The following is a 54,059-nucleotide window of genomic DNA, read 5'->3' as shown; positions in this document are numbered from 1 at the left end:
GATGGCGGCGTCGTCGCCGACGCCCAGCACCGCGGATGGCGTGGGCCGCTTGAAATAACGGCCGATCAGTTCGAATTCGTTCATGGCACCTCACGCAAAAACACCCGCCGGCGGCGGGTGTCGTCGACAGCGGCACGCCAAAGGCGTGACCGGCTCAGTCCTGCTTGCGGCGCTGTTTCTGCGCCAGCACTTCGTCGCCGCGCACTTCGGCGGCCAGCTTGTCCAGCACGCCGTTGACGAATTTGTGGCCATCGGTGCCGCCGAAAGTCTTGGTGATTTCGATGGCTTCGTTGATGATCACCGGATACGGGGTTTCCGGGCTTTGCGTCAGTTCCAGCGCGGCCATCAGCAGCACGGCGCGCTCCACCGGGCTGACTTCGTCCTCGGCGCGCTCGTAGTAACGGCCTACCTGAGCGGACAGCAGTTCCACATCTTTCAGCACGCCGTACAGGATGCTGCGGAACAGGGCCTCGTCGGCCTTGGCGAAGTATTCATTCTCGCGCAGGTGTTTTTCAATCAGCGAAGCCGGACGGTCCGGGTTCAGTTCCCATTCGTAAATGCCTTGCACGGCGAATTCGCGGGCGCGGCGGCGGGCGGTTTTCATGGTGGCGATTCCTTGAAAGAGCAAGGGAAGCGGCGCGATGGCCCGCTTCCCGTTGGACGGCTTGGCGGCGGATGGCTCAGCCGCGCAGCGTCTTGTGCAGATTGGCCATCTCGACCGCGACGCGGGCGGCGTCGCCGCCCTTTTCCTGCATGCGGACTTCCGCCTGCTCGTCGTTTTCGGTGGTCAGGATGGCGTTGGCTACCGGAATGTCGAAGTCCAGGCCGACGCGGGTGACGCCGGCGCCGGATTCGTTGGATACCAGCTCGAAATGATAGGTTTCGCCGCGGATCACCGCGCCCAGAGCCACCAGCGCGTCGAAACGACCGCTCTTGGCCATGGTTTGCAGCACCAGCGGAACTTCCAGCGCGCCAGGCACAGTGGCCAGGACGATGTCGCCGGCGGCGACGCCCAGTTTTTCCAGCTCGGCGACGCAAGCGTCGCGCAGGCCGTGGCATACCGGCGTGTTGAAACGCGCCATGACGATGCCGATTTTCAGGCCCTTGCCGGAAAAATTGGGTTCAATACACTGGATGGCGTCAAGCATGTTGGGTCCTCGCGGCGAAAACACTAAGGAAAGCCGGCAATTGTAACGCAATCGCCGCGATTAGGCCACGCCCGGGCCGTTCCCGGCATCCACGTGGAAGTGGCCCGGCTGGCAGAATCCGGTGACTTCCAGCTCGAAGCCGGCCATCGACGGCAGGCTGACCGGGCTGGACATCAGCTTCATCTTGCCGACGCCCAGCGCCTTCAGCATTTGCGCGCCGACGCCGAAGGTCTTGCTGTCCCACTTCTGCCGCGGCGGCTCCAGGTCCAGCGCCCGCTGCGCCAGATCGACGCCGGTTTCGTCGCGGTACAAGAGCACCATCACGCCGCTGCCTTCCTCTTCCATGGTTTCCAGCGCGTTGGGCAGCGTCCAGGAATGATGGCTGCACAGCGGCGCCAACACGTCGATCACCGACAGCGGTTCATGCACCCGCACCAGAATTTCCTTGTCCGGGCGGATTTTGCCCTTGCTCAGCGCCAGGTGGGTGGCGGAGGTGGTGATGTCGCGGAACACGTGGAGGTCAAAGCTGCCGAACGGCGTCTCCACCGGGCGCTCGCCTACTTTTTCCACCAGGGATTCGGTGCGGCTGCGGTACTGGATCAGGTCGGAGATGGTGCCGATCTTCAGGCCATGCGTCTTGGCGAACTCCAGCAGCTCCGGCAGACGCGCCATGGTGCCATCGTCGTTCATGATCTCGCATATCACCCCGGCAGGCTCCACGCCGGCCAGCATGGCCAGATCGCAGCCGGCCTCGGTGTGGCCGGCGCGGATCAGCACGCCGCCGTTCTGGGCCTTGAGCGGAAACACGTGGCCGGGCTGCACCAGATCGCTGGCCTTGGCCAGCCGCGCCACGGCGGTCTTGATGGTGTGGGCGCGGTCGGCGGCGGAAATGCCGGTGGTCACGCCCTGGGCGGCCTCCACCGATACGGTGAAGTTGGTGCCGAAGCTGGTGCCGTTGTTGGTCGCCATCATCGGCAGATTCAACAGCTTGCAGCGCTCTTCGGACAAGGTCAGGCAGATCAGGCCGCGGCCGTGCTTGGCCATGAAGTTGATCGCTTCCGGCGTGACGAATTCCGCCGCCATCACCAGATCGCCTTCGTTTTCGCGGTCTTCGGCGTCCATCAGCACCACCATCTTGCCGGCCTTGATGTCGGCGATGATGTCTTGAATCGGGGATATGCTCATTGCTCTATTCCTTTGTCGGTACGCCCGTTCTACGCGGGCAGCAGGTCCAGCGCCCGGTATTCGCCGAGCCCCGCCGTTTCGCCGTCGCGCAGCGCCAGCGGCTTGTTGAACAAGGGGCCGTCCACCACCAGCGTGTGGAACTCGCCCGCCTCGCCGCAGGGATCCACCCCCTCGGCCAGCATGTCTTCTATCAGCTGCCGGTTGAAAGCCCGGCCCAGCCACTTCTCGTCCACCAGCGCAGTATTGACCATCACGATGCGGGCGACGAATCCGGCATCGACGAATTCACGCACCAGATCGGCGCGGGCTTGCCGCCACAAGGGCAGGATCGCTCCAAGGCCCGCCTCGGCGCAGACGCCTTCTTCCCATTCGCGGTGCGCGTCCAGATCGATATCGCCGAACACCGCCGCCCGGATGCCGTCCGCCGCCGCCGCGCGCAACTGCTCAATGAAGACTTCGCGGTAATCATTCCAGCTTGCCTTTCCCAAACGCTGGGGCAAACCCAGCGCCTGCGCCTGCAGGGCCAGAACCTCGGGCCGCACGCCGTGCGAGCGGGAGCGGTCCCCCTCCTCGTCCAGCATGGTCAGCAGCGCCTGCGGCTTGGCGCCGGCCTGAACGGCGCGCCACAGCGCGAGGCAGCTGTCCTTGCCGCCGCTCCACGACGCCAGCACCGGCAGATCGCGCAAGATCACGCCTGGCCGCGCTGCGCCAGCACGCGCTCGACCGTGTCGACGATGGCCTGGGTCTGCGGATCTATCTCGATATTGATTTGGTCGCCGGATTTGCGGCCGGCGATATTGGTCCGGCTCAGCGTTTCCGGAATCAGGTGCACGCAGAAGCGGCGGCCTTCCATCGCGCCGACGGTGAGGCTGATGCCGTCTATGCCGATATAGCCCTTGGTGAACACGTATTTTTCCAAACCAGCAGGCAGCTCGAACCAGACGGTGTGGTTGTTCGGGGATTCGATGACTTCGGAGACCGCGGCGAGGCCCATCACGTGGCCGGACATCGCGTGGCCACCGATGTCGTCGCCGAACTTGGCCGCGCGCTCCACGTTCACGCTGTCGCCGGCCTTGAGCGCGCCCAGATTGGTGACGCGCAGCGTTTCCTGCATCAGGTCGAAATGAACCAAGTCGCCGTCGACCCGGGTGACAGTCAGGCAACAGCCGTTGTGGGCGACAGAGGCGCCAAGCTGCAGGCCGGGCAACATTTCCTGGGGCAGGCGGACGATATGGGTGCGAAAATCCTGCTTTTCTTCGATGGCGACCACTTCGGCCACGCCCTGGACGATACCGGTGAACACGGCAAGCCTCCTTGGTTTGAATTGTCGTTTGGACGATATTGTAGCCGAATGATCGTTTTCCAATCCGCTGGCGTCATAAAAAAACCGGCCATAAGCCGGTTTCAGGATATTTGGAGCGAGGAGTCAGAAGCGCCACGACAGGCTGGTGCGGACTGAGCGACCCATGCCTTGAATGCCCTCTGTCAGATAAGGGCTGTAGCTTCTATTGAACAGATTATCTATCGACACGCGCGCCTCCAGGTGCTTGAAAGCGCCGCTCTGCGGCTGCCACACGGTGAATAGATTGATCAAGACATATCCTTTGCTGGGCGGCATGGAATAGGCGGTGCGCGTTCCCTCGAAATACGGTATCCGGTCCTGGGTGCGGACGAACTTGCCCTGCCCGCCGAATGTCAGCCCCAGCCGAGCGACGCGATACCCGGTGGTCAGGACGGCTTTGCGCGGCGGAATGTCCACCACCGGCTCCGAGTTGCCCCATGGATCGCGAAGGCTGTTGCGATGATCGCCGCTGGTTGCGGAGAGCGCCGCCGACGCGAACCAGCCGCGCAACTGGTAATCCAGCGTCAGGTCATAGCCATGGATCTCGTAGCCGCTCAAGTTACGGTAGAAGCCGGTGCCGGCGGGCGGAGTCTGGCCCGGCGCGTCGCCGGTATTGCCATTTCCGAGCCGCATGTAGATGTTGTCGCGCACCAGCTGCCGGTACGCGAGCAGAGACATGCTCAGCCTGTCGCCGGCCGACAATACGCCGCTACGTTCGAAATCCAGGCCATAGTAAAAGCCGCGCAACTTCTCCGGCTTCAGATACCGGCTGGTGCCGGACAAATTGGATAGCGGGGTTTGAGCGGCATACACTTCGTCCACTGTCGGCGCGCGCCAGGTATCGACATAGCTGAAGCTGGCATTCCAGCCCGGCGAGAAGCCCCAGGCGATGGCCAGGCGCGGCGACCAGCCTGTGAAGCTCACCGGGCGATAATCGTGGCCGGCGCTGGCGACATTGTAGATGGGCGCGAGATTGGGCTTGCCGTACAAAGCCACCTGGTCGTAACGCAGCGAGGGCGTGATTTTCCAGTCAGGCAAAGGCTTCCACTCATGGATCAGGTAAGCCGAACGCATGGTTTCCTCGCCGCGGTTGCCGCCATAGGCGTTTATCCAGCCGTAGTTGTAATCCGGATCTTTGGCCTTGGTGGCCAGGAATGACCGCGGGTCCCAGTCCTGCTTGCTCCAGGACAGGCCCGTTGTGAAGCTATTGGCATCGCCCAGCTTGGCGACGTTGCGGATATCCAGCGAGCGGCTGTTCTGGGTCACCCAGCTCTCATGGCCATAGGATGAGCGGTAGTCCACCTTCCAGGCGGACTCAGGCCGCTTGTCGTGCTGATAGCGACGGGATTGCGCATAGTTGACGCTGAAATCCAGCCAGGCGTTGTCGGGACTGGCGTAGCGCCATTCGCCATTGAGCGAATCAATTTTCTGATCCCGCATCACGGTTTTTCTCAGCCAGGCCTCCGTCTCGCCATAGCGCTTGATGTCAGAACTGGAGGGCGCCTCGACCTGCCCGCTGCGCGCCGCCCAAGGCGTGCGCATCTCCGACTCCTGCCTGACCATGCCTAGCCGGAACTGATGGCCGGCCCAGGGGCGGAACGCCAGCTTCAACATGCCGGCTTTCTGCTCCCCGCCCGAAAACAGATAAGTGAGGTCATCGCCGGTCTTGCCGTCGCCCGAGCGGGACTGGGATATGTAGGCGAGAATGTCCGCCGAGTGTTCGCCGCCGCCAGCGTAAGCGGCTACGCTCTTGCTGATCTGGCCGCCATTGCTCTGGCGGCCGATCTTGGCGAAGCCGCCGACAGACTGACCCGGCATCAGCAAGTCATCCACCGACTTGGTTTCCGCCCGGATCACGGCGCCGAAGCCGCCATTGCCGTACAGGGCGGACTGCGCGCCCTTGATCACCTCCACCTTGCCCAGCAATTCCGGCTCTATGAAACTGGTGCCTTGCTGGTATTTCGAGAACACCTGGTTGGCGCCGTCCAGCTGGACCTGCACCTGCTCCACCGAGCGGTAGCCCCAGACATTGATCACCTGCCCGCCGGGACGCGGCGAGCCGCCGGCGTTCACGCCGGGCAAGACGTCCAGCACTTCGGCCAGGGAGCGCGCCTGGGGCCTTGCGATCTCCTCCGCGCCAAGCCTGTCTACGCCCGGTTGCTTCTGTATGGCGGTGGATTGAACCTTGATGGTTTGCAGCTGCTGATCCTCGGCCTTCGCCGAAAAATGGACCAGGCTCAAGGCGAGAACGGAAAGGCAAAACGGAAAGGCCGCTGCTTGCGCGCGGCCGTTTTTTGGTTGTTGTTGCATCACGGAACTATTTATTATTGATAATCATTATCAACTGTAACATGGAATTTCCTGAAACCCGTAACTCCGGTAAAATGCTCGGCTTTATTGAATTTCAAGCAAGCCATCCATGTCCGCCGACCTCGCCCGCATCGCAGAAGAAGTTTCGCACCGCCGCACCTTCGCCATCATCTCCCACCCCGACGCGGGCAAAACCACGCTGACGGAAAAATTGCTGCTGTTCTCCGGTGCCATCCAGATGGCGGGCACGGTGAAGGGCAAGAAAGGCGGCAAGTTCGCCACTTCGGACTGGATGGAAATCGAAAAGCAGCGCGGCATTTCCGTCGCCTCGTCGGTGATGCAGTTCGACTATCGCGACCACACCGTCAACCTGCTGGACACCCCGGGCCACCAGGACTTCTCCGAGGACACCTACCGCGTGCTGACCGCGGTCGACAGCGCGCTGATGGTGATCGACGCCGCCAAGGGCGTGGAAGAGCAGACCATCAAGCTGCTCAATGTCTGCCGCCTGCGCAGCACGCCCATCGTCACCTTCATGAACAAGTGCGACCGCGAAGTCCGCGACAGCCTGGAGCTGCTGGACGAGGTGGAAAACGTGCTGAAGATCCGCTGCTCGCCGATCACCTGGCCGATCGGCATGGGCAAGACCTTCCGCGGCGTGTACAGCCTGCTGAACGACGCGGTGATCCTGTTCGAGGCCGGCACGGAAAAGCTGGTTTCCGACATCGAAGTGATCCAGGGCATAGACAACCCGCGCCTGGACGAGCTGTTCCCGCTGGAAATGGAACAACTGCGGATGGAGATCGAGCTGGTCAAGGGCGCGTCCAACGAGTGGAACCTGGAAGAATTTCTGGCCGGCGAGCTGACCCCGGTGTTCTTCGGCTCCGCCATCAACAACTTCGGCGTGCGCGAAATCCTGAACGCGCTGATCGACTGGGCTCCGGCGCCGCAGGAGCGCGACGCTACCGTGCGCAGCGTGGCGCCGACTGAAGGCAAGTTCTCCGGTTTCGTGTTCAAGATCCAGGCCAATATGGATCCCAAGCACCGCGACCGCATCGCCTTCTTGCGCGTGTGCTCCGGCAAGTTCGAACGCGGCATGAAAATGAAGCACCTGCGCTTGAACCGCGACATTTCCGCCTCCAGCGTGGTGACCTTCATGTCGCACGACCGCGAGATCGTCGAGGAGGCGTTCGCCGGCGACATCATCGGCGTGCCCAATCACGGCAACATCCAGATCGGCGACAGCTTCTCCGAAGGCGAGGACCTGTCCTTCACCGGCATTCCCTTCTTCGCGCCGGAACTGTTCCGCTCGGTGCGCATCAAAAACCCGCTGAAGCTGAAGCAGCTGCAAAAAGGCCTGCAGCAACTGGGCGAAGAAGGCGCGGTGCAAGTGTTCAAGCCGCACAGCGGCGGCGATCTGATCCTGGGAGCCGTGGGCGTGCTGCAGTTCGAGGTGGTGGCCAGCCGCCTGGCCGCCGAATACGGTGTCGACGCCATCTTCGAATCCGCCAGCATCTGGTCCGCCCGCTGGTTCAGCTGCGACGACCGCAAGAAGCTAGATGAATTCATCAAGGCGCTGCAGATGAATATCGCGACGGACGCCGGCGGCAACCTCGCCTATCTGGCGCCGAACCGCGTCAATCTGCAGCTGACCCAGGAGCGCTGGCCAGACATCGTCTTCCACGAAACCCGCGAACACGCGGTGAAGCTGAACGACTGAGGAGTCCATGCACACCCTGCTCGACCTGATCGCCTTTTTGCGGGAGAACTACGCCCACGAGATCACCCGATCGCTGTTGCTGGTGCTGACGCTGCTGATCATCCGCGTCGCCGTGGACCGGTTGCTGGCGGCCAATAGCGGCGTGCCAGTCGAGGAGCGGCGCCGCTGGTCGGTCAACACCCGCAACGGCCTGTTTCTCGCAGGCCTGGCAGGCATAGGCCTGATCTGGGCCAACGAGCTGCAGACGCTGGCCGTCTCGATGCTGGCCTTCGCCGCCGCGCTGATCCTGGCCACCAAGGAGTTGATCATGTGCCTGTCCGGCGGCGTGGTGCGGCAGATGTCCAACAGCTACGGCCTGGGCGATCATATCGAGTTGGGCGCGGTGCGCGGCCGGGTGGTGGACATCGGCCTCTTGTCCACCACCGTGATGGAGATCGGTCCCAACCACAGCTCGCACCAGATGACAGGCCGCGCCCTCACCTTTCCCAACAGCCTGCTGCTGTCCACTCCGGTGATCCGGGAAAATTACATGGGCGAGTACGTGATGCACATCATCAACGTGCCGCTCGCCTACACCGTCCCGCCAGTCCAGGCCGAGCGCCTGCTGATGGGGGCGGCCGAGGAGGCCTGCGACTGCCATGTGGATGTGGCCCGGCGCCACATGGAAGACATGGCCAAGCGCTACTTGGTGGACATCCCATCGGTGGAGCCGCGGATTTCCATTCAGCCGATCGATGAAAAACGCTATCAGTTGATCCTGCGCATCGCGATACCGGCCAGGGAAAGGCAACGTATCGAGCAAGCCATCTTGCATAAATTCATGTCGGACTGCTATCCCATCATTGAACAGCAATAAATAGAGCAAGAACTCCAAACATCGTATACAATTGCGCTATGCGAAGTCACTATCAGCCGGTGCTACATGAGTAAAACCAGAATCAAGACCTACGACCGCATCATTCAAGAAAGCCTTAAGCTGTTCAACGAACAAGGCGAGCGCAGCATCACCACCAACCACATCGCCGCGCATCTGGGCATCAGCCCGGGCAATCTCTACTACCACTTCCGCAACAAGGAAGAGATCGTCTACCAGATCTTCCTGATGTACCGCGAGTTCATCAATCAGCGCCTGTCGGTGCCGGAAGACCGCAAGATGACGGTGGACGATCTGGTCAACTATCTGGACACCGCCTTCCTGGCCATGTGGCAGTTCCGTTTCATGTTCTATGACCTACCGGGTCTGCTGGCGCGAAATCCGCAGATGCAGTCCGAGTACCATCAGTTCGTGAATACCGAGCTGAAAAACATCCTGGGCGAGCACTTTCGCGAGTTCATCCGCCTGGGGCTGCTGCAAATGGACGAAGAGGACATCGAGGCGGTCAGCATCAATATCTGGCTGGTGGTGAAGTTCTGGTTCGCCTTCGAGCAGACCTCGCGTCCGAAAGCGCCGATCACCGAAGAGTCCGGCCATCGCGGCGTGCTGCAGGTGCTGGCCCTGCTCAAGCCCTATGTGCAGCCGGAATACCGCCATGCCTTCCACTCGCTGTACGAGCGTCACGGCGGCTGATCGAGCTTTTCGCCGCCCAAAACAGAAAGGCCACTGCGATGCAGTGGCCTTTTCATTTCACCCTGAGGCTGGCTTATGCCGCCTCGGCAAGGTTTTGCGTCAGATAACCGTGCAATTCGCCGTTGGCGAGCATCTTGCGCAAATGGTTGCCCGGAGCATTTCCTACGTACTGCACCTGGCCAAGCTTGCAATGCGCAACCTTGGCTTCGGCGCATACTTCCATCTCAGCTTCCAGCGTCCACTGCGTGGGCTGCGGATCGGAGCCGACCGGCTCCAGCGATACGGTCAGATGATACCGGCCGTCGCGCGAATACACATCCAGCAGGCCAAGCAAGCCCAGGTTGTTGCGGACATCGGCGTCGTCCGCGTCGAAAGCGCCCGCAGAAATGGCCTGCGGAACCAACACTTCAGGAAAAGTCGCAGTCATGGCATCTACCCCGAGGGTCTCCCCTCAAAAAACGAATTATTGGATTATTGTCATCGCGCGCCATCGAGATGGTTTGCGATCAGACATTCATTGATGTCTGGTTCCATCATGGGGATGTTTGCCGGACCGGACAATGCTGAAATGGGAAAAAGCGTGGAGCGGTGAAGAAACCTGTACTTTTGGACACTCAACCGGTGGCGGGGCCATCACAAGTGCAAGGAAAAAATGATGAATAAATTTAGAATTCTGTTGAATGCTTTATCTGACCAAAGTCATGACATGACTTTTTCTCATCAAATAGAAAAGCCCCGGTCATACCGGGGCTCTCTAGCGTCCAAATCAGGTTGGAGTCTGGCTTAAATCACCTTGGCGATGGCAGCGGCGACATAATCGACATTCTTGCTGTTCAACGCGGCCAGGCAGATGCGGCCGGTGGAGACCGCGTAAATGCCGAACTCCTCGCGCAGCCGGTCCACTTGCGCGGCGCTCAGGCCGGTGTAGGAGAACATGCCGCGCTGGGCCGTGATGAAGGAGAAGTCCGCGGCGACGCCGTTCGCCTTGATGGCATCCAACAGCGCCAGCCGCATGCCGCGGATGCGTTCGCGCATGCCGGCCAGTTCGTCCTCCCACTGCTGGCGCAGCGCCGGGCTGGACAGCACCGCGGCGACGATGGCCGCGCCGTGGATAGGCGGATTGGAGTAGTTGGTGCGAATCACGCGCTTCAGCTGGGACAGCACGCGAACCGATTCATCTTTGGCGGCAGTGACGATGGACAGCGCGCCGACGCGCTCGCCATATAGGGAAAAGCTCTTGGAGAAGGAGCTGGCGACAAAGAACTGCAAGCCCGAAGCCGCGAACAGGCGCACAGCCAGCGCATCAGCGTCGATGCCGTCGGCGAAGCCCTGGTAAGCCATATCCAGGAACGGCACCAGGCCGCGCTCGCGGCAAACCGATACCACCTCTTCCCATTGCGCTGAGGACAGGTCCGCGCCGGTGGGGTTATGGCAGCAGGCATGCAGCACGATGATGGAACCTGCGCTCAGAGACGCGAGGTGCGCCTTCATCGCGGAGAAATCCACGCCGCGGCTGGCTGCATGGTAGTACGGGTAGTTCTCCACCTCGAAGCCGGCGGACTCGAACAACGCGCGATGGTTTTCCCAGGACGGATCGCTGATATAGACCTTGGACGCCGGATTCAGCCGCTTCAGGAAATCCGCGCCGATCTTCAGCGCGCCGGTGCCGCCCAGCGCCTGGGCGGTCACCACGCGGCCGGCGGCCAGCAGCTCGCTGCCTTCGCCGAACAGCAGCTTCTGCACTGCGGAGTCGTATGCCGCCGGGCCTTCGATGGGCTGGTAGCCTCGAGCCGGCAGCGCCTCCAGACGCGCCTTCTCGGCGGCCTGCACCGCGGCCAGCAGCGGAATCTTGCCGTTGTCGTCGGAATAAACGCCCACGCCAAGATTGACCTTGGTGCTGCGGGCGTCAGCGTTGAACGCTTCATTGAGTCCGAGGATGGGGTCGCGCGGCGCCAGTTCCACGCCGGCGAAGATCGAAGAGGTCATACCAGGCTCCATTAGCTTTACAAACGAACCGGCCGGGCGGCCGATCAAAAAATCCTGATGCTACTTGTTGCCTTCCGAAGGAAGGCCGTTCGCTGTCGAACATAGTTTAACATGTATCCACTGGCCTCACAGGCAGGATATTGCCGCCAGCCATCGACAAATCGGCCCTGATGGCGTAATCAGAAACCTGCAAGGCCCGCCAGGCGATTTTCTGCCCGTGCTTTTATTCTAAAACGGAGGCATCCATGAAAAAGGGAATCCTGCTGCTTTGGCCGTCTTTCATGATCGCCATGATTGCGACTGCCGTGTTTTTCTCAATCTTTGAACCCGCCGAGCTCAAGCTTCACGGCAACCCGCTGTTCGCCGACAAGTTAAGCGCCTATTCGGTGTTCTTCCTGGTCAGTTGGGCGTTCGGAGCGCTCAATACTTCCATCGTACTGCTGCTGGAGAAGAGCGCCAGGGATATCAACGGCTTTACCCCGCCGCCGGTGGTCGCGCCCGATGAAGATACGCCGCTTCCCTGATCCGCCGAACGCAAAAAAAAAGCCGGACTGCGCGTCCGGCTTTTTTCGCCTCAGATAATTTTCAAACCCTTCAGCATCACATACAGGATCAGCAGCGGCGACACGTAGCGCAACACGAAGAACAGCGGCTTCAACACCCGCTCGTTATTCAGCGCGCCCTCATTGCTCAATGCCGCGCGGAAGCGGTCGTAGCCCCACACCCAGGCGGTGAATAGACATAGGCAGATGCCTCCCAGCGGCATCAGCACGTTGGAGGTGACGAAGTCGAACAGGTCGAACATTGTCATGCCGAAGATCTTGAAGTCAGCCGTCAGGCTATTGGACAGCCCGCAGGCGGAACCCACCAGCGCCAGCAGCAGCAGGTTGATCACCGTGGACTTGACGCGGCTAATGCCAAAACGCTCGCTCAGCACCGATACCGGCACCTCCAGGATGGACAGCATGGCGCCGGTGGCGGCGATGGCGGTCAGAACGAAGAACACCACCATGAAGAAGTGCCCCAGCGGCATGCTGGCGAAAACGGCGGGAATAGTGATGAACAGCAGCGACGGACCGGCAGCCGGCTGGAAGCCGAAGGCGAATACTGCCGGGAAGATGGCGATGCCCGCCAGCAGCGACACGAACAGGTCGGCGCACATGACTCGAAAGGTGGTCAGCGGAATGTTCTGATCATCGCGAAAATAACTGCCATAGGTGATCATGGTGCCCATGCCGATGGATAGCTTGAAGAAAGCCAAGCCCATCGCGGTCAGCACCACGGCGGCGCTGATCTTGGAAAAATCAGGCGCGAACAGGAAGGCGAGGCCTTGGCTGGCGCCCGGCAGCATCAGGCTGCGCGCGCCGATCACCACCAGCAGCACGAACAGCAGCGGCATCAATTTCTTGGTCACCGCCTCAATGCCCTTGGATACGCCCAGCAACAGGATGCCGCCGATCAGCGCCAGCACCAGCCACTGCCACAGCAAGGACTGCACCGGATCGGAAATCAGCGCGGCAAAGGCGTCGGATGTCACTTTGGGGTCGCGCGACAGAATCTCGCCGCCGATAGCCTTGAAAATGTAGGCGAATACCCAGGCGGCCACCTCGGAATAGAAAGCCATGATCAGGAAGGCGGCGAGCACGCCGAAGGCGCCCACCAGCCACCAGGGCTGCCCGGCCGGAGCCAGTTTGACCAGAGAGCTTACCGCGTCGCGCTTGGCTTTCCGGCCCAGCATGATTTCCGAAATCATCACCGGCAGCCCCACCATCAGGGTAGCCAGCACGTAAATCACCAGAAAACCCGCGCCGCCGTTGGTGCCGGTCAGATAGGGAAATTTCCAGATATTGCCCAGACCAACCGCCGATCCCAACGTCGCCGCCAATACGCCAAAGCTGGAGGTAAAACCATCCCGCGCCTTGAGTTCTCCACCCGTTTCCGACTTGTTCTGACTCATTGTTTTTTTGAATCCCAATAAAACGAGCCCGCGCGGAGGTCCGGGCGGGCTCAATTGACCTTCATTGCTTAAGGGCCAGGATTTTGAAGCCTAATGCTTATGGATGCAAAGCATTTCTGACAGTTATTTGATTAAGTTGTTAGTCAGCAGGCCCAGCCAATCGTAGCAAGCCTGCAACTGGCTGGCCTCGATGAATTCGTCCGGTCTGTGCGCCTGCTCTATCGATCCCGGTCCCAGCACCACGCAGGGTATCCCGGCCTCGCTGAACAAGCCCGCCTCCGTAGTGTAGGCGACCCCTTCCCCAGCGCAACGGCAAAGGCTGTGAACGTAGCGACTGATGTCCGAATCGGACTCCGCCTCGAACGCGGGGCTGTACACCACGCGCTCGATCTCTATCTCCGCTTCTTCGGCCACCGCTCGCATCTCCTGCAGTAAAGTCGCCGCATAATCTGCCACCGAGGCGACCAGGCGCTGCGGATCATCTCCAGGCAGCCAGCGGCACTCGAACATGAACTCGCAGTCTGCCGGCACGATATTGCATGCCACTCCGCCGCGAATCAGCCCGGTTTGCATGGTGGTGAACGGCACATCATATAGGGGCTGGCGATGGCCGAACGAAGCCTCGGCGTCCGCCAGTTTGCGAATATGGGTAATCAGCCGGGCTGCGTATTCAATGGCGTTGACGCCATGAGGCGTCAGCGAGGAATGGGCCGCCCTGCCCTTGAGCCGGCAGCGGTAATGGGCGATTCCCTTGTGCGCCACCACCGGACGCATCGAGGTCGGCTCGCCGACCAGACATCCCGCCACCGTCACGCCCTGCGCGGCCAGATCGTCAATCAGCCTGCCCACGCCGAGGCAGCCCACCTCTTCATCGTAGGACAGCGCAATGCCTATGCCCTGTTTCAGCGCGCCGGCCTTGGCCAGCTCGATAAAGTCCGGAACCCTGGCCAACACGCAGGCGATGAAGCCTTTCATATCGGCGCTGCCCCTACCGTACAATCGCCCGCCGCCGCTCTCGGTCAGCTCGAACGGGGGGTAGGACCAGTCCTGCCCATCCACCGGCACCACGTCGGTGTGGCCGGACAATACGATCAACGGCAAATCGTCGCCGCCGATGCGGCAAAACAGATTGGCCTTGCCGCCATCGTCATTGTGCGTCAGCCTGCTGGCCAAGCCATGTCCGGCCAGGTAATGACGAACCCACTCTATCAATTGCAGGTTGGAGTTTCGGCTGGTGGTATCGAAGACGATCAGCTCGGCCAGCAAGGCAGCGGGTGTGGTATTCATGGCGCTTGGCATAAGTAGGAAGCTGGTTGTCGAGTCTGCACCGCCTCCCATTCGCAATCAATAGTCACTGGCCATGCAGATGACGATCCTTGCAACTGCCCGACAAAAACTTATAAAAATGCTTGTCAAATAGATGGGCATTGGATACAATCCGTTCTCTCTATGGCGGGCCTCCCCGCATTGCACGATAGCGAACCTGGTCAGGTCCGGAAGGAAGCAGCCACAGTTATTTAGTGCAAGTGCCGGGGGTTTGGCTCGCCACCCCTCCCCTTCTATGCATTCCGCTAGGACAATTGCAAATTTGCGACACTTTTGCGTCTATGCACAGTTCCGCATGCTGTTAACATTGTCCTGCACGATAAGAATCCGCTAACATTAGCAAAGTTGAATTTTCAAATTCATGGAACTTCACTAAATTCCCTGCATCAAAAATATTCCTGTTGAATTTTTTTTGCTATTTTTAGTAGGCAGGGCGAAGTCCTAAAAAAATACTAGAACCATTTGTTTCAGATACGAGAGGAACACTCATGAAACTGTTTGAAAAGATCCCGAATCCCCGGGAAATCCGTCGCAAGCTTGGCCTGAACCAGCAAGAGTTCTGGAGCCGCATCGGCGTTACTCAATCCGGCGGCTCCCGCTACGAAAGCGGCCGCAACATGCCGAAACCCGTTCGCGAATTGCTGCGCCTGGTTCATGTCGAGCAGATCGACTTGTCCAAAGTGCGCCGCGAAGATTTCGAGATCGTCGAATATTTGAAGGAAACCCACCCCGATCTGTACAAGAGCCTGCGCAAGGCCGTACGCACCAAGATCGAGGCACAGGAAGGCGGCGCAGAAGCCGCTGCCAGCTGATTGCCAGCTCTTCGAAAAAGCCAGCCGCGGCATGCCCGGCTGGCTTTTTTCATTCAGGCGCCAGGGCGCGCCCTGGGCTTCCCGGACGGAATGACGAAGCCATCATCGCGCGGCTCAGTCGCCGGGGTTGCGCACCAACAGCACCGGCATATCCGCCACTTTCAGCACGCCTTCGGCCACGCTGCCCATCAGCAGGTGCATCAGCCCGCCCAGGCCATGGGTGCCCATCACGATCAAGTCCGCGCCCCAAGCGCTGGCCTCGTCGGACAAGACGGCGGCGATCTTGTCGCCCCAGCTCTCCAGTATCTTGCATTCCGGCGCCATGCCCAGCGCTCGGGCGCGGTCTCCCGCCAGCCCCAGCACCTGCTCGCCCGCCTGCTTGATCGATTTTTGCAGCTCGGTGGCATCCAGAAATTCGGTGCCGCCCCAGCCAAACTGGGCCAGATCCACCACATGCACCAGCCGCAGGGTTGAGCCGAAGGCCTTGGCCAGCTTGCAGGCCTCGTCCAGCGCCATATTGGACGTGTCGCTGTCGTCCACCGGTACGAATATCCTTTGATACATGACGTTCAGCTCCTCTATGATCTTGGCTTGCGCCGACAGTCTATCAAAATCTCCTCGCCCGCATTTGACACAGCTTAGGCAGTTTTGACATAAAGGCCATATCGTCACTCTCCTCTGCCAGTATACGCCATGGCCAGGATTCGAATCGAAGCGCCCCAGCAAATCGTCTATGACACCCTTCTGGATGTCAGGATAGGCGATATCAACTACGCCAATCATCTATCCAATGATGCCCTGCTGCGAATGGCCCAGGAGGTTCGGCTTCGCCTGCTCCGGCACTGGGGCCATGCCGATGAGCTGCATGTCGGCGATGTGGGGATCGTAGTGGCGGATGCGGCCATTTCCTATCTCTCCGAAGCCTTTCATGGGGATGTCCTGCGCTTTCTCGTCGGCATCGCCGACATCCACGGCAAGGGGCTGGATTTCATTTATCAAGTGATCGATGACAACAGCGGCAGAGAAGTGGCAAGATTGAAAACGGGCATCGTGTTCTTTGATTACCAAGCGCGCCAAGTCGCCCCCATGCCGGAATCGTTTTCGGCCAAGCTCGGCCAATAAGCAAGAAGGAATCGCGCCATGAGAAACTACTCGCAAAACAGTCCGGAGGCGATTGCCAGACTCCTCGCCATATTCATGATCGCGGACGGCAATATGGATCCCCGCGAGCTGGAACTGCTTGAAAAGCTGCATGTTTACCACCTGATCAACCTGCCGAGAAAACAGTTCGCCCAGGTTCTGCGCGACGTATGCGATGACATTTCCGACGAAGCATCCGACGACGGCTCGATCAAATTGCTGGAGCGCGAGCGCATCGACAGTCTGCTCGCCGACATCACCGATCGCCGCAAACGCATCCTGACTTGCGTACTGGCCATGGATATCAGCAAGTCGGACGGCACCATCAGCGACAGCGAAATGGCCCTGCTCAGCCATATGATGAAGAGCTGGGGCATTTCGCTGGAAGACCTGGAAAGAGAATTCGCCCGATGACCGGTTCCAGCCGCCGCCCCGGCGGCTCTACGCCTCTCAAACAACCACCCTTGCAATAAATAATGAACACTCGCTTTACTGGAACAGAACGCTATATCGCCACCGACGACCTGATGATGGCCGTCAATGCCTCCATTACGCTCCAGCGTCCTCTGCTAATCAAGGGCGAGCCCGGCACCGGCAAAACCATGCTGGCCGAAGAAGTCGCGGCCAGTCTGGGCCGGGAGCTGATTATTTGGCCGATCAAGTCCACCACCAAGGCCCAGCACGGCCTGTACGAATACGACGCCGTGTCGCGGCTGCGCGACTCACAGCTTGGCGGCGACAAGGTGCACGACATCGCCAACTACATCGTCAAGGGCAAGCTGTGGCAGGCATTCGAGGCCGATCAGGCCCCTGTGCTGCTGATCGACGAGATAGATAAAGCCGACATCGAGTTTCCCAACGACCTGTTGCGCGAACTGGACCAGATGGAATTCTTCGTCCACGAAACCCAGCAGTTCGTGCGTGCCCGCCAGCGGCCCATCATCATCATCACGTCCAACAATGAGAAGGAATTGCCGGACGCTTTCCTGCGTCGCTGCTTCTTCCACTACATCCGCTTTCCCGACGCGGAGACGATGCAGAGCATCATCGACGTCCACTTCCCGGACATCCGGCAACAGTTGGTGAGCCAGGCTTTGGAAGTGTTCTTCTCGATCCGGGAATTGCCCGGGTTGAAGAAAAAACCCACCACATCCGAATTGCTGGATTGGCTGAAATTGCTGTCCGGCGAAAACATCGGCGCCGAAGAACTTGCAGGGCTGCACGAACGCAATGCGCCGCCGCCTCTGGCTGGCGCGCTGCTGAAGAACGAGCAGGACTTGCAGCTGTTCGAGCGGCTGATGCAGATGGCGCGCTTGCGTCGAAATTGATATGGATGAGCTGATCCGCCGATTCATCGACCACCTGGCCGTGGCCGGCCGCAGCCCGCACACGCTCGCCGCCTACCAGGCGGATATCGAGCTGCTGCAAAAAACGCTGCAGGCGAAGCAGGCGCGCGAGGCATCCCCAACGGACCTGCGCAAGGCGCTGGCCAAACTGCATGCGGAGGGGCTGAGCGGCCGCAGCCTGGCCAGGCGGTTATCCTCGTGGCGGCAGTTCTACCACTGGTTGCAGTTGAATGGCGGACGGGAAGACAACCCCGCCGCCGGACTGCGCGCGCCCAAGCGGGAAAAGCTGCTGCCCAAGGCCTTGCCGGTGGACAGCGCCGCGGCGCTGCTGGACAGGATAGAAGGCGACGATGGCCTGGATGCCCGCGATCGCGCGATTTTCGAGCTGGTCTACAGCTGTGGCCTGCGGTTGTCGGAAACGGTGGCGCTGAATCTGGATGATGTGGACTTTTCCGACCAGCTGCTGCGGATACGCGGCAAGGGCGGGAAGGAAAGGTTGGCTCCGATCGGCGCCGAGGCTATGAGTCGGCTGCGGATCTGGCTTGCTGAACGCCCCGCCGATCCGGACGAGAGCGCGCTGTTCCTGGGGCGGCACGGCCGGCGGCTGGGCGGCCGCCAGATTGAGAAGCGCCTGCGCGACTGGGCGATCAAGACCGGCGCCAGCCAGCATGTCCACCCGCACATGCTGCGGCACTCGTTCGCCTCCCACCTGCTGCAATCATCCGGCGATCTGCGCGCGGTGCAAGAATTGCTGGGCCATGCCAATCTGTCCAGCACCCAGATTTATACGGCGCTGGATTTCCAGCATCTGGCCAAGGTGTACGACGGCGCGCATCCGCGCGCGCGCAAGCGCGGCAAGCCGGACGGCAGCGAACCGTCCTAGCCGTTGCTCGAATGGTCCTCGGACTAACCTCCCTTATGCACATCCCGGCACAGCAACATAGCCTGGATGTCGTCGGCCTTGTCCTCATCAAAGCCGAGCCGCTCCACTCTTCTCTCTGGATTGCTCCAGGTGCCGAATATCAAGTCCCATAGCGGCAGGCCGTAATTCTGCGCATGATGGCCGTGAGCGTGGTGAACGGTATGCATCTCCGGACGCTGGCAAAAATAACCGAGCCAGCGCGGGGTATTCATGTCGCCGTGCAGAAACAGATCGAAAGCGCTGGTGAAGAACAGCGCCCATGCGGCGGCGACGGGCGAAGCCCCCAACGCCAGATAGCTGGAAAAGGCGCTGATCAGCACCGCCGCGGCCGAGTCCAGCGGGTGGGCGTAAAACGCAGTCAGCGCCTCCACCCGCCCCGGGCTGTGGTGAAGCTGGTGGAACACGCGCCAAAGCCAATCCGAAGCATGCGTCGCGCGATGCCACCAATAAAAGACGAAGCTGGTCAGCAGGAAGCTGGCTGCTCCCACTAAGATGTCCGGCCAGTCGCGCGCGGCCGGAATCAAAGCCGCTCTGCCAATCTGGGCGGAAAACAAATAGCCCAGCGCGAGCGTGACCGCCGCCGTGCAGGCGCCCAGCGCGCCGGCCATCAGCAGCCAGCGCCGGTCGCAGCGGTTTTTCGACGCAGGCGCGATAACTTCGCGGGTAAAGATGCCGACGAACAAAATCGCCAGCGCGGGAAAAGCGTATAACTCCATATGTCTCCAGCTGCCGGGTATTCGGACTCAGGCCTGGGACGCGCCCGCGTGGACGCGATCCAGCAGCTGAGCCAGCGCCTCCTCCATCGTTTGCTGGCGCACCGCCTGGCGGTCGCCGGTGAAGTGCCGGCTCCAGGCTTCGGTTTGCCCGCCCGGGTGCGCGATGGCCAGCCATACCAAGCCAACCGGCTTGTCTGGCGAGCCGCCGCCTGGCCCGGCGATGCCGGATACCGCCACCGCCCAGTCGGCGTTGGCCAGCGCCTGCGCGCCGGCGGCCATCTCCCTGACCACCCGCTCGCTGACCGCGCCATGATCCATCAGCGACGAAGCCTGCACTTTCAACAACTGCTGCTTGGCCTGGTTGCCATAGCTGACCACGCCATGGCTGAACCAGCCGGAACTGCCTGGAACATCGGTGATGGCGGCCGCAATCATGCCGCCGGTGCAGGATTCCGCGGTGGAGACGCTCTCGCCCCGCGCCAGCAAGGCGGCGCCGAGCTCGGCGGCCAATTGTCTGCTATTTGCCATGGCGTTCCCTGTAATGTCGGATCAGGCCGTTGGTGGAACTGTCGTGCCCCAGCGCGCCGGTATCGCCGGACAGCTCCGGCAGCATGCGCCGCGCCAGCTGTTTGCCGTACTCGACGCCCCATTGATCGAAGGAATTGATGCCCCAGATCACTCCTTGCACGAACACCTTGTGCTCGTAAAGCGCCATCAGCATGCCCATGCTGTACGGCGTGACCCTGTCCAGCGCCAGCGTATTGGATGGCTGGTTGCCCGGAAACAGTTTTTGCGGCAGCAGCATGTCCAATTGCTCGCCGGACAAATGGCCCAGCTCCTGCATCGCCTCGGCTTCGTTCTTGCCGCGCATCAGCGCCTCGGTCTGAGCCAGGCAGTTGGCGACCAGCACGTCATGCTGATTGCCCAGCGGATAATGGCTGTTCAGAGGAAGAATGAAATCACAGGGCACCAGCCGGGTGCCCTGATGCAGCAGCTGGAAGAACGCATGCTGGCTGTTGGCGCCCTCCTCGCCCCAGATCACCGGGCCGGTGTCGAAATCCAAAGCCTCGCCCAGGCGACCCACCCGCTTGCCGTTGGATTCCATGTCCAACTGCTGGATATGGGCCGGCAGGCGGCGCAGGCCATGATCATAGGGCATGATGGCATGAGTATGCGCCCGGTAGAAGGTGTTGTACCAGATGCCGATCAGCGCCAGCAGCACCGGCATATTGGCCTCGAACGGCGACTCGAAGAAATGCTTGTCCATCGCGTGGCCGCCGTCCAGAAAGGCGCGGAAATTGTCATAGCCGATGGATAGCATCACCGGCAGGCCGATCGCCGACCAGACCGAGTAGCGGCCGCCAACCCAGTCCCAGAAACCGAACATGTGCTGCGGATCGATGCCGAAGGCCCGCACCGCCGGCTCGTTGGTGGAAACCGCGACGAAATGCCTGGCGATATCCTCTTCGGCGCCCGCCTGCAGAAACCAGGCGCGGGCGGCCTGGGCGTTCAACAGGGTTTCCGGTGTGGTGAAGGACTTGGACGCGATGATGAACAGCGTGGTGGCCGGGTCCAGCTCCCGCAACGTTCGCGCCAGATGCTGGCCGTCGACGTTGGACACGAAGTGCACCTTAAGCTCTGGATGGCCATACGCGGCCAGCGCGTCAGCCGCCACCAGCGGTCCCAGATCCGAACCGCCGATGCCGAGATTGACCACGTCGCGAATCCGCTGGCCGGCGAACCCCTGCCAGCGGCCATCCCTCACCTGCTCGCTGAAATCCTTGAGCCTCGCCAATACCTGATGCACATCGGCCGCCACGTCGCGCCCATCCAGGCTCAGCTGCGCGCCGACGGGCAGACGCAAGGCGGTATGCAATACCGACCGGTCTTCGCTGACGTTGATGCGCTCGCCGCGGCGCATCCGGTCCATCCAGCTCCGCAGATCCGCCTTGTTCGCCAGCTCGAACAACAACTCCAGCGTGCGTTCCGTGATGCGGTTTTTCGAATAATCCAGCAACAAACCGTCCAGCTCCAGCGAAAACCGCTGGAACCGCTGCGGGTCCAGTTCGAACAGCTCGCGCATGTGCATGTGGCGCGTCGCGCGCTGATGCTGATGCAGCCTGGCCCAGACCTGGGTGGAGTTGATGTCGATGTGGCGATGTGCGGCCATGTTTCCTGCCAATGGAATACAAGGTGAATGTGAAAAAGCCGGCCCATTGGAGCCGGCTCGTCGCGGCGGGGCTTATACCTTGAGGAAGTGCTCGCGGTAGTAGCGCATTTCCTCGATCGACTCCAGGATGTCGGCCAGCGCTTCGTGCTTGCCGCGCTTGACCACTCCCTTGGCGAGTTCCGGGCGCCAGCGCTTGCACAACTCCTTCAGGGTGGATACGTCCAGATTGCGGTAATGGAAGTAAGCCTCCAGCCGCGGCATCCAGCGCGCCATGAAGCGGCGATCCTGATGGATGGTGTTGCCGCACATCGGCGTCACGCGTTCCGGGATGTACTGCGCCATGAAATCCAGCAGCCGCTGCTCGGCTTCCGTCTCGCTGACCGTGGAATTCTTCACTTTCTCGATCAGGCCGCTCTTGCCGTGGGTATTCTTGTTCCAGTCATCCATGCCGTCCAGGATGGCGTCCGGCTGGTGAATCACCAGTACCGGGGATTCCGCCAGGACGTTCAGATTGCTGTCGGTTACGATCATCGCCACTTCGATGATGCGGTCCTGATCCGGATTCAGGCCCGTCATCTCCATGTCGAGCCAGATGAGGTTATTGGTATCTTGTGCCATACTAGCCAATCTTTAGAAAACCCTGCCATTTTCCTTCATTGCCGCGCCGTCGGCAAACTCCATACGGACATCCATGATCGACGCCTTTTCCTTGCTGTTCGCCGCCGCGCTGACGCTGACGCTGTGCCTGAAATTGTGGCTGGGCTGGCGCCACATCCGCCATGTATCGCGCCACCGCGTCCAGGTCCCGGCAGCCTTCCGCGACAGCATCACCCTGGAGCAGCACCGCCATGCCGCCGACTATACCGTCGCCAAGACCCGGCTCGGCCTGTTGTCCGCCTGGGTGGACACTGCGCTGATCGCGGCGTTCACTTTCGGCGGCGGACTGCAATGGCTGGCCGTCCACAGCATGGAATGGTTCGCCAGTCCGCTTTCGTCGGGCATGGCGTTGATCGTGGCCGTCGCGGTGATCAGCAGCCTGGTCTCGCTGCCGTTCACCCTGTACGGCACCTTTGGGATCGAAAGCCGGTATGGCTTCAACAAGACCACATTCGCGCTGTTCATGGCCGATATGGTCAAAGGCACCCTGATCGGCGCCGCGATCGGTCTGCCGCTGCTGGCGCTGGTGCTGTGGCTGATGGAGATATCAGGCCCCTTGTGGTGGCTGTGGGTATGGCTGGTCTGGTCCGGCTTCCAGCTCCTGATGGTGGCGCTGTATCCGACGCTGATCGCGCCGCTGTTCAACAAATTCAAGCCGCTTGAAGACGAGGCGCTCAAGGCGCGGATCGAGGCGCTGCTGCAGCGCGCCGGCTTCAAGAGCCAGGGCGTGTTCGTGATGGATGGATCGCGCCGCTCCAGCCACGGCAACGCCTATTTCACCGGCTTCGGCGCAGCCAAACGCATCGTATTCTTCGATACTTTGCTGTCCCAGCTCAGCCACGCCGAAATCGAAGCCGTGCTGGCGCATGAGCTGGGCCATTTCAAACGCCGCCACATCGTCAAGCGCATCGCCATGGCGTTCGCGCTGTCGCTGGCCTTGCTGTGGCTGCTGGGCCAGCTGCTGCACGCTCCCTGGTTCTATGCCGGCCTCGGCGTCGCCGCGCCCAGCACCGCGATGGCCCTGATCCTGTTCTTCACCGCCACGCCGGCCTTCACCTTCCCGCTGACGCCGCTGTCCAGCCGGATGTCGCGCGTGCACGAATACGAGGCCGACGATTTCGCGTCGGAACAGACCCGGGCGGAGGATCTGGTCAGCGCGCTGGTCAAACTGTACCGCGACAACGCGTCCACGCTGACGCCGGACCCCGTCCATTCCGCCTTCTACGATTCGCACCCGCCCGCGGCGCTGCGCATTCAACATCTGAAAGGAAATCAGGCATGAACCTGCTGGAGCTCTCCTGCACCCCGCAACACGGCCAAAGCCCGCTGGCCGACAATACCGTCAAGCAGTTGCTGTCCACGCTGCCGGACTGGGAAATCGACGGCATCGAGCTGCGCAAGACCTACCGCTTCGCCAACTACCATGAAACCATGGCCTTCGTGAACGCCCTGGCCTGGATCGCCAACCAGGAAGATCATCATCCGGACATGTCGGTCCACTACAATCGCGCGGTGGTGAATTTCAGCACCCACGACGCCGGCGGCCTGACCCTCAACGACTTCATCTGCGCGGCCAAGACCGAAGCCCTGTTCCGCCGCCCATGACAGCCAGCACCGGACAAATCATACGCAGCCACGGCCGGCGCTTCATCGTGGAAGCGGATGGCCAGACTTTCGATTGCACCACCCGCGGCAAGCGCGTCGATTATGCCTGCGGCGACATCGTCGACATCCTGATCCAGAATCGCGAGCAGGCGGTGATCGAGCGCGCGCATGAGCGCCGCAGCCTGCTCTATCGCCAGGACGACTGGAAAGCCAAGAAGATCGCGGCCAACGTCACGCGCATCCTGTTCGTGATCGCCGCCGTGCCCACGCCCAATGAGGAACTGCTGGGGCGCTGCCTGATCGCGGCGGAGGCCGGAGACATCGACCCCATCATCGTGGTCAACAAGAGCGACCTGCCGGAAACCGCGGCGCTGCTGGGAAAATTGCAACTCTATGTGAACCTGGGTTACAAGCTGGTCACATTGTCGGCCAAACAGGACTTCTCACCGCTGAAACCCTTGCTCAGCGGGCATACCAGCGTGTTGGTAGGCCAGTCCGGCATGGGCAAATCCACGCTGACCAACGCGCTGCTGCCCGAGGCCAACGCCCGCATCGGCGACATCTCGGAAGCGCTGGATTCCGGCCGGCACACCACCACCCACGCGGCCCTGTACCATCTCGACGAAAACAGTCATCTGATCGACTCTCCGGGATTGCAGGAATTTGGCTTGAAACATCTGAAATCCCCGGATTTAATTCACTATTTTCCCGAAATGCGCAGGTATATTGGCCAGTGTCGCTTCCATAACTGTTCGCATTGCGTCGAGCCCAATTGTGCAATCATTACGGCTGCAGAACAGGGCGCAATCTCCAAGCATAGACTGGATCTGCTGCAAAGGCTCAGCCGGGAACTAAGCTAAAGCATTGTAAATAAAGTAGCACATGCTATTTATTTACTTTTTATGGCACCCTGCATATTCTGTAACAAAAGGAAGTAAAGATAATTCAAGCATAGATTCCAAACCCGACAGAGGAGCCAGCATCATGACGAAAAGGATTGCACTAGTCACCGGAGGCATGGGGGGCATTGGAACCTCCATCTGCAAGGCCTTGGCTGAAGCGGGATATACCGTGGTGACCACCTACAGCAAGCCGGGCCGGGAGTCCGCCTGGCATGCCGACATGAAGGGGCTGGGTTTCAGCGACATCCACAGCTACCAATGCGACGTTACCGACTTCGCCGCCTGCCAGGAAGTGATCGCGCGCATATCCAAAGATGTTGGCCAGGTGGGCATTCTGGTCAACAACGCCGGCATCACCCGCGACGCCAGTTTCAAAAAGCAGAGCAAGGATGATTGGGATGCCGTGATCCGCACCAATCTGGATTCGGTGTTCAACATGACCAAGCCGGTGCTGGACAATATGCTGGAGGCAGGTTTCGGCCGCATCATCAATATCTCGTCCATCAATGGCCAGAAGGGGCAGTTCGGCCAGACCAACTACTCCGCGGCCAAGGCCGGCATGCACGGCTTCACGATGGCGCTGGCCCAGGAAGTGGCCAAAAAAGGCGTGACCGTCAACACCATCTCTCCCGGATATATCGCCACCGAGATGGTGATGGCTGTGCCCGAGGATGTGCGCAACAAGATCGTGGCCCAGATTCCGGTGGGCCGCCTTGGCCGTCCGGAAGAAATCGCCGCTCTGGTCACCTTCCTCTGCTCTGACAACGCCGGCTTCATTACCGGCAGCAATATCGCAATGAATGGCGGCCAGCACATGATGTAAGCCCGCCATGGCTCCGCAATACTGTTCGCGCCGCCGCCCGGGCGGCGTTTTCTTTTCGTGCCCGGCATGGTGTATGCTGTCCAGCCCGCACTTACTCCCAAGTAATGAACACCCTCCATGGCAGAAAACCTCATCATCGAAGGCGACAGCAAGGAAGAGAAATACCAGGCCCTGCTGCCGCAAGCTCATGCGCTGATCATGGGCGAAACCGACGTTGTCGCCGCGCTGGCCAATCTGTCCGCCGCGCTGGCTTCGACCTTCGGCTGGTTGTGGACCGGCTTTTATCTGGTCAAGGGCGAGCAGCTGGTTCTGGGGCCGTTCCAGGGGCCGATCGCCTGCACTCGCATACCGCATGGTCGCGGCGTCTGCGGCAGCGCCTGGGCGCAGAATCGCACGCTGCTGGTGGATGATGTCGACGCTTTTCCCGGGCACATCGCCTGCTCCTCGAGCGCCCGCTCCGAAGTGGTGGTGCCCATCCGCAACGCCGCAGACGTGGTCGTGGCTGTGCTGGATGTCGATTCCGATCAGCTGGGCAGCTTCGACCAAACCGATGCGCGCTATCTGGAACGCATCGTCGAGCCGCTTGCCAAGCTGTTCGACCAAGCCGGTTGAAAGCTTGGCCGAACTCAAAAAAAACAGGCCCGGAGTTTCGGGCCTGTTTTCATGTTCGGCTGGTCACTTCTGAATGGAGAGCAGCTCCACTTCAAAATACAGCGGCGTATTCGGCGGAATCACGCCCGGCACGCCGCGGCTGCCGTAGGCGGTATTGGCCGGGCAAGACAGCTTGGCCTTGCTGCCCACCGTCAGCGCGCTGACGCCCTGGGTCCAGCAGGGAATCACGCGGTTCAGCGGGAAGCTGATCGGGCCGCCGTTCTTGTAGGAGCTGTCAAACTCCTTGCCGTCCTTGAATGTGCCGCGATAGTTCACCTTGACGGTGTCGCTGGTCGAAGGCTTGGCGCCCTTTCCGGGCACCAATACTTCGACCTTCACGCCGGAAGGCAAGGTTTGCGAAGCCGGCTCGGCCATCGCCGCCGCCGCGCATATGGACAAAACCAGGGCAGGAATCATTCGATAAGGAAACATAGGCTCTTTCATCGTAAATACGCGGGATACCGGCAGCGCCGAGTCCTCACTTGTGCATCAGGGAAAGGAATTCCTTGCGCAGATCCGGGTTGGTCAGGAAGGCGCCGCGCATCACGCTATTGGTCATCTTGCTGTTGCTGTCCTTCACGCCGCGCCAATGCATGCAGAAGTGATCGGCCTCCATCACGATGGCCAAGCCATCGGGGTGCAGTTTCTTCATCAACAGTTCGGCGATCTGCGAAACCGCCTCTTCCTGTATCTGCGGCCTGGTCATGATCCAATCGATCAGGCGAACGTATTTGGACAAGCCGATCAGATTCGAATGCTCATTGGGCAGCACGCCCACCCAGACTCTGCCAATGATGGGGCATAGATGGTGCGAGCAGGCGCTGCGCACCGTGATCGGGCCGATGATCATCAATTCGTTCAGATGCTCGACATTCGGAAACTCGGTGCTGGCCGGCATGGAAACGTAACGTCCGCGGAACACCTCGCGCACGAACATCTTCGCCACTCGCTTGGCGGTGTCCTGGGTATTGTGATCATTCGCGGTATCGATCACCAGGCTTTCCAGCACGCCTCTCAACTTGGCCTGCACCTCTTCCTGCAACTCGTCCAGCTCGCCCTCCTCGATGAAGGCCGAAATATTGTCGTTGGCGTGGAAGCGCGCTCCCGCCTTTTGCAGACGATAGCGGATACGCTGCGACACGGCTTCCCACTGGCCCTGCTTGTCGGTTTTGCTCATTGTTGATTACTTGTTCGCAAGAAAATGGAAATCATTCCGAAATATACAGCAACTTGCCCAATCCCTGGCCGGACGAGCCGGAAATAAACCAGCCCCGCGTGGGCCAAGCCGGCCCTCGCGCAATGATCGCCCAGAAAGGGAATGGCATTGAGAGAAAAAGATATCAATGCTATATAAATGGCCGCCCGACATCAACACCCGAACCCAACCCTTTTCCACGAGAAGCGCCAAATGACAAAAGGCAGCCGAACTGGAAAGCTCGACTGCCCATTTGCAAAGCTCAAAGCGGGGACGCGCGTCATCCCGCCATCAGACACTCCTCCCGCCGCGGCAGGGCGATCTTGTTATCCTTGCTGTGCTGATAATCGAGGAACACATGCTCGGCGCTCAATAGCTGATAGCTGCCATCGCTGCGAAGATGGGTCGTGTCCTTCAGGCGATACGCGTAGTGTCCGCAGGTCCAGCAATCGAAATTGCGCATATGGGTGCACAGACAGGTTTTTTCCCAAACAGGGACGCGGCGCTGGCCCGGATTTTCCGCATGCGCTTTGTGATAGGCGTCGATGTAGGAGCAGCCGCCCTTGGCATCCAGCAGATAGCCATAGGCTTCGCAATTCGGGCGGATGCTGTCGCCGATCGCCGGGCAATGCTTGATCATCCGCATCGGATAGCCGGTCGGCGATAGCTGGTTGACCTCGATATCCTCTTCGCTGGACTTGAAGTACTCCTGCTGCACCTTCTCCGGCAGTCCGCACTCGCGCGCCACGGTGAAGCGGGTAGCCACCTGCACTGCGCTGGCGCCTGCCTCCAGAAAGCCGGCCGCATCGCTGCCGGTGAAGATGCCGCCGGCCGGAATCAGCGGGATGTCCAATTGTTCGGCCCGCAGCCAATCGCGAATCTCGGTGAAAATGCTGGCCAGGTCGTATTCGGCCCAATCCATGCCGAAGCCCAGATGGCCGCCAGCGAGCGGCCCTTCCACCACGACGTAATCCGGCATGCGTCCGCAGCGGCTGTTTTTCTTCAGGAACAGCTGCAGCGCGCGCAGCGAGGAAACGATGATGCCGAGCTTGACGTCGCGGAAGCGCGGGTGGTCTTCAATCAGGGAGAAAGAACCCAGATGCAGGCCCGCGGCCAGCGTGATGCCGTCGATGCCGGCGTCCAGCGCCGCGCGCATCCGCACCCGCAGCGTTTCCTTGGGCGCGTTCATCGTCAGCTTTTCCATGCAGTTGATGAACACCAGGCCGCTGCCCTGCTTTTGCTGCATGGTATTGCCCACATGCAGACGGGTGGCCTCTTCCAGCATGCCCAGATCGAAACGGACGACCGACTTGTCCGGATTCTCGACGTTGAATTTATACTGGGCCAGCTTGTTCTTGACGAACTTGGTATTGAAACGGCGGTCCGTCACGGTGGGCACCATCGCGTCGGAAATATGGCCGACGCCGCCTAGCCGGGCGGCCTCCAGCGCCAGCTGGGCGGTGGAAATGTCGACGCCCATGCCTCCAATGACGATTGGCACCAATTCGTGTTTGCCCAACTGCAGGCGGAAATCATCAACACACTTCATCGTGACGGGTCTCTCCATAGAACTGGGCAAATTATCACCCGTGAAACGATGGAAATCCACATTTTTAGAGTTTTTGCTCATTCACAAGCAAGGCACTCCCATCTATCGCCCCAGCACTTCCGCCACTCGCCGCCGCAACGCCGGCAGCAACTCGGTCTCGAACCATCGATTGCGCGCCAGCCACATCCGATTGCGCGGACTGGGGTGCGGCAATGGAATCACGCCTGGATAATACTCGCGCCAGGCCGCAACCGTCTCGGTCAGCGTGCGCTTGCGCGAAGGCAGATGATAAGCCTGCGCGTAGCTGCCCACCGCCAGCACCAACTCCACTCGTTCAAGCAGCGGCAGCAGGCGCGGATGCCAGAGTCGGCTGCACTCCGGGCGCGGAGGCAAGTCGCCATTACGCCCCGTGCCGGGATAACAGAACCCCATGGGCACTATGGCGAAGCGCTCCTGATCGTAAAACACATCCGCCTCCACCCCCAGCCACTCCCTCAAGCGCTTGCCGCTGGCGTCATCCCAGGGGATGCCGCTCTCGTGCACCTTGCGGCCCGGCGCTTGGCCGGCCAGCAGGATGCGGGAGCCTTCCGCGGCCCTCAACACCGGCCTGGGCCCGCAAGGCAGCGACGCTTCGCACGCCCGGCAAGCCGCGATATCCGCCAGCAAGCCCTCCAGCGCGCTCATGCCGCCGAGCCGGCCAGCAGTTCGCGCCAGCCCCGCGCATCCTCCTCCGTCCACGCCGCGCAGTCCAGCATCAAGCCGCAAGCGCCGGCAATCAGCGCCGCGCGAGCCAACGACAAGGCAGGAGGCAGGCCGCCAGTCTGCCGAGCTGAGACGATCAGCGGCAGATGGGTCCGCCGGTACAGACTGGCCAACACACCGACATCCAGGCTGACCGATTGGCCGTCGCCGCCGCATTCGCACAGCACGATCTGGTGATTGCCGCCGAGCGCGACATGCTCGGCCGCGGTCAGCCACTCATCCAGCGTCTGGCGATTGTCCCGCTGCAAGATGACAGCTTTATTGATGCGGCCGACTTCCCGCAACAACTCGATATTGCTCAGCGATTGCGGCGGCAGCAGCAAGGCTGCGGTTTGCAGCTCCAGATGCGCGTCCAGCAGGCGCACATCGCGCAGCTCGGCCACGGCGCCCAGTCCAGACTCGCCCGCCACGTCGCAGAGCCGCTCCAGATCGGCCACGCCCAAGGCCTGATAATGGTAAGGGCTGGCATGGCTGCGCCCGCCACCCGCATACAGCAGGCTTCCACCGGCGAGCGCCACCTTGTTCGCTACTGCGCGCAGCGCGCCTTCGCTCCAGTCCTGCGCGCTGCCGCCCAGCCAGGCCGCGCCGCTCGCGCCGAATGCCGCTCTCCCCACTCTCACCCGCGAATCCTCCGGCTGGGCCTCCCGCGACACGATGCGGTAGTCGCCGACGACTCTGAGCGCGCGCTCGACGCCGGCCATCGCCTCGAACGCGCCGGCTTCCAGCCCGCGCTCCTCGCCCACCGCGCCGATCACTGTGCGCTCCATGCCCCGGGATACATGCGCGGCCAAGCCGGCGCTTTCAATCCTGGCCACCACGTTCCGTACTTCGGCCTCGCTCGCGCGGGCGCTCATCACGATAATCATCCGTCCATCCCCTTGTCTTCTTTCGCCGGAGGCACCTCGCGGCGCCAACGACCAGCCAGCCGCCGAGCGAGGCGCGCCAGCGGCGACGGCCGCGACCAGAACCGCCGCGCCCGCATCTTCGCCAGCCTGGCCCAGCGCCACGGCAAGGAGGCGCGCAGCCGTTCGAACACCCATGCGCGAAGCCGCTCGAAGCGCTGGTGCCAGCGCACGAACCACGGCACCGACATCAGCGCCGGCCGCGTCAGCGTGAACAGCCAGGCCACCAATGCGGTGCCCCCGAGCTTGGCCAGCAGGATCACCGCCACACCCAGCAGCGCATGGCCTTGCTCAATCAGGAACAGCGCCGCCAGCTTGACCGGCAGCAAGGCCAGCGCCGGAGCCAGAAACAGGGCCAAGGCCACTCTGGGGGAGCGCCCCGCCACCCAGCGCTCCAACGCCGCGAACGGCGGCCAGCGGCCAAGCCGGGCAAGCGCCGCGGCCAGCTCGTCCCAGGCGAACTCTTCGAAAACGATGATCGCCGCCAGCAGCAACGCCAGCGGCCAGGCCATCGCTCGCCGCGCGCGCAGCCATGGCGACGCTTGCGTATCCCGCTTTCCCATGCGGACCGCTCAGGTGCGGGCCAGATCCAGCCACTTGGCGACGTGGCGGGGCTGGTATTGCCGCATCCAGTCAAGTAGAGCCGGCAGGTCGCGCTCGATGCGGAACAGGTCCAGATTGCCCTTGGGGACGAAGCCTTCGCTCACCGCATGCTCCACCAAGGCCTGCAACGGCTGGTAGAAGCCGCCGGCGTCCAGCACGCCCACCGGCTTGTTGTGCACCGACAGCTGCGCCCAGGTCAGGATCTCGAACAATTCGTCGAAGGTGCCGAATCCGCCCGGCAGCGCGATGAAGCCGTCGGACAGCTTCGCCATCAGGGCCTTGCGCTGATGCATGGTCTCGGTGACGTGCAGCTCGGTCAGGCCCATGTGCGCCACTTCCTTGGCCTTCAGGAATTCCGGGATCACGCCGATCACCTTGCCGCCGGCCTCAAGGGCCGCATCGGCGGCGATGCCCATCAACCCCACATTGCCGGCGCCGTACACCAGAGTGATGTTCTGCTCGGCCAGCGCGCGGCCGAATGCGCGGGCCGCGTCCTCGTATTCAGGGTTGCCGCCTTTATTGGAGCCGCAGAACAGGCAGATCGATTTCATTTTCTTCATCCATTTCTTGCAAAAAAACAAGGGCCGGAAGATTCCGGCCCCGGGTCATTCCTGGCGGCTCACAATACCGCCATCGGGTAGGAGCCCAGCACCTTGACGAAGGATGTGCGCTCGCCCAGGCCGGCCAGCGCCTTCAACACGCGCTCGTCCTGGCGATGGCCTTCCAGATCGATGAAGAACACGTAGTCCCACAGGCCCGCGCGCGACGGCCGCGACTCGAACTTGCTCATCGAGACGCCGTTGGACGCCACCGGTTCCAACAGCTGGTGCACCGCGCCCGGCCGGTTGGGCGCTGAGACCACGATGGAGGTCTTGTCCTGCCCGCTCGGGCCGACATCCTGCAGGCCCAGCACCAGGAAGCGTGTGGTGTTGTTGGGTTCGTCCTCCACGTTTTCCGCCAGTTTGAACAAGGCGTAGCGCTCGGCCGCAGCCTGCCCGGCGATGGCGGCCGCGGTTTCATCCTCGGCCGCCAGGCGGGCGGCTTCAGCGTTGCTGGCCACCGACACGCGTTCCACGTCGGCCGGCAGATTCTTGTTCAGCCACTCGTGGCATTGCGCCAGCGCCTGGGCGTGGGCGTAGACCCGGCGAATGCCGTCCAGCCCCTCACCCTTGCGCAGCAGGTGGTGGTGAATGCGCAGCACCACTTCGCCGCAGATCTTCAACGGCGAGGTGACCATCAGGTCCAGGGTGCGTCCCACCGCGCCTTCGGTGGAGTTCTCCACCGGCGCCACCACGTAGTCGAGCGCGCGCGACTCCACCAGCCGGAACGCCTCGTCTATCGAGCTACAGGCGATGGTGCGGGCCGCGTGGCCGAAGTGCTTGATCGTGGCCAGCTGGCTGAAGGTGCCTTCCGGCCCCAGGTACGCGATGGACAGCGGCTTTTCCAGCGCCAGGCATTCCGACATCACTTCGCGGAACAGGCGGGCGACGGACTCGCTGGGCAGCGGGCCGGGATTCAGGTCCTTCAAACGGCGCAGCACCTGGGCTTCCCGCTCCGGGCGGTAGATGACGCCGCCGCCCTTGATCTCTCCGATCTCGCGGGCATGGCTGGCGCGCTGGTTCAGCAGCTTGAGGACTTCGACGTCGATGGCGTCGATGGCGTTGCGGTGTTGCTTGAGACGTTCTTCAGACACTGGTTTCGGACTCTCTGACGATGGCGAACTGGCTTTTTCGATATCTTACAGTTTCCGCGAGATAGCCGCCGCTCGCAAGCGCCATGCGCCGGATACGGGCCAAATGCCGAGCCGGCCCGGCGCGCCAGATGCCCTCAACTCCAGCCGCCCTCCTCCAGCCTGGCCAGCAATTGCTCGATGCGCTCCGCCGTTTCCAGCGGTTTCTCGAGAGGAAACAGGTGGCTGCCCGGCTGCTTGTCCACCATGACCGCGAAATGCTTGCGCATGAAAGCCAGGTCGCTGTCGCGCAGCACATCCGACGCCGAGCCGGCCAGCAAGGCCGCCGGCACCTTCAGCCGCCCGCGATGCCGGGGGAAGTCGTGCGGCAGCGTCGCGTAGATATCGTGCTCCACCTGCGGGCGGAATTTGAGCCGGCGGCCGCCCTTGCCGTCGTCCTGCGTGCCATGCAGGGCGTAATCGGCCAGGCAGTCGGGATCGAAGCGGGCGAACTTTGGCTTGCGCGCGAAATAGTCATGCGCCATCTCCACCGTGGCCCAGTTGTCGCGGCGCGCCAGCGTATTGCCGCCCGGCGTCACGCGCTGGATGAAGCCCAGCCGCTTGGCCAGCCAGATGCCGAAGGAGCGCGACGGCCCCATCAGCGGCGAGTCCAGGATGATGATGGCGCGGAACAGATCCGGCCGCTTCAGCGCAGCGTAGAACATCAGGAAACCGCCGAGCGAATGGCCGACGCCCACCACTGGGCCGCGGTAGCGCGCTTCGATGAAACGGATGCTCTCGTCCACCAGATGAGGCCAGCAATCGGTGATGGGGAAATCCGGATCGTGGCCTATCGTATCCAGATAGCCGACGTCGCGGCTTCCGGCCAGCTTGCCCAGCATCTTGCCGTACACCGACGCGGGAAAGCTGTTTGCATGAGCGAAATGAATGGCTTCTCGCATAACCCCTCTTGATATCCTCGTTCTTATTTTTCATAAGCGGAACGCTGTCTGCGCCCCGTCTGCCCGGCTATACTAGCCGCTTCCCGAACATCCGGGACGCGGCGGCCTCCGTTTGCCGGGCGATGCGATTTGATGCATATTGCATCACGCATCGTAAAAACGGAACCGCAAACCGTTTACATCGTCACAGTTCCATCGCCAACCGCAAAAAGAGTCTGCACGTGCAAGCATACCTCCATTCCTTTTATCGATCGGCCTGGCTATGGCTGGCGTCCGTGATCGCCTGTCTTGGTCTCGCCCTGCCCGCCCACGCGGTCAACCAGGAAGACCTGCTCCCGCCGGAACAGGCCTTCGCCGCCCAGGTCAGCCGCAGCGGAGACCAGCTGCAACTGACGCTGGACGTCGCCCCCGGCTACTACCTGTACCGCGACCGCATCAGCATCAGCACCACGCCGGCCGATCTGGCCGGCAAGCCCACGCTGCCCGTAGCCCAGGAAAAGAACGATCCTTACTTCGGCAAGCAGCAGATTTACCACGGCAAGCAGCTGATCACCATCCCGCTGGCCGCCGGCGCGCCGGCCGATTTCCAGCTGAACGTGAAGCTGCAAGGCTGCGCGGAGGCCGGCGTCTGCTACCCGCCGTACACCCACAAGCTGAAGGTGGGCCAGGCGGGCGGCTCGAGCAACAAGCTCAGCGCCTGGACAGAGGTCGACCCGTCGGGAAAAGCGTCGGCCGGTAACAGCGAGTTGGCCGCCCAGGGTTGGCCGGCCACACTGGGCACCTTTCTGCTGGCGGGTTTGGGCATGGCGTTCACCGCCTGCATGTACCCGCTGCTGCCCATCGTTTCATCGCTGATTGCCGGCCAAGGCGCAACCCTCAGCCGTGGCCGCGGCTTCCTGCTGTCCCTGCTTTACGTGCAAGGCCTGGCGCTCACCTATACCGCGGTCGGCGTCGTCGCCGGACTGACCGGCTCGCTGCTGACGGTATGGCTGCAGCAGCCGGCGGTGGTGCTGTCCGCCAGCGCGCTGATGGTGGTGTTCGCGCTGTCGATGTTCGATCTGTTCACCATTCAGTTGCCGAACGCGCTGCAATCCCGGCTGGCCGACACCTCCAACCGTCTTAGCGGCGGCAAGGCCATCACCGTGTTTCTGATGGGCGCGCTGTCGGCCTTGATCATCGGTCCTTGCGTGGCCCCCCCGCTGGCGCTGGCGCTGGGCTATATAGGCAGCACCGGCGACGCGCTGCTCGGCGGCGCGGCGCTATACGCGATGGCCATGGGCCTGGGCCTGCCGCTGATCGCCATCGGCACCTTTGGCGGCCAAGTGCTGCCGCGCGCCGGCAATTGGATGAAAGCGGTCAAGTCCGCGTTCGGCGTGGTGATGCTGGGTCTGGCCATCTGGCTGGCGTCCCCGTTCCTGCCCGCCGCGCTGGTGATGCTGCTATGGGCGGCGCTGCTGATCGGCGCGGCGGTGTTCCTCGGCGCTTTCGACAGCCTGTCCACCACTACCAAGGCCAGCGCGCGTCTGGGCAAGGCGCTTGGGCTGCTGCTGTTCCTGCTGGGCGGCGCTCAGCTGGTCGGCCTGCTGTCCGGCGCAGACAATCCGCGCTACCCGCTGAAGCTGATCGCCGCCAGCAGCGCCGAGGGCGCCGCGCAGCAACACTTCCTGCCGGTGGGATCCATCGCGGAGCTCGACGCCAAGCTGGCCGAGGCCAAGGCCGCCGGCAAGCCGCTGTTGCTGGATTTTTACGCTGACTGGTGCGTGGCCTGCAAGGAAATGGAGGCGGATGTCTTCCCGCAACCGCAGGTAGCGACGCAGATGCAGCGTTTTGTCTTGCTGCGCGCCGACGTCACCTCCAACAACCCCGAGCACCAGGCGCTGCTCAAGCGCTTCGGCCTGTTCGGCCCGCCGGGCATCATCCTGTTCGACAGCCAATCCCGCGAGAGCAACCGGGTAGTCGGCTACACCCCCGCCGACGCATTTGCCGGCGAGCTGGGCAAGGTGGCAAACTAGCGCCGTATCCGGCCGGCGCCATCGCGCCGGCCGCCATTTCCGCCACCTAGAACGGATGCCTACATGCCTCCCCTCCCCAACGCCTTTCCCAATGTCAGCATCCTCGGCGCGTTCCGCGTCGCCATACTGGCGTTGCTGGTGGTCGCCTGCCTGAAAGTGCTGCAACCCTTCCTCGGTGCGCTGACCTGGGCCGCCATCATCGCCATCTCCGCCTGGCCGCTATACAGCCGGCTCAAGCTGCGGCTGCGCGGCCGCCATAAACTGGCGGCGCTGCTGATCGTGCTGGCGCTGTCCGCTGCGCTGGCCATCCCCATCGGGCTGATGGCGTTGACGCTGGCCGATACGCTGCCGCATCTGGCCAATCTGGCGCACGATCTGACCAGTTTCCGCCTGCCTGACGCGCCGGCGTGGCTGGTCAACCTGCCCGTGGTCGGCGACAGCCTGCAGAAGCTGTGGCTCAGCACCCAGGCGGACCTGCCCGGCTTTTTCGAGAAAATCCGCCCCGCCATCAACCAAACGGCGCTGTGGCTGCTGTCCGGCGGCGCCAATCTGGGCCTGAGCCTGCTGGAAATCGTGCTGGCGATCGCCGTCGCCGGCCTGTTGCTGGTCAACGGCGACAAACTGTGGGACCTGGTGGAGCGCATCGTGATCAAGCTGGGCGGCGAAACCGCCAGCGACCTGCCTGAGGTGATCGCCCGCACCATACGCAGCGTCACCACCGGCGTGGTGGGCACCGCGTTGGCGCAAACCATCCTGTGCGTGATCGGCTTGTTGATCGCCGGCGTGCCCGGCGCGCTGGTGCTGGGCTTCTTGTGCTTCATCGTCGCGGTGGCGCAGATGCCGACGCTGGTCGTCTGGCTGCCTGCTGCCGGCTGGGTGTTCTACACCGGCCACACCGGCCTGGGCGTGTTCCTGCTGATCTGGGGCTTTCTGCTGATCAACACCATAGACAACATTCTGAAGCCGCTCTTGATCAGCCAGGGCGCGCAGATGCCGTTGTCTGTGATCTTCCTCGGCGTGATCGGCGGCCTGATCGCCTGGGGGGTGATCGGCCTGTTCATCGGCCCCACCCTGCTGGCCGTGGGCTTGACCATGCTGCGGCACTGGCTGCAGCGCGAGGACAACGAAGAGCTGGCCTGCGAGGGCGAGCAAGGCTGAGCCTCGCCTCCGATGAAAAGCGGCGCGATATCCAAAACAGGATGCCGCGCCGTTTTCGTTTCCGCCAACCGCCGCTCAATAATCCGGACAGCTCACCACCCAGTCGCAGTCCTCCACCGTCAGATGGCAGGCCAGACGCCACGGTTCCGCTTCGTCCCATTCCTCGCTGGCCGCCAGCTCGGCGCCGATCGCGCCGGCGCGCAGCAATACATTGCGCTCCTTGCGGCCCAGCCGCTGCGGCGCGGCCATGCCGCCTATCCTGACCTTGCAAGTGCCGCAGGTGCCCTGGCCGCAGCGCCAATGCAGCGGCACGTCGGCCAGGCGGGCGACGTCCAGCAGATTGTCTCCCGGCATCGCTTCCGACTCGTTCAGCAAGACCCCGCTCTCGCTGACGAAGCGTATCCGGCTCACGTCAGTTCCAGGTAGGCCAGTTCGTCGCCCGGCTTCACCTGCTGGCCCGGCTGCAGCCAGACCAAGCCGTCCGCCCAGGCGCAGGACATCAGCACGCCGGAGCCCTGCTGCGGATACAGCTGCAGCTCCCCGCCGACTTTTCGCACTCGCAGGAACTCGCTGCGCCGCATGTCCGGCTGATCCCAGGCGAAGGCGGCAGGCAGCCGCTGCGCCTCCGGCGGCGGCACCTCCAGGCCCATGCGTTTCTGCAGGAAAGGCTTGATCAGCGTTTGCAGCGTCACGTAGCCGGACACCGGGTTGCCCGGCAGGCCGATGAAGTCGGCCTCTCCCAGTTTGCCGTAGGCCAACGGCTTGCCCGGCTTGATCGCCACCTTCCACAGCGTCAGTTCGCCCTCGGCTTCGACCGCTGCTTTCACGTGATCCTCCTCGCCGACCGACACGCCGCCGCAGGTGATCACCACGTCGGCCACCGCCGCCGCGTCGCGCAGCAACTGCCGGGTGGGCTCCAGCGCATCGCCGACATGGCCCAGGTCTATCACTTCGCAACCCAGCTGCTGCAAGGCCGGCAGCAGCCAGTAGCGGTTGGAGTTGTAGATCTGCCCCTCGCCCAGCGGCTGGCCCGGCTCCACCAGCTCGTCGCCGGTGAAGAAGGCCGCCACCCGCAGCCGCGGCAGCACCGGCAACCGCGCCAGGCCGATGGAGGCAGCCAGCCCCAGATCGGCGGCGGACAGCACGCGGCCGGCCTCCAGGATGCGCTGGCCGCAGGCGATGTCCTCGCCGCGGCGGCGGATGTTCTGCCCCAGGTTGGGCTCGGCGCTGAAGCTCACGCGTCCTTCCCCATCCACCTCCGCCTGTTCCTGCATGATCACCGCGTCCGCTCCCGGCGGAATCGGCGCGCCGGTGAAGATGCGCGCCGCGGTGCCTGCCGCAAGAGGCTCCGGCACGCTGCCGGCGGGCACCCGCTGCGACACCGCCATCGCCGGCGCCAGATCGGCGCAGCGCAGCGCGTAGCCGTCCATCGCGCTGTTGTCGTGCGGCGGCACGTCCACGCCGGCCACCACCGGCTCGGCCAGCACGCGGCACAGCGCTTGCATCAGCGGCAGTTCTTGATGGGTGTTCAGCGGCTTGGCGCGCTCCAGCAGCCAATCCCGCGCCTGTTGATAGCTCAGCATGCGATTTCAGTCCTGTTTTGCGATGGGCCGGGCCCATCCGTCACAAGCCCCCATCATAGCACGCGCGCCCATGCAAAAAGCCCGCCGGCGTTGAGCGGGCGGGCTTGGAGCGAAGCGGAAAACGTATCAGCGCGACTTGACGAAAGGTACGCCGATCGCCTTCGGCGCCAGGGCGCGGCCGACGAAGCCGGCCAGCAACAGCACGGTCAGCACGTAGGGAATCACGGCGATCGCCTGCGACGGGATCTGGCCCACCACCGGCAGCGCCACGCCTTCCAGGCGGATCTGGATCGCGTCGGCGAAGGCGAACAGCAGGCAGCCGATCACCGCCGGCACCGGACGCCACTTGCCGAAGATCAGCGCGGCCAGCGCCAGGAAGCCCTTGCCCGCGGTCATCTCCTTGATGAAGCTGCCGGTCTGGTAGACGGACAGATAGGTGCCGGCCATGCCGCACAGCATGCCGCCCCAGAACAGCGCGGTGTAGCGCACCTTGGCCACCGAGATGCCGGCGGTGTCTGCGGCGTGCGGGTTCTCGCCCACCGCGCGCAGGCGCAGGCCGAAGCGGGTCTTGTACAGCACCCAGGTCACCAGCGGAATGACAATGAACACCGTCAGATACACCAGGATGCTGTGGCCGGATATCAGCTTGCTGTACACCAGGCCCACTACCGGCACGTCGCGCAAGGCGTCGGCGAACGGCAGCGCGATCTCATGGAAGCGGCCGTCGTCAGGCAGCTGCGGCGAGTTGCCGCCCTGCTGGAACCAGGCCAGCGCGAGCACCGGCGTGATGCCGGAGGCGATGGTGTTGATCGCCATGCCGGAGATCAGCTGGTTGCCGTTGTAGGTGACGGAGACGAAGGCGTGCACCATGGCCAGCGACACGGCGGCCATCATGCCGGCCAACAGGCCGATCCACGGGTTGTGGGTGACGTAGGCCGCGGCGGCGGAGGCGAAGGCCGCCGCCAGCATCTTGCCTTCCAGGCTGATGTCCACCACGCCGGAGCGTTCGGAGAACATGCCGGCCAGCGCGGCCAGCACCAGCGGCGTGGCCACGCGCACGGTGGAGTCGAGGAGACTGAAGAACATTTCCATATCACTTGTCCTTGCGCTTGAACAGGCCGGCGATGAACGGCTCGAACAGGTTTTCCAGCGCGCCGCAGAACAGGATGATCAGGCCCTGGATGAACAGGATCATCTCGCGGGTGATCATCGGTTTTTCGAACGACAGGTCGGAACCGCCCTGGGTCAGCGCGCCGAACAGCAGCGCGGACAGGACGATGCCCACCGGATGGTTGCGGCCCATCAGCGCCACGGCGATGCCGACGAAGCCGACGCCGTTGGTGAACAGCACGTTCATCCGGTGCGAGGAGCCCAGCAGGTCGTTGACCGAGGCCAGGCCCACCAGCGCGCCGGACACGCACATCGCCACGATGATGGTGCGGCTGACGCTCATGCCGGCGTAGCCGGCGGCGTGCTCGTTGGTGCCGACGGTGCGCAGCGTGAAGCCCCAGCGGCTGTGCCAGACGATCAGGTAGAACAGGCCGGCGGCCAGCAGCGCGAACACGAAGGACAGGTTCAGCGGCGAATTCGGCAGGAAGGAGAACAGCTCGTGCACCTGCGGAATCCAGCCGTTTTCGGCGAACAAACGAGTGGTGGGGTTCTGCGAGCCGGCTTCGATCAGCTGGTGGCTGATCAGGTACAACATCAGCGAGTAGGCGATGAAGTTGAACATGATCGTGGTCACCACGATGTGGCTGCCGCGCTTGGCCTGCAGATAGGCAGGGATGTAGGCCCAGGCCGCGCCAAAGCCCATCGCCGCCAGCATGGCCAGCGGAATCAGCACATAGGGCGGCAGCGTGTGGTCGAAGCCCAGCATCACCAGCGTCACACCCAGGCCGGCCAGATAGGCCTGGCCTTCGCCGCCGATGTTGAACAGGCCGGCGTGGAAGGCGGTAGCCACCGACAGGCCGGCGAAGATGAAGCTGGTGGTGTAGAACAGCGTGTAGCCTATGCCCTCACCGTAGCCGAAGGCGCCGTGGATCAGCAGTTGCAGGCATTCCCAGGGGTTTTCGCCAATCATCCAGGTGACGAGGCCCGTCACCAGCAAGGCGGCCAGCAGATTGAGCGCCGGCAGGATGGTCAGCTGCGCCCAACGCGGCAAGGTGGATGGTTGTCCGAATTTCAATGCTTGTGCCCCCCCATGAGCAAGCCGAGGGAAATGGTGTCGGCGTCCTTGGCCGCCACTTCGCCGGTGATCTGGCCGCCGGCCATCACCAGGATGCGGTCGGACAAGGCCAGGATTTCTTCAAGTTCCACCGAGACCAGCAAGATGGCCTTGCCTTCGTCGCGCAGCTCGATCAGCCGCTTGTGGATGAATTCGATCGCGCCGATGTCGACGCCGCGCGTCGGCTGGCCGATCAACAGCAGGTCCGGATTGGCGTGGATTTCCCGCGCCAACACCACTTTTTGCTGATTGCCGCCGGAGAGCAGGCCCACGCGCAGCAGCGGATTGCCCGGACGGATGTCGAACTGGGCGATGAAGTCGCGGGTGCGCTCCACCAGCTTCTTGCGGGAATACAGCGGGCCGCTGCTCAGCGTCTTGTCGTCGTGGTAGCCGAGGATGGCGTTCTCGTAGGTGGAGAACGCCTTGACCAGCCCCTCGCGCGAGCGGTCTTCCGGAATATGGCCGATGCCGCGCTGGCGGTAGACGGCGGCGCGCGGCTTGCGGCGGCACGGCAGCTTCAGCAGATCCTCGCCCTTGTAGACGACGGCGCCGGCGCTCGGATCGCGCATGCCGGCCAGCACTTCCAGCAGTTCGGACTGGCCGTTGCCGGACACGCCGGCCACGCCGACGATCTCGCCGGCCTTGACCTGGAAGTTCAAGTTGTCCAGCAGCTTGACCTGGCGCTCGTCAATCAGGGTCAAATCCTTGACGTCCAGCACGGCCGCGCCGGCCTGGCAGTCGGACTTGTCCACCTTCAGCGACACTTTGCGGCCCACCATCAGGTCGGCCAGCTTTTCCTTGTCCACGTCGCAGGTGCGCACGTTGTCCACCACGGTGCCGGCGCGCATCACGCTGACGTTGTCGGTGATGTCCATCACTTCGCGCAGCTTGTGGGTGATCAGGATTACCGTCTTGCCCTGCGCCTTCAGCGAGCGCAGGATGTGGAACAGGTGGTCGGCCTCTTGCGGGGTCAGCACCGCGGTCGGCTCGTCCAGGATCAGCACGTCGGCGCCGCGGTACAGCGCCTTCAGGATTTCCACCCGCTGCTGCAGGCCGACGCCCAGGTCGCCGACCAGCGCGTCAGGATCCACTTCCAGCGAGTAGTTCTTGTTCAGTTCCTTCAGATGCTCGCGGGCCTCGTCCATGCCGCCCTTGAGCAGCCGGCCGCCTTCGGCGCCCAGCACGATGTTTTCCAGCACAGTGAAGGTTTCCACCAGCATGAAATGCTGGTGGACCATGCCGATTCCCAATCGGATGGCTTCCTGGCTGTTGCGGATGCGGACATCCTTGCCGTTCACGCGGATGGTGCCGCTGTCGGCGTGGTAATAGCCGTACAGAATGCTCATCAGCGTGGACTTGCCGGCGCCGTTCTCGCCGATGATGCCGTGGATGCTTCCCTTCGGCACGCTCATCGTCACGTCGCGATTGGCCTTGACGGCACCAAAGCTCTTGTTGATGCCTGTCAGTTCAATGGCAAACTCGGTCATGCTTGATATGTTCCCGATTCTTCGATTCTTGTTTCCCCGGCGGCACGAACAAACAGCCGCGATGATGAATCACCGCGGCTGCGCCCCGCTTTCGGGGAAGTCGCTGCCTTCGTTATTGCGCCGGGCAGCTGTTGTTGGCGCGGTAATCGACAACCTTGATCTTGCCGCTGATGATCTCGGCCTTGGCGGCGGCGATCTTCTTTTCCATGTCCGGCGTGATCTGCGGACGGTTGTTCTTGTCCAACGCCCAATCCACGGCTTGCTCCTTCAGGCCCAGCACTTTCACGCCGGACTTCCAGGAGCCGTCCTTGGCTTCCTTGAAGGTGTTGTAGACGGCAACGTCCACTTTTTTAACCATGGAAGTCAGCACCGAGCCCGGGAACAGATAGTTCTGGTTGCTATCGACGCCGATGGAGAACTTGCCGGCGTTCTTGGCGGCCTGCAGCACGCCCATGCCCGTGCCGCCTGCGGCGACAAAGATCACGTCAGCGCCGCGGTCGAATTGGCTCTTGGCCAGCTCGGTGCCGCGCGCCGGGTCATTGAAAGCCTGAGGGGTGGTGCCGGTCATGTTCTGCAGCACGGTGATGTTCTTGTTGGCGTACTTGGCGCCCTGCGCATAGCCGCAGCCGAAGGCGCGGATCATCGGGATGTCCATGCCGCCGATGTAGCCCACCTTGCCGGTCTTGGATTTCAGCGCGGCGGCCATGCCCACCAGGAAGGAGCCTTCCTGCTCCTTGAACACGATGCTCTGCACGTTCGGGCCCTTGGCCACGGCGTCGATCAGCGCGAACTTGACCTTGGGGAATTCCTTGGCCACGGTTTCCACGGCCTGGGAGAAGTTGAAGCCGACGGCGACCACGATGTCGGTGTCGCGGCTGGCCATCTTGCGCAGCAGCTGTTCCTTCTGCGCGTCGGAGGAAATCTGGCCTTCGCGGTAGTTGACCTTGAAGTCCTTCTTGAAACGTTCCGCGCCGTTGTAGGCGGCTTCGCTGAAGCTCTTGTCGAACTTGCCGGCCGAATCGTAGATCACGGCGGGAGTGAAGTCTTTGGCGCACGCGGCAGCGGACAGAACTGCGGCGGCGACAGCGAAGCTGATACGTTTCAGTTGGATGGTCATCTCTATAACTCTTGGATTGAGTTGGTCAACGCGCCAGGCTCCATGCTGGCGCGGCGATTGCAACAGCGCGGACTATGAATGGTGACAACGAAAGTTGCAGTTGGCATGTAACCTGCGGACTACAGCTCCAGTTGTGCCGAAGCGGCCTGGACCGCCTCCTGCGCAATGCAAAAACCAGTTGCAGACACCACTTTGTCGTTCTTCTGAGCGCGGCGAATTGTAATGAGCGTTAACCTGGCTGTAAACAATTTCCTCTCGACTTTGAAATACCATGTCGCAAACATTTCTTCACCTAAAAATATTGACTCGCCACAAACCGCGCCAGGCCTGGGTTACGCAAACGGCATGCCGCACTTGTCATGACTGTCTTTAATTGAATTGACCCAACACAAAACTTAACGGCTATATCCAAAGCAGCGTGCAAGCCCTACAATTCCGCCCTGCTCAAAACCTTTGTATCCATGCTGCAAATACTGTATCGGGACGATCAACTGATCGCCATCCAGAAGCCCGCCGGCCTGCTGGTGCACCGCACCGTGCTTGACCGCAACGAAACCCGCTTCGCCATCCAGCTGCTGCGCGACCAGATAGGCCAACGCGTCTACCCGGTGCACCGGCTGGACAAAGGCACCTCGGGCGTGCTGCTGTTCGCGCTGGACAAAGACGCCAGCCGCGAGATGAACTGGCAGTTCGAACGCCAGCAAGTAGCCAAGCGCTACCTGGCCGTGGTGCGCGGCCACGCCGACGACGCCGGCCATATCGACCACCCGCTCAGCCGCCGCCCGGATGATCTGGAATGGATAGGCGAAAAGGTGGAAACCGCGCCGCAGCCGGCCCAGACCGATTATCGCACGCTGGCCCGGATCGAGCTGCCGATAGCGGTGGAACGCTACCCCACCAGCCGCTACAGCCTGGTGGAGCTAGCGCCGCTGACTGGCCGCCGCCATCAACTGCGCCGCCATCTGAAGCACATCGCCCACCCCATCATCGGCGACTCCACCCATGGCAAGGGCCGCCACAACCGGATGTTCGCCGAACAACTGGACTGCGCGCGCATGCTGCTGGCCTGCGTGGAGATGCGGCTGACCCACCCCGTCACCGGCCAGCCGCTGCGGCTGGACTGCCCGCTGGAAGAGAACTTCTCCGCGCTGCTGACGCGCCTGGATTGGGCCGACGCCGCGCGCGCCGCCGGCATCGAATTAACCATCTGAAAGACAACAATAATGCTCAGCTACCGCCACGCCTTCCATGCCGGCAACCACGCCGACGTGCTCAAGCATCTGATCGAGATCGAGCTGCTGAATTACCTGGGTCAAAAGGACAAACCCTACTGGTATATCGACACCCACGCCGGCGCCGGCGCCTATTCGCTGACTGAGGGTTACGCCACCAAGAACGCCGAGTTCGAAACCGGCATCGCCCGCCTGTGGCAGCGCGACGATCTGCCCGAAGCCGTGCGCAACTACGTGGACGTGGTCAAGCGGATGAATCCGGACGGCGAGCTGAAGTTCTACCCCGGCTCGCCGTGGTGCGCGGCCGATGTGATGCCGGAAAGCGACAAGCTGCGCCTGTTCGAATTGCATCCCAGCGACGCCCAGATCCTGCAGGAGAACTTTTCCGGCAGCGGCCGCCGGGTGCAGATCCAGCAGGCCAACGGCTTCGACGGCATCAAGGCCGTGCTGCCGCCGCCGCCGCGCCGCGCGCTGGTGCTGATCGATCCTCCTTACGAGGACAAGCGCGACTACCACAACGTGGTCACCGGCTTGAAAGAAGGCCTGAAACGCTTCGCCACCGGCGTTTACGCGGTGTGGTATCCCTGCCTGCAGCGCGCGGAAATGAAAGAGATGATTCCCGAGCTGAAGAAGCTGCCGGCCAAGAGCTGGCTGCGGGCGGAACTGCATGTGCAAGGCCCGTCGACCGACGGTTTCGGCATGCACGGCAGCGGCATGTTCATCCTCAACGCGCCATGGACACTGCCCCAAACCCTGAACGAAACGCTGCCCTACCTGGTCCAGCACCTGGGCTTGGACGCCAAGGCCAGCTTCATTCTGGAAACCGGCGGCGATCTGTAAAGCTTTCCGCCGTGCCGCGACAAGCGCCCTCCCCGGGCGCTTTTTTACGTCCATCGCCGGCGCATGCCTCTCCGATATCTCAGCAGCAGACATCGCTCCACATAAAGTATCTTTATTTGAAATAAAACTACATGACATTCAGCTTCTCAAATGCATAATGCTGATTGCATTTCAATGGGAGCCGCTGCCATGATGTCCTTCGAAAGCGACGGAATCGTTTGTTTGCCGATTGCACCTCGGCATGGAAAACCCCGCCGCCGCCCAAGCTGCCGGTTCGAGCCCCGGCAACGCTACTCCCACCAACAGGAGCCGTCATGAGCAGATTGCCATTCAACCAGGGCCAGCCGGCCTTCATCCCGCTAAGCAGTTTCCAGCGCTATCCGGAAGCGGAGATGGTGGAGCGCTCCCGCGCCTTCTACGCCGACATCCGCCGCCGCAAAACCGTGCGCGAATTCACCAGCCAGCCGATCCCGCGCGAAGTGATAGAGAACGCGCTGCGCGCCGCCGGCACCGCGCCATCCGGCGCCAACCACCAGCCCTGGCATTTCGCCGTCGTCGAAGATCCGGAACTGAAACGGAAGATACGGGAAGGCGCGGAAACCGAGGAGCGCGAATTCTATACACACCGCGCGCCGCAGGAATGGAAGGACGCGCTGGCGCCGCTGGGCACCGACGCCGACAAGCCTTTTCTGGAAACCGCGCCTTACCTGATCGCCATCTTCGGCCAGAAAAAGACCGTGCTGGACGACGGCGGCGAGATCAAGAACTACTACGTGCCGGAGTCGGTATCGATCGCCGCCGGCTTCCTGATCGCCGCGCTGCACCACGCCGGCCTCGCCACCCTCACCCATACGCCCAGCCCGATGAACTTCCTCAATCAGTTGCTGGACCGCCCCTCCCACGAGAAGCCCTACATCCTGCTGGTGGTCGGCTATCCGGCGGACGATTGCATGGTGCCCAATATCGGCAAGAAGCCTTTGGACGAGATCGCCAGTTTCTTTTGAAGGCAGATGGGCACACATCGGGCTGGAGGCCGCTCGCAGGGCCTCCAGCCGACCAAAATGCGGGTTTGGGTACCGGTTTCTATCGCTCCGCAGCAAACGCCGATTGCAGGAAGCCGGCGACCAGCGCCGGCGATTGCTCGCGCCCGACAGGGTCCCCGCCTATGGTGACGCCCCTGCTCAGGCATGCCTGCGCCGCGATCTTCGCCTCGCCTCCGGACACGACGCCATTGCCGGCAGCCATGGTGAATCGGCCCGAGTCCAGATCGTACTCGCCATGGCACAGCCTGGCGCTGGTCGCGCTCGGGATGGCGCGCAGCGGCGTGAACCGGTCGAAGGCATGGTAGGCGTCGGAATAGACCTTCACCGTCACCCGCGCGCCCTTGGCCTTCAAAGCATCGGCATAGTCAAGGCAAGGCGCGGCAGGCGTGTAGTCGTCCTTGCCGCCAAGCAGCATCAGGACGGGCGCTCCATCCAGATGATCCGACGCATAGTGGATGCCGCAGCTGGGGTAGAACGCGACATGCGCGGCGAAGCGCAGATCGTCATCGATGACGCCCTTTCGGAATGGCTCCAACGACGAATAGAGCGCGGCGACGCCGCCGCGCGAAAACCCCATCACCGCGATCCGCCTGGGGTCGATCGCCGGATGCGACGCCAGCAGCCGCAAGGCCGAGTAGGCGTCCGCGATATCCACCGCCATCGACAGCCGCGTCTGGTCTTTCTCGGTCTCCACGATATTCCGCCCCGAGAAACTGTCGACGACGAAGCTGGCGTACCCCAACTCGTTCATCCGCTTGGCCCACATCCACTCCCCCGGATTGATGCCGCTGCTGCCATGCAGGATCACGATGGCGGGAACCGGGCCTTGCGCCTGCTGCGGCAATGACAGCATGCCCGTCACCATCGCCTTGTCCGCGGGCGCGCGTTTCACGAAATCCATGATCTGCCACGGCGTGACGGATTCGAACGCGAAGGCGCCGACGCGGCCATCGGCCAGGCTAGCAACCGGCGCGGCGCTTACCGTGATTGCGGAGGCGCTGGCGTCGCCGCCCCCGGCGAAGCAGGCGATCAATCCAATGAAGAAAACACGACTCAAGATGGCTGGCACTGTCGATAACCCCCCTTGTGCGGAAAACGCGGCGATGGGAAACCGCCGTTGACCACGCCGGGCGCGGCAGTCGTCAAGTTTTGCCGAATCATATTGCGGCCTTTCCGTTGCAAACGAGCAGCGTTGAAATAAAGCCCTACGCGGAACGGAACAGTTTCGGCATTCAGCGGCCCTCACAAGCCGGGCGCGTCATGGTATGCTGCGCGCCCCGGCACCCGTATCCATACCTCTAGCATGGCCAAACTGTTTTTCCGATACGCCGCGATGAACAGCGGCAAAAGCACCCAGCTGCTGCAGATCGCCAACAACTACGAATCGATGGACAAGAAGGTGGCGCTGTACACCAGCGCCATCGACGACCGCTACGGCGTGGGCCTGATCACCTCGCGGTTGAACATCCAGCGGGAATCCAACACCTTCGACGCCGGTTTCGATTTCCTGGCTCACGATTACGGCGACACCGCCTGCGTTCTGGTGGACGAAGCCCAGTTCATGACGCCTGAGCAGGCGCAGCAAGTGCACCGACTGGCGCACAACCGCAATATACCGGTGATCTGCTTCGGCTTGCGCACCGACTTCCAGGGCCATCCCTTCCCCGGCTCGGCCTGGCTGCTGTCGCTGGCCGACGACGTGGAAGAGATCAAGACCATCTGCCATTGCGGCCGCAAGGCGACGATGCATATCCGCATCGACGGCGCGGGCCAACGGGTGAAGGAAGGCCCGCAAGTGGAAATCGGCGGCGAGGCGCGCTATCGCGCCGTGTGCGGCCGCTGCTTCCACAACGATTAAGCCCGCGCAGCAGCCGTAATCCTTGGGCCGGCCAAGACCGGCCTGTTTTCATTCCATCCGCACATAGGCCCGCAAGCGGTGGCCATCCGGATCCAGCGCCGTGAAGGTACGGCCAAAATCCATATCCGTGATGGGTTGCAGAATGCGCAGCCCCTGCGCCCGCCAGTCGGCGAGGCAAGCATCCAGCGCGGCGAAGTCCTCCATCTGCACGATCAACTCCCCGCCTCCGCCCATCATCTCGGCGGCAGGCTCCGCCGTGTGCCGAGACCACAAGCCCAGCCGCATGCCGGACGCGAACTTGAACATCGCAAAGGTCGGCGACAACTCGATAGGCTGCAAATCGAACAAGCGTGAATAGAAATCCGCGCTGCGCGCCGGCTGGTCCACGTACAGAATCACAAAATCGGGGTGTTGCATGACTGCTCTCCTTGAGTGAACGCCGAACTCGTTTCGGCATGCAGTCATGCTAAGCCAAGCTGCTGTCAGTTTTTGTCAGTAGTGAATGTTTTGCGATTATGACAATATGATCATCCCGGCTGCAAACAACAGTCAATTCACAGGACTACCTCCCAGATAGTGGCCCCCTCGCGCCAATCCTGGCTTGTCTGGCCTGGCTGCAAAGCCACAGGGAGCAGGCGAACTGGCCGGCGTAAACAAGGATGGCTCGACCGAGTATTTCTACGCCATCGACCTTTCCCCAAACTGAAGGAGCCAACCCATGCCCTACGTCAACGTGCAGATCACCGCCGGCGCCACGCGCGAACAGAAAGCCGCGCTGGTGAAAGACATCACCGACTCGCTGGTCCGCCATCTGGGCAAGAAGCCCGGGCACACCCACATCGTGATCCAGGAAATCGCTGAGGAAGACTGTGGCTACGCCGGCCAGCTGACCGATGACTGGAAGCGCCGGCAAGGTTGAGCATTTGGTGAAGGAGAGCTGGCATGCGGCATCATCACCGCCAAATAGCAGGCGATACGGCGCAACCCTGCCTGGTCTTCCTGCATGAAGGGCTGGGCTGCGACGCGATGTGGGGAGCCTTCCCCAGCCAGTTGTGCGAGGCGACCGGTCTCGCCGGCCTGGTGTATGACCGCCAAGGCTATGGCCGGTCCGCGCCATTGGATCGCACGCGCACCATCCACTACCTCCATGAGTATGCGTTGAACGAACTGCCATCCGTATTGGAGGCGCTGCTGCCTGAGCGCGACTACATTTTGATCGGACACTCGGATGGCGGCAGCATCGCGCTGCTGCATGCGGCCGAGCAGAGTCCAAGGCTCAAGGCCGTCGTCACCCTGGCCGCCCATGTCTTTGTCGAAGGCATCACGCTTGCCGGCATCCGGCGGGCTAGGGAAGCCTGGGATGCCGGCAAGCTGACCGGCTTGGCCCGATTTCACGGCGACAAAACGGAACCGCTGTTCCACGCTTGGGCCGACACTTGGCTCAGTCCCGGATTCGCCTCCTGGAACATCGAATACGCGTTGCCCTCGATATCCTGCCCGACGCTGGCCTTGCAAGGCGAGCATGACCAATATGGCAGCGCGGCGCAGCTCGACGCCATTGCCGGCAAAACGCAGAACGGCCGCCAGCTGATGCTGCCGAACTGCGGCCACAGCCCGCACCAGGAAGCGCCGCAAGCCACGCGGGATTCAATCGCCGGCTTCATCGCCGAGCATTGCCGCCATTGATTCGCATCTCAAAGGCAAAACCATGTTGTTCACCGAAATGCCCGTACTGGACCACCCTGATGCCATCCTGCGCCCGCTGTATCCTGACAATGTCCTGGCCTGGTACGACTACCTGACACTGCCGCAGGTGTTCGAGCACATCAGCTGGAACGTGCGGGCCCAGTCCGAGCTGGAACACTACGCCTGGCAGCCGGAGCAGTTCACCGAGGCCAGCGCGCTGCGCTTCGCCATCGCCGGCCGCGCTGGCGACCGCCTGCTCGGGACCATCGGCTTCCATACCGCCTCCTCGGTCAATGCCAGCGAGGAAATGGCGTATGATCTGTCCCCCGCGGCTTGGGGCCGCGGCATCGCCACGGCCGCTTGCGCCAGCCTGCTGGAATGGGGACACGGCCATATCGGCCTGGCCCGCATCCAAGCCACAGCGCTGCCGGAAAATGCACGCTCCATCCGCGTGCTGGAGCGTGCGGGCTTTCAACGCGAAGGCCTGCTGCGCAGTTACCGCAAGGTGCGCGGCCCCTCGCGGGACTTCTGGATGTACAGCCACATCGGATAGGAAGAAACGATGATCCAACTCGCCCGGCAAGACCAGGAAATAGAGCATTGCTTCGCCGTGATGCGGCAACTGCGGCCGCATCTGCAGGCAGACGCCTTCGTCGCAACGGTGCGCGCCCAGATGGCCGAAGGCTATCAACTGGCCTATCTGCGGAACGGCGACGCCATCGCCTGCGTGGCCGGTTTCCGCATCCAGCGCACGCTGGTCGCCGGCAAGAGCTTGTATATCGACGACCTCGCCACCGATGAAACCATACGTTCACGCGGCCACGGCGCGGCAATGATGGCTTGGCTGCGCCAGCTGGCCGTGGCCGAAGGCTGCGGCGAAATCCACCTGGACTCCGGCGTGCAGCGCCACCGCGCCCACCGTTTCTACCTGAACCGCAATATGGACATCGTCGCCCATCACTTCTCTGAATTGCTCAAACATGACTGAAACGGTCACCATCATCCCGCATCAAATGCGCTGGGCGGACGAGTTCGAAGCCATCGCGGAGAGATTGCGCGCCGCGCTGGGGAGCCTGGCCCTGAGAATCGACCATATCGGCTCCACCTCGGTGCCCGGTCTGGCAGCCAAGGATGTGATCGACGTTCAGATCACGGTGGCGGAACTGGACGAGAACGTTCCCCAAAGCCTGAGCGACGCCGGCTTCGCCCTTAAGCCATTCAACCGCGACCACTTGCCGCCCGGATTCGACGATGTCGGCGAGCAATGGCGCAAGTTCTTCTTCCGCGAGCAGGAGGGCGAACGCCGCGCCCACATCCATGTGCGGCGGGTGGGCGCGGCCAATCAGCGCTACGCCCTGCTGTTCCGCGACTATCTGCGCGCCTATCCGGCAAGCGCCGCGGCTTACGGCGAGCTGAAACGGCGCTTGGCTGCAAGCTTGGCCGACCCGGACAGCTACCCGGACGTGAAGGACCCCGCGGTGGACCTGATCTATCTCGCGGCCGAGCAATGGGCGGAACAGACCGGCTGGCAGCCTGGCGCGTAGCCTGGGAATGCCCGCGCAGCCGCCATTCCAGGGCTGCCACTCGGGTGGAAAAGACTACTGACAGGAACTGGCAGCGGCATCGATTATCTTTGGGCAACCCGCAAGACCCGCCGGGTCCGGGATTCGTTTCCAAACCTACCAAGGCAATCCGATGAAACGCGCCATCACCATCATCACAGAAAATTTTTCCGACTGGGAAACCGCGCTGATCAACTCCTCAGCCCGCGGCTATTACGGCTTCGACATCAGCTTCGCCGCGCCCGGCGGCAAGCCCGTCATTTCCTCCAGCGGCCTGATGGTCACGCCCCATCTGGCGGTGGAGACCATCCAGCTTGAGCGGCTGGACCTGCTGATCGTTTGCGGCGGCACCATCTGGCAAACCCCGCAGGCGCCGGACATCGCCGGCCTGGTTGCCGCCGCCTGGGCCGGCGGCGCCGTCGTCGCGGGGATTTGCGACGGCACCCGCGTCTTGGCACAGGCCGGCGTGCTGAGCCGCGTGCGCCACACTTCCAATTCTGCGGCGAACCTGGCGCTGCCCGGCTATGCCGGCGCCAGCCTCTACCAGGATGTGCCCCATGCCGTCGGAGATCAGGGCGTCGTCACCGCGCCGGGCACCGCCCCGGTGAGCTTCATGGCGGAGATCCTGGCGGCCCTGGACATCGGCGGAGCCGACCTGGACGCCTATCTGGCTCAGCACGCGGCCGAGCACCGCCGACGCTGAGCGCCTGGGGTCAAGACGCGTCGACGGCGATGCCCAGCTGGAGCCGCCACTCCTTCAGCAAAACCTGGCGGCGGCGCGGATAGCGTTGGTCCAGGCTGTCGCACTGCCGTATCCTGTCGCAGCGGAAATGGCGGAAGTCCTGGCGCAGTTCGCACCAGGCGGCCAGCACCTGCGTCTTCTCGAAAAAGCCTAGCGCGAATGGCCACACCACCCGCCGGCTGTCGCCGCCGTCAGCGTCCCGATACCGTAGTTCCAGCTTGCACTGGCGGCGGATGGCGTCGCGCAGCGCGGCCATGTCCACCTCGATGGCCGGCGCCGCGGCCGGGCCCACCAGCAGCGTCTCATCCTCCAGCCGCCACCTCAGATCGTCGGGCAACACGGCCGCCACCTTGGCCAGCGCATTGCCGGCGGCGCGGGCAAGCCGGGAGTCGGCCCGCTTCTCCACCCAGCGCATGCCCAGCACCAGCGCCTCGATCTCTTCTTCGGCGAACATCAGAGGCGGCAGCAGGAAGCCCGGGCGCAGCAGATAGCCGATTCCCGGCTCGCCGGCGATATCCGCGCCCTGCAGCTGCAGGCTGGCGATATCCCGGTAAACGGTGCGCACGCTGATGCCCAGCTCTTCGGCCAGCGTCTGAGCCGTCACCGGCCGGCGATGGCGGCGCAGCAACTGCAGCAATTCCAGCAAGCGTTCCGAGCGCGCCATGGATCAGGCTATCGCCGGATAATCGCCCAGGCCGTCCGGCCACGGCGTCAGCACTTCGAAGCCGTGGTCGGTCACCGCCACCATGTGCTCCCACTGCGCCGACCAGGACCCGTCCTGCGTCACCACGGTCCAGCCGTCGCCCAATTGGCGGGTGCCGGCCTTGCCGGCGTTGATCATCGGCTCGATGGTGAACACCATCCCCGGCCTCAGTTTCAGTCCCGCCCCGGGCCTGCCGTAGTGCAGCACCTCGGGCTCTTCGTGGTAGACCTTGCCTATGCCGTGGCCGCAATACTCGCGCACCACGCTGAAGCCTGCCGCCTCGGTGAGAGTCTGGATCGCATGGCCGACGTCGCCCAGCGTGGCGCCTGGCCGCACCGCGCGGATGCCGGCGCGAGTGGCGTCATAGCAGACGTCCACCAAGCGCTTCGCCTCGGGCGATGGCGCGCCGACGAAATACATCCGGCTGCTGTCGCCATGCCAACCATTCTTGATCACCGCCACGTCGATATTGACGATGTCGCCGTCGCGCAGAATCTGCTTCTCCGACGGAATGCCGTGGCACACCACCTGATTGACCGATGAGCAGATGGTCTTGGGATAGCCGTAATAGCCGACATTGGCCGGCTTGGCTTTCTGCACCTTGACGATGTATTCGTGGCAGCGCGCGTCCAGCTCCTCGGTGCTGACGCCGGGCTTCACGTGCTCGCCTATCATCGCCAGCAGCTCCGCCACCAGCTTGCCGGCTTCGCGCGCCTTGGCCACTTCGGCCGGGGATTTGATCGTCACCTTGCTCATCGCGCCGCCTCCGCCTGTCGGCGCAAATCCAGGCCGCAGCCATCTTGTCCCGCCTGCAGCAGCAACTGGCAGATCTCGCGGTAGCGCAGATCCGGATTCAGCTCGGCCAGCATGCCGATGCGCAGCCAG

Annotated in this window: 62 protein-coding genes and 1 other RNA gene (2 of these 63 only partly in view); 27 read left to right on the top strand and 36 right to left on the bottom strand. The window is 62.6% G+C overall.

The features are described from left to right. The 7 genes from thiL to VL52_RS07870 form a co-directional block, all read right to left on the bottom strand. Positions 1–84, bottom strand: the start of a protein-coding gene (thiL, locus tag VL52_RS07900; protein ID WP_046156522.1) for a thiamine-phosphate kinase. Its footprint begins 864 nt before the window's first position; 84 of the gene's 948 nt are visible here — the first part of the coding sequence; its start codon is at positions 82–84; its stop codon lies off the left edge, out of view. 70 nt (positions 85–154) lie between these two features. After that, positions 155–604, bottom strand: coding sequence for a transcription antitermination factor NusB (gene nusB / locus VL52_RS07895; RefSeq protein WP_011135938.1), 450 nt, complete (start codon positions 602–604; stop codon positions 155–157). Positions 605–680: 76 nt separating this feature from the next. After that, positions 681–1,148 carry a 6,7-dimethyl-8-ribityllumazine synthase gene (gene ribH / locus VL52_RS07890; RefSeq protein WP_046156521.1) on the bottom strand — a complete coding sequence of 156 codons (468 nt, stop codon included), beginning with the start codon at positions 1,146–1,148 and terminating at the stop codon, positions 681–683. A 60-nt stretch (positions 1,149–1,208) separates the two neighbouring features. Continuing rightward, the gene (gene ribBA, locus VL52_RS07885; protein ID WP_046156520.1) at positions 1,209–2,333 is read right to left on the bottom strand and encodes a bifunctional 3,4-dihydroxy-2-butanone-4-phosphate synthase/GTP cyclohydrolase II; all 1,125 of its coding nucleotides are present in this window, start codon (positions 2,331–2,333) and stop codon (positions 1,209–1,211) included. Positions 2,334–2,362: 29 nt separating this feature from the next. After that, positions 2,363–3,025 carry a Dph6-related ATP pyrophosphatase gene (locus VL52_RS07880; RefSeq protein WP_052729214.1) on the bottom strand — a complete coding sequence of 221 codons (663 nt, stop codon included), beginning with the start codon at positions 3,023–3,025 and terminating at the stop codon, positions 2,363–2,365. Continuing rightward, complete coding sequence (locus VL52_RS07875) at positions 3,022–3,636, bottom strand: riboflavin synthase (RefSeq protein ID WP_046156519.1); 615 nt, start codon at positions 3,634–3,636, stop codon at positions 3,022–3,024. Before VL52_RS07875 ends, VL52_RS07880 begins: the two co-directional genes overlap by 4 nt. A 123-nt stretch (positions 3,637–3,759) precedes the next feature. Further along, positions 3,760–5,985 (bottom strand): TonB-dependent receptor domain-containing protein, encoded by a 2,226-nt coding sequence (locus VL52_RS07870; protein WP_082113674.1) that lies wholly within the window; start codon positions 5,983–5,985, stop codon positions 3,760–3,762. Between the two features lie 109 nt (positions 5,986–6,094). On the opposite strand from VL52_RS07870, the gene VL52_RS07865 reads away from it, so the two are divergent. From VL52_RS07865 to VL52_RS07855, 3 genes are all read left to right on the top strand, one after another. Then, positions 6,095–7,705 carry a peptide chain release factor 3 gene (locus tag VL52_RS07865; RefSeq protein ID WP_046156517.1) on the top strand — a complete coding sequence of 537 codons (1,611 nt, stop codon included), beginning with the start codon at positions 6,095–6,097 and terminating at the stop codon, positions 7,703–7,705. A gap of 7 nt (positions 7,706–7,712) precedes the next feature. Continuing rightward, on the top strand, positions 7,713–8,561 hold the full coding sequence (locus tag VL52_RS07860; protein WP_021476212.1) for a mechanosensitive ion channel domain-containing protein: 849 nt from the start codon (positions 7,713–7,715) through the stop codon (positions 8,559–8,561). Between the two features lie 66 nt (positions 8,562–8,627). Continuing rightward, complete coding sequence (locus VL52_RS07855; protein ID WP_046156516.1) at positions 8,628–9,272, top strand: TetR/AcrR family transcriptional regulator; 645 nt, start codon at positions 8,628–8,630, stop codon at positions 9,270–9,272. A gap of 73 nt (positions 9,273–9,345) precedes the next feature. Here the strand turns inward: VL52_RS07855 and VL52_RS07850 are convergent, their stop codons facing one another. Both VL52_RS07850 and VL52_RS07845 read right to left on the bottom strand, forming a co-directional pair. Further along, positions 9,346–9,699: a hypothetical protein gene (locus VL52_RS07850; protein WP_021476214.1), complete on the bottom strand. Its 354-nt coding sequence runs from the start codon at positions 9,697–9,699 to the stop codon at positions 9,346–9,348. A gap of 356 nt (positions 9,700–10,055) precedes the next feature. Then, entirely contained in the window at positions 10,056–11,258 is a 1,203-nt protein-coding gene (locus VL52_RS07845; protein WP_046156515.1) for an amino acid aminotransferase, read from the bottom strand. Positions 11,259–11,503: 245 nt separating this feature from the next. On the opposite strand from VL52_RS07845, the gene VL52_RS07840 reads away from it, so the two are divergent. Beyond that, positions 11,504–11,782 (top strand): hypothetical protein, encoded by a 279-nt coding sequence (locus VL52_RS07840; RefSeq protein ID WP_021476216.1) that lies wholly within the window; start codon positions 11,504–11,506, stop codon positions 11,780–11,782. Between the two features lie 50 nt (positions 11,783–11,832). Here VL52_RS07840 and VL52_RS07835 read toward each other — a convergent pair whose 3' ends face one another. Both VL52_RS07835 and argE read right to left on the bottom strand, forming a co-directional pair. Next, a complete protein-coding gene (locus VL52_RS07835; RefSeq protein WP_046156514.1) occupies positions 11,833–13,215 on the bottom strand; it encodes a sodium-dependent transporter in 1,383 nt (460 codons plus the stop codon). Positions 13,216–13,338: 123 nt separating this feature from the next. Continuing rightward, on the bottom strand, positions 13,339–14,502 hold the full coding sequence (gene argE, locus VL52_RS07830; protein ID WP_144410189.1) for an acetylornithine deacetylase: 1,164 nt from the start codon (positions 14,500–14,502) through the stop codon (positions 13,339–13,341). Positions 14,503–14,666: 164 nt separating this feature from the next. Here argE and ffs point away from each other — a divergent pair. Together ffs and VL52_RS07825 are read left to right on the top strand one after the other, a co-directional pair. Further along, positions 14,667–14,765: signal recognition particle sRNA small type (gene ffs, locus VL52_RS23830), an RNA gene on the top strand. 264 nt (positions 14,766–15,029) lie between these two features. Further along, complete coding sequence (locus VL52_RS07825) at positions 15,030–15,353, top strand: helix-turn-helix domain-containing protein (RefSeq protein ID WP_021476219.1); 324 nt, start codon at positions 15,030–15,032, stop codon at positions 15,351–15,353. Positions 15,354–15,467: 114 nt separating this feature from the next. On the opposite strand, the gene VL52_RS07820 is transcribed toward VL52_RS07825, so the two are convergent. Beyond that, positions 15,468–15,917 (bottom strand): universal stress protein, encoded by a 450-nt coding sequence (locus tag VL52_RS07820; protein ID WP_021476220.1) that lies wholly within the window; start codon positions 15,915–15,917, stop codon positions 15,468–15,470. A 129-nt stretch (positions 15,918–16,046) separates the two neighbouring features. Between VL52_RS07820 and VL52_RS07815 the strand changes: the two genes are divergently transcribed. The 4 genes from VL52_RS07815 to xerC all read left to right on the top strand — a co-directional run bounded on the left by VL52_RS07815 (position 16,047) and on the right by xerC (position 18,722). Continuing rightward, positions 16,047–16,475 carry a thioesterase family protein gene (locus VL52_RS07815; protein WP_046156512.1) on the top strand — a complete coding sequence of 143 codons (429 nt, stop codon included), beginning with the start codon at positions 16,047–16,049 and terminating at the stop codon, positions 16,473–16,475. Between the two features lie 18 nt (positions 16,476–16,493). Then, a complete protein-coding gene (locus tag VL52_RS07810) occupies positions 16,494–16,907 on the top strand; it encodes a TerB family tellurite resistance protein (RefSeq protein WP_021476222.1) in 414 nt (137 codons plus the stop codon). 62 nt (positions 16,908–16,969) lie between these two features. Beyond that, positions 16,970–17,821 (top strand): AAA family ATPase, encoded by an 852-nt coding sequence (locus VL52_RS07805; RefSeq protein WP_046156511.1) that lies wholly within the window; start codon positions 16,970–16,972, stop codon positions 17,819–17,821. Between the two features lies 1 nt (position 17,822). Continuing rightward, a complete protein-coding gene (gene xerC, locus VL52_RS07800) occupies positions 17,823–18,722 on the top strand; it encodes a tyrosine recombinase XerC (protein ID WP_046156510.1) in 900 nt (299 codons plus the stop codon). Positions 18,723–18,745: 23 nt separating this feature from the next. On the opposite strand, the gene VL52_RS07795 is transcribed toward xerC, so the two are convergent. The 4 genes from VL52_RS07795 to orn form a co-directional block, all read right to left on the bottom strand. After that, positions 18,746–19,444: a sterol desaturase family protein gene (locus tag VL52_RS07795; protein WP_235429235.1), complete on the bottom strand. Its 699-nt coding sequence runs from the start codon at positions 19,442–19,444 to the stop codon at positions 18,746–18,748. Between the two features lie 60 nt (positions 19,445–19,504). Then, a complete protein-coding gene (locus VL52_RS07790; RefSeq protein ID WP_046156508.1) occupies positions 19,505–20,005 on the bottom strand; it encodes a CinA family protein in 501 nt (166 codons plus the stop codon). Then, complete coding sequence (gene pgi / locus VL52_RS07785) at positions 19,995–21,647, bottom strand: glucose-6-phosphate isomerase (RefSeq protein ID WP_046156507.1); 1,653 nt, start codon at positions 21,645–21,647, stop codon at positions 19,995–19,997. Before pgi ends, VL52_RS07790 begins: the two co-directional genes overlap by 11 nt. A 72-nt stretch (positions 21,648–21,719) precedes the next feature. Further along, positions 21,720–22,265 carry an oligoribonuclease gene (orn, locus tag VL52_RS07780; protein WP_046156506.1) on the bottom strand — a complete coding sequence of 182 codons (546 nt, stop codon included), beginning with the start codon at positions 22,263–22,265 and terminating at the stop codon, positions 21,720–21,722. A 73-nt stretch (positions 22,266–22,338) separates the two neighbouring features. Between orn and VL52_RS07775 the strand changes: the two genes are divergently transcribed. The 5 genes from VL52_RS07775 to VL52_RS07755 all read left to right on the top strand — a co-directional run bounded on the left by VL52_RS07775 (position 22,339) and on the right by VL52_RS07755 (position 26,246). Further along, positions 22,339–23,586, top strand: coding sequence for a M48 family metallopeptidase (locus tag VL52_RS07775; RefSeq protein WP_046156505.1), 1,248 nt, complete (start codon positions 22,339–22,341; stop codon positions 23,584–23,586). Beyond that, a complete protein-coding gene (locus tag VL52_RS07770) occupies positions 23,583–23,909 on the top strand; it encodes a 4a-hydroxytetrahydrobiopterin dehydratase (RefSeq protein WP_021476230.1) in 327 nt (108 codons plus the stop codon). The genes VL52_RS07775 and VL52_RS07770 overlap by 4 nt, the downstream gene beginning before the upstream one ends. Continuing rightward, positions 23,906–24,769, top strand: a complete 864-nt coding sequence (gene rsgA, locus VL52_RS07765; RefSeq protein WP_046156504.1) for a ribosome small subunit-dependent GTPase A — start codon at positions 23,906–23,908, stop codon at positions 24,767–24,769. The genes VL52_RS07770 and rsgA overlap by 4 nt, the downstream gene beginning before the upstream one ends. Before the next feature lie 124 nt (positions 24,770–24,893). Beyond that, positions 24,894–25,634, top strand: coding sequence for an acetoacetyl-CoA reductase (gene phbB, locus VL52_RS07760; RefSeq protein WP_046156503.1), 741 nt, complete (start codon positions 24,894–24,896; stop codon positions 25,632–25,634). Between the two features lie 117 nt (positions 25,635–25,751). Continuing rightward, the gene (locus VL52_RS07755; RefSeq protein WP_046156502.1) at positions 25,752–26,246 is read left to right on the top strand and encodes a free L-methionine (R)-S-oxide reductase MsrC; all 495 of its coding nucleotides are present in this window, start codon (positions 25,752–25,754) and stop codon (positions 26,244–26,246) included. 63 nt (positions 26,247–26,309) lie between these two features. Here VL52_RS07755 and VL52_RS07750 read toward each other — a convergent pair whose 3' ends face one another. The 9 genes from VL52_RS07750 to VL52_RS07710 all read right to left on the bottom strand — a co-directional run bounded on the left by VL52_RS07750 (position 26,310) and on the right by VL52_RS07710 (position 33,927). After that, entirely contained in the window at positions 26,310–26,660 is a 351-nt protein-coding gene (locus VL52_RS07750) for an FKBP-type peptidyl-prolyl cis-trans isomerase (RefSeq protein WP_231155204.1), read from the bottom strand. 103 nt (positions 26,661–26,763) lie between these two features. Then, complete coding sequence (gene folE / locus VL52_RS07745; RefSeq protein ID WP_046156500.1) at positions 26,764–27,462, bottom strand: GTP cyclohydrolase I; 699 nt, start codon at positions 27,460–27,462, stop codon at positions 26,764–26,766. A 298-nt stretch (positions 27,463–27,760) separates the two neighbouring features. Further along, complete coding sequence (locus tag VL52_RS07740) at positions 27,761–29,029, bottom strand: nitronate monooxygenase (RefSeq protein WP_046156499.1); 1,269 nt, start codon at positions 29,027–29,029, stop codon at positions 27,761–27,763. Positions 29,030–29,131: 102 nt separating this feature from the next. After that, positions 29,132–29,713 (bottom strand): uracil-DNA glycosylase family protein, encoded by a 582-nt coding sequence (locus tag VL52_RS07735; RefSeq protein WP_046156498.1) that lies wholly within the window; start codon positions 29,711–29,713, stop codon positions 29,132–29,134. Next, the gene (locus VL52_RS07730; protein ID WP_046156497.1) at positions 29,710–30,657 is read right to left on the bottom strand and encodes a hypothetical protein; all 948 of its coding nucleotides are present in this window, start codon (positions 30,655–30,657) and stop codon (positions 29,710–29,712) included. Before VL52_RS07730 ends, VL52_RS07735 begins: the two co-directional genes overlap by 4 nt. Then, entirely contained in the window at positions 30,654–31,256 is a 603-nt protein-coding gene (locus tag VL52_RS07725) for a hypothetical protein (protein WP_046156496.1), read from the bottom strand. Before VL52_RS07725 ends, VL52_RS07730 begins: the two co-directional genes overlap by 4 nt. A gap of 9 nt (positions 31,257–31,265) precedes the next feature. Further along, on the bottom strand, positions 31,266–31,847 hold the full coding sequence (locus VL52_RS07720) for an LOG family protein (RefSeq protein ID WP_046156532.1): 582 nt from the start codon (positions 31,845–31,847) through the stop codon (positions 31,266–31,268). A 68-nt stretch (positions 31,848–31,915) separates the two neighbouring features. Continuing rightward, positions 31,916–32,989, bottom strand: coding sequence for a prephenate dehydratase (gene pheA / locus VL52_RS07715; protein ID WP_046156495.1), 1,074 nt, complete (start codon positions 32,987–32,989; stop codon positions 31,916–31,918). Positions 32,990–33,123: 134 nt separating this feature from the next. Then, a complete protein-coding gene (locus tag VL52_RS07710) occupies positions 33,124–33,927 on the bottom strand; it encodes an alpha/beta fold hydrolase (RefSeq protein WP_021476821.1) in 804 nt (267 codons plus the stop codon). A gap of 221 nt (positions 33,928–34,148) precedes the next feature. Here VL52_RS07710 and VL52_RS07705 point away from each other — a divergent pair, with 221 nt between their 5' ends. Further along, positions 34,149–35,939 carry a protein-disulfide reductase DsbD gene (locus VL52_RS07705; RefSeq protein ID WP_046156494.1) on the top strand — a complete coding sequence of 597 codons (1,791 nt, stop codon included), beginning with the start codon at positions 34,149–34,151 and terminating at the stop codon, positions 35,937–35,939. 63 nt (positions 35,940–36,002) lie between these two features. Beyond that, positions 36,003–37,097, top strand: coding sequence for an AI-2E family transporter (locus VL52_RS07700; RefSeq protein ID WP_046156493.1), 1,095 nt, complete (start codon positions 36,003–36,005; stop codon positions 37,095–37,097). Positions 37,098–37,172: 75 nt separating this feature from the next. Here the strand turns inward: VL52_RS07700 and VL52_RS07695 are convergent, their stop codons facing one another. The 6 genes from VL52_RS07695 to VL52_RS07670 all read right to left on the bottom strand — a co-directional run bounded on the left by VL52_RS07695 (position 37,173) and on the right by VL52_RS07670 (position 43,508). Then, positions 37,173–37,508, bottom strand: a complete 336-nt coding sequence (locus VL52_RS07695) for a 2Fe-2S iron-sulfur cluster-binding protein (RefSeq protein WP_144410187.1) — start codon at positions 37,506–37,508, stop codon at positions 37,173–37,175. Next, positions 37,505–38,680 carry a molybdopterin molybdotransferase MoeA gene (locus tag VL52_RS07690; RefSeq protein WP_046156492.1) on the bottom strand — a complete coding sequence of 392 codons (1,176 nt, stop codon included), beginning with the start codon at positions 38,678–38,680 and terminating at the stop codon, positions 37,505–37,507. Before VL52_RS07690 ends, VL52_RS07695 begins: the two co-directional genes overlap by 4 nt. Positions 38,681–38,806: 126 nt before the next feature. After that, entirely contained in the window at positions 38,807–39,772 is a 966-nt protein-coding gene (locus VL52_RS07685) for an ABC transporter permease (protein ID WP_021476816.1), read from the bottom strand. A 1-nt stretch (position 39,773) separates the two neighbouring features. Beyond that, a complete protein-coding gene (locus tag VL52_RS07680; protein ID WP_046156491.1) occupies positions 39,774–40,865 on the bottom strand; it encodes an ABC transporter permease in 1,092 nt (363 codons plus the stop codon). Beyond that, positions 40,862–42,391, bottom strand: a complete 1,530-nt coding sequence (locus tag VL52_RS07675; protein ID WP_046156490.1) for an ABC transporter ATP-binding protein — start codon at positions 42,389–42,391, stop codon at positions 40,862–40,864. Before VL52_RS07675 ends, VL52_RS07680 begins: the two co-directional genes overlap by 4 nt. A 112-nt stretch (positions 42,392–42,503) precedes the next feature. Then, a complete protein-coding gene (locus VL52_RS07670) occupies positions 42,504–43,508 on the bottom strand; it encodes a BMP family lipoprotein (protein WP_046156489.1) in 1,005 nt (334 codons plus the stop codon). 461 nt (positions 43,509–43,969) lie between these two features. On the opposite strand from VL52_RS07670, the gene VL52_RS07665 reads away from it, so the two are divergent. The 3 genes from VL52_RS07665 (at position 43,970) to VL52_RS07655 (ending at position 46,584) form a co-directional block, all read left to right on the top strand. After that, the gene (locus VL52_RS07665) at positions 43,970–44,719 is read left to right on the top strand and encodes a tRNA pseudouridine(65) synthase TruC (RefSeq protein WP_046156488.1); all 750 of its coding nucleotides are present in this window, start codon (positions 43,970–43,972) and stop codon (positions 44,717–44,719) included. Between the two features lie 12 nt (positions 44,720–44,731). Further along, complete coding sequence (locus VL52_RS07660) at positions 44,732–45,580, top strand: 23S rRNA (adenine(2030)-N(6))-methyltransferase RlmJ (protein ID WP_046156487.1); 849 nt, start codon at positions 44,732–44,734, stop codon at positions 45,578–45,580. Positions 45,581–45,894: 314 nt separating this feature from the next. Continuing rightward, entirely contained in the window at positions 45,895–46,584 is a 690-nt protein-coding gene (locus tag VL52_RS07655) for a nitroreductase family protein (RefSeq protein WP_046156486.1), read from the top strand. 79 nt (positions 46,585–46,663) lie between these two features. Here VL52_RS07655 and VL52_RS07650 read toward each other — a convergent pair whose 3' ends face one another. Then, a complete protein-coding gene (locus tag VL52_RS07650; RefSeq protein WP_144410186.1) occupies positions 46,664–47,692 on the bottom strand; it encodes a dienelactone hydrolase family protein in 1,029 nt (342 codons plus the stop codon). 234 nt (positions 47,693–47,926) lie between these two features. On the opposite strand from VL52_RS07650, the gene VL52_RS07645 reads away from it, so the two are divergent. After that, on the top strand, positions 47,927–48,481 hold the full coding sequence (locus VL52_RS07645) for a thymidine kinase (RefSeq protein WP_046156485.1): 555 nt from the start codon (positions 47,927–47,929) through the stop codon (positions 48,479–48,481). Between the two features lie 48 nt (positions 48,482–48,529). On the opposite strand, the gene VL52_RS07640 is transcribed toward VL52_RS07645, so the two are convergent. Continuing rightward, positions 48,530–48,898 carry a VOC family protein gene (locus VL52_RS07640; RefSeq protein ID WP_046156484.1) on the bottom strand — a complete coding sequence of 123 codons (369 nt, stop codon included), beginning with the start codon at positions 48,896–48,898 and terminating at the stop codon, positions 48,530–48,532. A 301-nt stretch (positions 48,899–49,199) separates the two neighbouring features. Here VL52_RS07640 and VL52_RS07635 point away from each other — a divergent pair, with 301 nt between their 5' ends. The 6 genes from VL52_RS07635 (at position 49,200) to VL52_RS07610 (ending at position 52,432) form a co-directional block, all read left to right on the top strand. Continuing rightward, positions 49,200–49,400, top strand: coding sequence for a tautomerase family protein (locus VL52_RS07635; protein WP_046156483.1), 201 nt, complete (start codon positions 49,200–49,202; stop codon positions 49,398–49,400). A gap of 23 nt (positions 49,401–49,423) precedes the next feature. Next, complete coding sequence (locus tag VL52_RS07630; RefSeq protein WP_046156482.1) at positions 49,424–50,167, top strand: alpha/beta fold hydrolase; 744 nt, start codon at positions 49,424–49,426, stop codon at positions 50,165–50,167. Positions 50,168–50,189: 22 nt separating this feature from the next. Beyond that, positions 50,190–50,720, top strand: a complete 531-nt coding sequence (locus VL52_RS07625; RefSeq protein WP_046156481.1) for a GNAT family N-acetyltransferase — start codon at positions 50,190–50,192, stop codon at positions 50,718–50,720. Positions 50,721–50,729: 9 nt separating this feature from the next. Next, on the top strand, positions 50,730–51,155 hold the full coding sequence (locus VL52_RS07620; protein WP_046156480.1) for a GNAT family N-acetyltransferase: 426 nt from the start codon (positions 50,730–50,732) through the stop codon (positions 51,153–51,155). Next, positions 51,148–51,711 (top strand): GrpB family protein, encoded by a 564-nt coding sequence (locus VL52_RS07615; protein ID WP_046156479.1) that lies wholly within the window; start codon positions 51,148–51,150, stop codon positions 51,709–51,711. Before VL52_RS07620 ends, VL52_RS07615 begins: the two co-directional genes overlap by 8 nt. 151 nt (positions 51,712–51,862) lie before the next feature. Then, the gene (locus VL52_RS07610; protein WP_046156478.1) at positions 51,863–52,432 is read left to right on the top strand and encodes a DJ-1/PfpI family protein; all 570 of its coding nucleotides are present in this window, start codon (positions 51,863–51,865) and stop codon (positions 52,430–52,432) included. 10 nt (positions 52,433–52,442) lie between these two features. Here the strand turns inward: VL52_RS07610 and VL52_RS07605 are convergent, their stop codons facing one another. The 3 genes in view from VL52_RS07605 to VL52_RS07595 are tightly spaced (at most 3 nt apart) and all read right to left on the bottom strand, a layout consistent with a single transcriptional unit that may run on beyond the window. Then, a complete protein-coding gene (locus VL52_RS07605) occupies positions 52,443–53,135 on the bottom strand; it encodes a helix-turn-helix transcriptional regulator (protein WP_046156477.1) in 693 nt (230 codons plus the stop codon). Positions 53,136–53,138: 3 nt separating this feature from the next. Next, positions 53,139–53,930, bottom strand: coding sequence for a type I methionyl aminopeptidase (map, locus tag VL52_RS07600; RefSeq protein ID WP_021476799.1), 792 nt, complete (start codon positions 53,928–53,930; stop codon positions 53,139–53,141). After that, positions 53,927–54,059, bottom strand: partial view of a ParD-like family protein gene (locus tag VL52_RS07595; RefSeq protein ID WP_046156476.1) — the 3' portion only. 92 nt of this gene lie beyond the right edge of the window; 133 of the gene's 225 nt are visible here — the last part of the coding sequence; its start codon lies off the right edge, out of view — the gene reads right to left on this strand; its stop codon occupies positions 53,927–53,929. Before VL52_RS07595 ends, map begins: the two co-directional genes overlap by 4 nt.

This window comes from Chromobacterium vaccinii (assembly GCF_000971335.1).
Taxonomy (GTDB): domain Bacteria; phylum Pseudomonadota; class Gammaproteobacteria; order Burkholderiales; family Chromobacteriaceae; genus Chromobacterium; species Chromobacterium vaccinii.
This window is presented reverse-complemented; position numbering and strand designations above follow the sequence as displayed.

Excerpts from the sequence above, each read along its gene's own strand:
- VL52_RS07615 (WP_046156479.1), top strand. The coding sequence starts at position 51,148 with ATGACTGAAACGGTCACCATCATCCCGCATCAAATGCGCTGGGCGGAC.
- argE (WP_144410189.1), bottom strand. The coding sequence starts at position 14,502 with ATGAATACCACACCCGCTGCCTTGCTGGCCGAGCTGATCGTCTTCGAT.
- VL52_RS07730 (WP_046156497.1), bottom strand. The coding sequence starts at position 30,657 with ATGATTATCGTGATGAGCGCCCGCGCGAGCGAGGCCGAAGTACGGAAC.
- VL52_RS07655 (WP_046156486.1), top strand. The coding sequence starts at position 45,895 with ATGAGCAGATTGCCATTCAACCAGGGCCAGCCGGCCTTCATCCCGCTA.
- VL52_RS07690 (WP_046156492.1), bottom strand. The coding sequence starts at position 38,680 with ATGCTGAGCTATCAACAGGCGCGGGATTGGCTGCTGGAGCGCGCCAAG.
- ribBA (WP_046156520.1), bottom strand. The coding sequence starts at position 2,333 with ATGAGCATATCCCCGATTCAAGACATCATCGCCGACATCAAGGCCGGC.
- VL52_RS07750 (WP_231155204.1), bottom strand. The coding sequence starts at position 26,660 with ATGGCCGAGCCGGCTTCGCAAACCTTGCCTTCCGGCGTGAAGGTCGAA.
- VL52_RS07790 (WP_046156508.1), bottom strand. The coding sequence starts at position 20,005 with ATGGCAAATAGCAGACAATTGGCCGCCGAGCTCGGCGCCGCCTTGCTG.
- xerC (WP_046156510.1), top strand. The coding sequence starts at position 17,823 with ATGGATGAGCTGATCCGCCGATTCATCGACCACCTGGCCGTGGCCGGC.
- VL52_RS07805 (WP_046156511.1), top strand. The coding sequence starts at position 16,970 with ATGAACACTCGCTTTACTGGAACAGAACGCTATATCGCCACCGACGAC.
- VL52_RS07775 (WP_046156505.1), top strand. The coding sequence starts at position 22,339 with ATGATCGACGCCTTTTCCTTGCTGTTCGCCGCCGCGCTGACGCTGACG.
- VL52_RS07865 (WP_046156517.1), top strand. The coding sequence starts at position 6,095 with ATGTCCGCCGACCTCGCCCGCATCGCAGAAGAAGTTTCGCACCGCCGC.
- VL52_RS07720 (WP_046156532.1), bottom strand. The coding sequence starts at position 31,847 with ATGAAATCGATCTGCCTGTTCTGCGGCTCCAATAAAGGCGGCAACCCT.
- VL52_RS07735 (WP_046156498.1), bottom strand. The coding sequence starts at position 29,713 with ATGAGCGCGCTGGAGGGCTTGCTGGCGGATATCGCGGCTTGCCGGGCG.
- VL52_RS07670 (WP_046156489.1), bottom strand. The coding sequence starts at position 43,508 with ATGACCATCCAACTGAAACGTATCAGCTTCGCTGTCGCCGCCGCAGTT.
- VL52_RS07850 (WP_021476214.1), bottom strand. The coding sequence starts at position 9,699 with ATGACTGCGACTTTTCCTGAAGTGTTGGTTCCGCAGGCCATTTCTGCG.
- VL52_RS07855 (WP_046156516.1), top strand. The coding sequence starts at position 8,628 with ATGAGTAAAACCAGAATCAAGACCTACGACCGCATCATTCAAGAAAGC.
- VL52_RS07770 (WP_021476230.1), top strand. The coding sequence starts at position 23,583 with ATGAACCTGCTGGAGCTCTCCTGCACCCCGCAACACGGCCAAAGCCCG.
- VL52_RS07840 (WP_021476216.1), top strand. The coding sequence starts at position 11,504 with ATGAAAAAGGGAATCCTGCTGCTTTGGCCGTCTTTCATGATCGCCATG.
- VL52_RS07675 (WP_046156490.1), bottom strand. The coding sequence starts at position 42,391 with ATGACCGAGTTTGCCATTGAACTGACAGGCATCAACAAGAGCTTTGGT.
- VL52_RS07755 (WP_046156502.1), top strand. The coding sequence starts at position 25,752 with ATGGCAGAAAACCTCATCATCGAAGGCGACAGCAAGGAAGAGAAATAC.
- map (WP_021476799.1), bottom strand. The coding sequence starts at position 53,930 with ATGAGCAAGGTGACGATCAAATCCCCGGCCGAAGTGGCCAAGGCGCGC.
- VL52_RS07870 (WP_082113674.1), bottom strand. The coding sequence starts at position 5,985 with ATGCAACAACAACCAAAAAACGGCCGCGCGCAAGCAGCGGCCTTTCCG.
- VL52_RS07820 (WP_021476220.1), bottom strand. The coding sequence starts at position 15,917 with ATGTATCAAAGGATATTCGTACCGGTGGACGACAGCGACACGTCCAAT.
- VL52_RS07660 (WP_046156487.1), top strand. The coding sequence starts at position 44,732 with ATGCTCAGCTACCGCCACGCCTTCCATGCCGGCAACCACGCCGACGTG.
- VL52_RS07635 (WP_046156483.1), top strand. The coding sequence starts at position 49,200 with ATGCCCTACGTCAACGTGCAGATCACCGCCGGCGCCACGCGCGAACAG.
- VL52_RS07630 (WP_046156482.1), top strand. The coding sequence starts at position 49,424 with ATGCGGCATCATCACCGCCAAATAGCAGGCGATACGGCGCAACCCTGC.
- VL52_RS07665 (WP_046156488.1), top strand. The coding sequence starts at position 43,970 with ATGCTGCAAATACTGTATCGGGACGATCAACTGATCGCCATCCAGAAG.
- VL52_RS07740 (WP_046156499.1), bottom strand. The coding sequence starts at position 29,029 with ATGAAGTGTGTTGATGATTTCCGCCTGCAGTTGGGCAAACACGAATTG.
- VL52_RS07845 (WP_046156515.1), bottom strand. The coding sequence starts at position 11,258 with ATGACCTCTTCGATCTTCGCCGGCGTGGAACTGGCGCCGCGCGACCCC.
- VL52_RS07640 (WP_046156484.1), bottom strand. The coding sequence starts at position 48,898 with ATGCAACACCCCGATTTTGTGATTCTGTACGTGGACCAGCCGGCGCGC.
- VL52_RS07810 (WP_021476222.1), top strand. The coding sequence starts at position 16,494 with ATGAGAAACTACTCGCAAAACAGTCCGGAGGCGATTGCCAGACTCCTC.
- rsgA (WP_046156504.1), top strand. The coding sequence starts at position 23,906 with ATGACAGCCAGCACCGGACAAATCATACGCAGCCACGGCCGGCGCTTC.
- VL52_RS07645 (WP_046156485.1), top strand. The coding sequence starts at position 47,927 with ATGGCCAAACTGTTTTTCCGATACGCCGCGATGAACAGCGGCAAAAGC.
- VL52_RS07725 (WP_046156496.1), bottom strand. The coding sequence starts at position 31,256 with ATGGGAAAGCGGGATACGCAAGCGTCGCCATGGCTGCGCGCGCGGCGA.
- VL52_RS07620 (WP_046156480.1), top strand. The coding sequence starts at position 50,730 with ATGATCCAACTCGCCCGGCAAGACCAGGAAATAGAGCATTGCTTCGCC.
- VL52_RS07625 (WP_046156481.1), top strand. The coding sequence starts at position 50,190 with ATGTTGTTCACCGAAATGCCCGTACTGGACCACCCTGATGCCATCCTG.
- VL52_RS07860 (WP_021476212.1), top strand. The coding sequence starts at position 7,713 with ATGCACACCCTGCTCGACCTGATCGCCTTTTTGCGGGAGAACTACGCC.
- VL52_RS07835 (WP_046156514.1), bottom strand. The coding sequence starts at position 13,215 with ATGAGTCAGAACAAGTCGGAAACGGGTGGAGAACTCAAGGCGCGGGAT.
- VL52_RS07610 (WP_046156478.1), top strand. The coding sequence starts at position 51,863 with ATGAAACGCGCCATCACCATCATCACAGAAAATTTTTCCGACTGGGAA.
- VL52_RS07685 (WP_021476816.1), bottom strand. The coding sequence starts at position 39,772 with ATGGAAATGTTCTTCAGTCTCCTCGACTCCACCGTGCGCGTGGCCACG.
- VL52_RS07700 (WP_046156493.1), top strand. The coding sequence starts at position 36,003 with ATGCCTCCCCTCCCCAACGCCTTTCCCAATGTCAGCATCCTCGGCGCG.
- nusB (WP_011135938.1), bottom strand. The coding sequence starts at position 604 with ATGAAAACCGCCCGCCGCCGCGCCCGCGAATTCGCCGTGCAAGGCATT.
- VL52_RS07605 (WP_046156477.1), bottom strand. The coding sequence starts at position 53,135 with ATGGCGCGCTCGGAACGCTTGCTGGAATTGCTGCAGTTGCTGCGCCGC.
- pgi (WP_046156507.1), bottom strand. The coding sequence starts at position 21,647 with ATGGCCGCACATCGCCACATCGACATCAACTCCACCCAGGTCTGGGCC.
- folE (WP_046156500.1), bottom strand. The coding sequence starts at position 27,462 with ATGAGCAAAACCGACAAGCAGGGCCAGTGGGAAGCCGTGTCGCAGCGT.
- phbB (WP_046156503.1), top strand. The coding sequence starts at position 24,894 with ATGACGAAAAGGATTGCACTAGTCACCGGAGGCATGGGGGGCATTGGA.
- ribH (WP_046156521.1), bottom strand. The coding sequence starts at position 1,148 with ATGCTTGACGCCATCCAGTGTATTGAACCCAATTTTTCCGGCAAGGGC.
- VL52_RS07710 (WP_021476821.1), bottom strand. The coding sequence starts at position 33,927 with ATGCGAGAAGCCATTCATTTCGCTCATGCAAACAGCTTTCCCGCGTCG.
- orn (WP_046156506.1), bottom strand. The coding sequence starts at position 22,265 with ATGGCACAAGATACCAATAACCTCATCTGGCTCGACATGGAGATGACG.
- VL52_RS07815 (WP_046156512.1), top strand. The coding sequence starts at position 16,047 with ATGGCCAGGATTCGAATCGAAGCGCCCCAGCAAATCGTCTATGACACC.
- VL52_RS07825 (WP_021476219.1), top strand. The coding sequence starts at position 15,030 with ATGAAACTGTTTGAAAAGATCCCGAATCCCCGGGAAATCCGTCGCAAG.